We start from the raw sequence: 57,671 nt of genomic DNA on the forward strand, positions 1-57,671 counted from the left end.
TTACACTTCGGGAGCTTGAAAAAATGGTGCGGCATGTCGGAGCTGCCCCGACGTGTCGAGTTTGGTTATGCCTGCGCGATAGCGCAAAGTCACGGGGTGCGGAGCAGTGACTGCATCGGCGCAGGAGCGCCAACACTCGCATGTTTCTGTTACATCAATGCCGCAATGAAAAATGGTCGCTGGAGTTGGTAGCGCGCCAACCTCTGCGGATTTTCAACCCGCCGCTCATCTGTCTGAGCCATCCAGCGTTTAAAGTGGTCCCTCGGCGTGGTGACGCTCCACGGTCTTTCGGTTATCAACCGAATGCTCTGCTGTTGAGCTACGGAGGGGAAATCGCTTCGCGGTCAAGCTGGTCAAGGAATGGTCAAAGGTTCAAGAAGGTGGCCTGCACATGACTTGACCCTCTTGACGAGTCTTGACCCGCCTTGACAGCGCGAAGCGGTAAAACTGGCGGAGCACCAGAGAATCGCACTCTGGACGCCTTGGCGGGCGCAGCGGTTTTCGGGACCGTTTCCTCGTCTATGCCGGACGTGCTCCGTTGAAGTCGAACTCAGAACTGATTATTACAGGAGATAACAAAGTGAACGAAGAACTGAGCGCTTGGCATCTTCGTTGTCTCCGTTATCTCCTGTTCCCAATATGGATCTTGAGTGCCCGCACCAGGATTTGCACCTGGAACCACGGCCGTTAGAAGCGGCGTATGCAATGCTGTTACACCTTGCGGGCGTTGAAATTGGCTCCCCCACATCGACTCGCACGATGACAATCGGCGTAACAGGCCGACAGGCTACTTTACCTCACAGGGGATTTTGAAATGGTGGACTCGGACGGTAACGCTCCGTCTCTCGCTGGGTGCAAACCAACCGTGCGCCTTCTACACTACGAGCCCTTGAAAACTGGCGGTCCATGCGGGCTACGCTCCCGCGACCTTCCGCTCGACAGGCGGGTGCTCTTGCTGGCTGAGCTAACGGACCATTGGAAATGGATGCAGGGGTTGGGGTTGCACCAACCAAGACGGGCTTATGAGACCTGTCAGAGCACTGGCTCTCCCTGCCTTGAATGAAAACTGATGGGAGGCGGGTGAAGGCACCCGCACTCCGGTGAAAAATGGTGCGGCGTCACGGTAATGCTCCGTGCGGGCTCTAATGAGCACTGGGATTACAGGCCAGGGCGCCTCTTTAGCGATCTACCGCCGCGTTGTATATGAAATGGCACGGCGGGTGGGTAACGCTCCCACATTCCCAGGGTTTGGAGTCCTGCGCATTGCTTGTCTGCCACCGCCGTATGAAACTCGTTCAGCCATGAAAGGACACAGAGGCGGCAAACAAACCCTCAACCACCTCCCGAGTGGTCGCATCAACACCGGCACGCGCTCTGTGTCCTTTCATGGCAGATCGTGTGACGATCTGCCATAAAAGAACGAACACCGCTGCCACGCGCGGGATGGAGTGGTGGTCACTCCATCGCTGGCGTCGCACCCGCAGGTGTTTCACGGCGGATGTTTCGGTGTTTATGGCACACCTCCCAGGGAAGCCGTTTCGTGATGTAAAGTTCGGGACAAAAGGCCCCCGTCTCCTCGCCTAGGCATAGGAGTATTCTGTATTCGATGGCTGCCATTCTTGACATCTGGGTGGAGGGTGCGAGCCTGCATTCAGGTTCTGCTTCGGTCATTCATTCGACTCCACCAGGAGTCAGCCAAGCCGGCCTTGCCCCGGTGTCCGTTAGCGCGGATGCCGGGGTTTTTCATGCTGTGAGGGGTTCAACCGGGACGGTTGAGCGTGGATTCATCTGGTTCGTGGATCAGTGGGTTGAGTTTGCGATGCTGGAAAACGAAAAGCCCTGCTGCCTTGGAGTGGCGAGCAGGGCTTTCCGTGGAAAACTGGCCTTTTCGGGGCCTATGGGGACGTAAGACCGTCCTGCTCGCTGATTTGTCGCATGGGGAGACTCCAATTCTTTCTTGGATGTGCCGGGACCATACGATAGCCAAAACCGCCACACAGAATCTCTCCCTGACGCTCCAAGAGCGTTTGGGATGAGTTAAGTTGTGTCCGGTTGGTTTTCATGACGAGTTGTGAAGGTAACGAATGATGACACGGCTTTCTTGGGCCGTCAACATGAGTTTCAAATTTTTTCTTAGCCAGCCTATTTTTAGCGGTTCATTATCACCTATAACAAATCATGGCTACGGAAACGCCTTCTCCAACACCTCCACATTGGCCTTCATGACGGTCATGAAGTCGCCGCTGTCCGGCACGTTGCCGCAGGGATCGAAGACCACGCTTTGGAGACCGAGGGCGGCGAGTTTTTGAACGTTGTCTTTGGAGGGCTCGCCCTCCCAGATCATCCAACGGGCACGATGAGTGGCGAGGATCGCGTTGAGATCGCTCATGTACTTGTCATCCAGCACGGTATCGGGCTCCCAGAGGACAGATTTCAAGTTCAGGCCGTAACGACGGACGAGGTAGTGATAGACCGGATGCGAGGCGACGAGCGGATGCTGCACCAAACGACGGCTGAGTGTGCTGAGACGCTCGTCCAAGGCCTCCAACTCGTCTTTGAGCGCCTCGGTGTTCTTTTCCATCGTGTCCTTGGCGGCGGGCACGAGCTTGATCAAGGCGGTGCAAACGGCCTGGGCCTGCAAGGCGGCCTGCTTGAAATCGATCCAGGTGGTGAAGGCGGTGCCGCTGTGGCTGTGCTCGCCGCCTGGGCCATGGCTATGAGTCGTGGCGTCGGTGATCTGGATGAAGTTATTGGCAAAAGCGCTGGAGGTATCGACCACTTTCGACTCCGGCAGCGTGATCTTGTCCGCCCACTTCGAGTAAGTGGCACCGTTCATGAGGATGAGGTCGGCGTTTTGAAACGCGGCAATCGCAGCCTCGTTCGGCTGCCAGAAAGCGGGATCTTCATCTTTAGGAGCAAGGAATCGCACCTCGACGACATCGCCAGCAATGCGCTGTGCGAAGTACTGCAGCGGGTAATTGGCGACAAGCACCTGCGGCTTGCCTGATTTTGCGGATGACGCTTCATTGTTCCCAGCCGGTGCGGCCGCATCCGGCGCGTTGGAGGCGGGCTTGCAGGCGCTGATCAAGATGACGAGGCACGAAAGGAAAAGACGGTGTTTCATGAGGGGTGGTGCATTGCAGTCTGGATCAGACATGATGTAAATGGCAAAATGCGAGTTTCACGCATCAAGCCGGAACTCGCCGCGCTGGAGAAGTTCGCGCAACGCCCGACGATACGGCGCTGGCATGGGCGTGGATTCCAATTCGGCAAACGAAATGATGCGGTGCGTGTCGGGCCATCTCATTTCCTGCGCCTGCGGCTCATGCACCCACAGCGTGACCTTGTAGCGCGTGATGCCGTAATGCGTGCGCAGCAGTAGGGGCGGCGGCTTGTCGGCATGCATGGGATGAAGCGCAGGCAGCTTCCAAAGGCCGGTGCGGCGCTTCCCCGTCTCAAGCTCCAGCAGAACGCCCGCGCTGGTGCGCAAGAAGACGACACGCTCGGTGACTGCGGTGATTTCCGGCCGTGCATTTTTGACGGGCAGCAACTCAGGACTCGTCGCACGGCAATGACGGTGCACCGGACAGAGATCGCACGTGGGTTTTGTCGGCGCGCAGTGTGTCTGGCCGAGTTCCATGAGCGCCGAGTTCAGTGCACGCGGATCGTCGGTGGTTTTCACGAACGACTTCGCCCGTTCCCAAAGCAGCTTCGTGCCCGCAGTGGAATCGACCGGTGTGGCATCATTGTAAACACGAGACAGAACCCGCGCGATGTTGCCATCGACGATCGGCTCCGCGAGGCCGAAGGCAAAACTCGCCACTGCTCCCGCTGTATAAGGGCCGATGCCTGGCAGGGCGAGAATAGTAGCGGGATCGCGCGGAAAAACACCGCCGTGGTTTTCGATCACCTCCTTGGCCAGCCGCTGCAGATTCCGCGCACGTCGATAGTACCCCAGTCCCTCCCAGACTTTAAGCACCTCGTCTTCCCGAGCCTCCGCAAGCGTCGAAAAATCCGGAAACCGTTCCAGCCAGCGCGCGTAATAGCCACGGTCCAGCACTGTGGATATTTGCGTCTGCTGCAGCATGACCTCGGAGATGAGAATCGCATACGGGTCACGCGTTCGACGCCATGGGTAATCACGCGCCTGCTCCCGAAACCAGGCAACAAGCGCCGTGGCAACGGCGGTGGGATCAGGCGTGACGGCGGGGGAGGACATGTGCCCTCACTTTGAACAGGCATCGGCATTTTTCATGAGTCTTTCGCCGTCAGAAACGTTATTGTGGCAGCCATGCCCACCCTGACCAGCCACACGCAGGCTCTCACCGCAACACAAGCAGAGAAACTGCGCGCGCTTCTGAAGGAACGTGGGTTTGAGTTCATGACCAAGCCCTACTGTCTCTACGCTGCTTCCAAGCCGAAAGTGAATGTGCTCGTCTATGAAAAAGGGCCCAAAGTGGTCGTACAGGGCAAAGAGACCGAGGACTTCGTCACCAACCTGCTCGAACCAGAGGTGCTGGGAGAGGCGAAACTCGGCTACGAAGAGGTGCATCACCCGGAGATGTTTCAGTCGCACATCGGCGTCGATGAGAGCGGCAAAGGCGACTTTTTCGGCCCGCTGGTGATCGCAGGTGTTTTCGTCGATGGCGATGTGGCCCGCCGCTTGCGAGACATCGGAGCCGTGGACAGCAAACGCATCAGCAGCGACGAGCGCATCGCTAAAATAGCTGCAGATATTCGCGCTATTCCCGGCCTCGCTTGGGAAGTGATCTCCATCCACCCGGAACGCTACAACGAACTTTATGAGAAATTCGGCAATCTGAACCGCCTGCTGGCCTGGGGGCATGCCAAGGTCATTGAAAATCTGTTGGAACGCGTGCCCGACTGCCCCAGAGCCATTTCCGACCAGTTCGCGAATCCGAAGATTCTCGAAAGCGCCCTGCAAAAACGCGGACGTACGATCGAACTCGTCCAGCGCACCAAGGCAGAGAGTGATCCCGCTGTGGCAGCGGCATCTATCCTGGCAAGAGAAGCTTTTGTCGGCTGGTTGAAATCGCAGAGCCGGCATTTCGGAACCGAACTTCCCAAGGGAGTTTCACAAAGTGTGAAACAAACGGCGGCAAGTTTGGTAAACAAGCATGGCAAAGGTCTCCTGCAGTCCCTGACCAAGGCCCACTTTCGCACCACCACCGAGGTTTCATCCGGGTCAGATTCCGATCACTTGAATGAATAAGACTGATGCTGACGTAGGTATCCTGTAATATTTCGACGCAGAAATTAGTTGCGCCATACTAAACATCCCGCTAGTCAAAACGACATGTCCACCATCACCAAAAAAGAGCTGGTAGCCGAACTTAGCAACGCGACTGGCGTGAAGCATGCTGAAGCTCTTGCCCTTGTGGAGGCATTTATGGAATTGGTTTCAAAGCATTTAGCTGAAGGTAGCGAGATCACGTTGCGCACTTTCGGCACCTTCGACCTGAGAGTTGCCCGAGGCAAAATTGGCCGCAATCCCAAGCAGCCAAATTCTGAGGTTATGATTCCTGACCGCTGTGTGGTTCGATTCAAGCCCAGCAAAGAGCTGAAGTCCAAGGTGGCTGCGGTTTCGGTGAGCAAGCTCAACGGTAATCACGCTTAACTCGACGCAGACGGCCCTCCGGCAGGATCGCAGGATTTGGCTGCTAAGAATGACGGAGTCAGGCGTACTGTCTGCTCCATGCGTTTTTTCTATATCCTCTCCCTTCTCCTTGCCACCGACCTTCAGGCAGCCCCCCAGTGGATCTGGCTCTCCAAAGATGGTAACAAAGACAGCAAGGTCACTTTCCGCCATCGCTTTGATGTCCCGCAGAATGCGCAGCTCGCCACGCTGGAGCTGACTTGCGACAACGGCGCGGTCGCCAGCCTCAACGGCAAAAAAGTGCTCACCAATGCCGACTGGCAGGAGGCGGTGAAAGCGGATGTCACCAAGGACATCAAGCTCGGCGAGAGCAACGAGATCATCGTCAACGCCACGAACAAAGGAGGCACCGCCGCGCTCGTCGCGCGTCTCACACTCAAACTGCCCGCCGGTCGTCAAGACATCGTCATTGAAACCAGCGGCAAATGGGAATCCACCACCACCGGCAAAGAAGAGTGGAAGCCCGCGTTGGTGATCAATGAGTATGGCAAAGGCCCGTGGGGTCTCGCGCTCGACGGCAAAGCCGGTGGTGGCAAAAACAGCGGCCCGGCGGAAACCATCGCAGCCAGTGAGATCACCGTGCCGAAGGGATTTAAAGTCGAAAAACTCTACAACGTGCCGAAGGACCAGGAAGGCTCGTGGGTGGCCCTCACCGTCGATCCGAAAGGCCGCCTCATCGCCTGCGACCAGTATGGCAGCATCTATCGCATGAGCGTTCCAGCCATCGGCAAGACGGAGAACCTCAAGCCAGAGAAACTCGCCATTGAAATGGGCAAAGCTCACGGCCTGCTTGCCGCCTTCGACAGCCTCTATGTGATGGTGAACGAAAACGGCAAGGACAACGGCCTTTACCGCCTCCAGGACACCAATGGCGACGACCAATACGACAAAACCACCAAGCTCCACACCATGGCTGGCGGCGGAGAGCATGGTTTGCACAGCATGGTCGTCAGTCCCGATGGCAAACGCATCTACTTCAATTGCGGCAACCACACGAAGCTGCCCGAAGGCCTCGAAGACAGCCGCCCGGCGAAAATTTGGGGAGAAGACCACGTCCTGCCCCGTCTCTGGGATGCCAATGGCCACGCGCGCGGCATCCTCGCTCCCGGAGGTTATGTTTGCAGCATGAATCCCGATGGCACCAGCCTCGAACTCTTCTGTTACGGCTTCCGCAACGAGTTCGACATCTGCTTCAATGATCAAGGCGAACTCTTCACCTATGACGCCGACATGGAGTGGGACATCGGCGCGCCGTGGTATCGCCCCACACGCGTGAATCACTGCGTCAGCGGTGCTGACTACGGCTGGCGCAGCGGCAGCGGCAAGTGGCCGCAATATTATCCCGACTCACTGCCCACCACCATCGACATCGGCCCCGGCAGCCCCACTGGCACCGTCGCTGGCACCGGCGCGAAGTTCCCCGCGAAGTACCAGCACGCCATCTTCATCAACGACTGGACCTACGGCACCATGTGGGCCATCCACCTCGAATCAAAAGGCGCGAGCTACACGGCCACCAAGGAAGAATTCGTCTTCGGCAAACCGCTGCCGCTCACTGATCTCGTCATCCATCCGCAGGATGGTGCCATGTACTTCGCCGTCGGTGGCCGCAAGACACAGTCCGGCGTCTATCGCGTGACCTATGTCGGCGATGAATCCACCGCGCCCGCCAAAGCGCTGCCGCTCGATGAGGAATTCAAAATGCGCGCCGCGCTCGAAAGCTATCACACCGGCAAAATCGAAGCTGAAAAGGCCCTTAACACCGCCTGGGGCTATCTGAGCCATAGCGACCGTCATGTGCGCTACGCCGCCCGCGTCGCCATTGAAAAGCTCCCGGTCGAGCTTTGGAAAGAAAAAGCCCTCAATGAAAAACATCCCGTCGCCTTGATTGAAGGCATCATCGCTCTCGCTCGCGTCACCGGAGCCAAATCGAACCATGAAGGCGGCAGACCCGCCGCGAAGCCCACCGGCACCTCCTCCGAGCCGATTGGCAATGTCTCGCCCGAAAACGCTGTGTTGCAGGGCCTGATGCTACAAACACTCAGCACGCTCGAAGGAAAAAAACTCCCGCTCAGCCAGCAACTCGCCGCCCTGCGCGCCACGCAGCTCGTCTTGATCCGTTTGGGCAAGCCTGATGCTGAGGTTTGCGCCAAAATCGCGGAGAAACTCGACGCGCATTACCCCGCCGAAGATCCCCAAGTCAATCGCGAGATCTGCCACATTCTCGTCGCCATCGATTCGCCCAAAGTCGTCTCCAAAACGCTCGCGCTCATGGCCACCGCCAAAGACGACTTCCAAGAAGTCGCCACCGATGCCGTCCTCAGCCGCAACGACGGCTACGCCAACGCCGCCCGCGCCGCCGCAGGCAGCCGCCCCAATGCGCAGCAGATCGACTACATGTTCGCATTGAGAAACGCTACCGCTGGCTGGACTCCCGAGCATCGCAGAACCTTCTTCTCCTGGTTCCCCCGCGCCCGCACTTGGAAAGGCGGCAACAGCTTCAAAGGCTTCATCGAAAACATCCGCAAAGACGCCATGGCGACGTTCGTGCCACAGCCCGAGCTTGCCGACCTAGACGCTCTCAGCAACAAAGTCGAGGCCATGACCGCCATGCCCAACTACGTCGCCCCCAAAGGCCCCGGCAAAGCGTGGACCATTGATGAAGTGCTCGCCCTCGCCGCCGGTGGCCTCAAAGGCCGCGACTTCGCAAACGGCGAGGCCATGAACCGCAGTATCATGTGCGCTACCTGCCACCGCTTCAACGGCGACGGCGGCAGCATCGGCCCCGACCTCACCGGCGTCGGCAACCGCTACACTCTGCGAGATCTGTTGGAGAACATCATCGACCCAAGCAAGGTCATCTCCGACCAATACGACAGCCACGAGATCACCAAAAAAGACGGCAGCATCCTCATCGGCCGTATCGTCGTCGAGGAGAACGAAAAAGTCTTCCTCATGACCAACCCCTTCGCTCCCAACGACCATATGGCCATCAACGAGGCCGACATCGCCAAAAAAGGCACCCGCAAAATCAGCATGATGCCCCCCGGTCTCATCAACTCGCTCAATCAAGACGAACTCCTTGATTTGATCGCCTACCTGGTCAGCGGCGGGAATGCGAAGGACAAGGCGTTCCAAAAGTAGCCCAGTTGCGCTGCAACTGGCGCGGATCTTGAGGGCCAACGACTCGCCGACCTTCTTTTTGCCAGCGAGCTGATTTCGATAATCAAACTCAGACACAGACTTGCCCACATCTGAAAAGGTTGCCTATTCAGCACCCATGCCCGGCCCTCAGCATGATTACCGTTTTGATGTCGCCTTCTCCTTTGCAGGCCCGCATCGCGACAAAGTGCGAGCGATTGCCGATCTCGTCGCCGCGAAACTCGATCCCGGCCTGCTAAAGCGTGGCAAGGGCAAGGTGTTCTTCGACGAGTGGTTTCGCGCGGAAATCCTCGGCGGCAATATGCGCGTGCTACTCCAGCGCATTTATGGCGAGCAAAGCCTCATGGTGGTCGCCGACCTGTCGGATGATTACGCCGACCGCCCTTGGTGCCAGGGCGAAGCAGAGGCAATCGACGCCTTGCGGATGCGCATCGATTCGGCGCGGGATGAGACCGCTCGCCTGCGCGTCTTCATCGTTCGCTTCGGTCCTGGCCATGTTCCCGGCGTACTCGAAAACACCGGCTGGCTCGACGGGATCAACCTTTCTGCGGAAGAAATCGCCACAGACATTCTGGATCGCCTCGAATTACTGAAGGCGCGCCTCGCGGAAGGTCAGGAACGTTTGGCACCAGACGCACACGCTGCCACCTCGCCGCAGGTTGTCTTGACTCGGAGTCTCTCGGACCCCCCATCTCCCATTCCTCCCCCACTCCCGATCCTCTTCTTCCACCCCGCCACCAATGACGCCCTCTACTCCCGACGCGAGCGCGAGTTGGCGTGGCTTGACGACTGCGCGAAGGACGCGCGCATTCGCATCGCCACCGTCACCGGCGTGGGCGGGCTCGGGAAGACCTCGCTCGTCGGGCATTGGATCGCCGTGCAACGCGGCTGGCAACACCGCACGTTTCGCGGCGTGTTCTTCTACAGCTTCTATTCAGATCGCGACCCGCAGCACTTCTTCGCGGCCTTCCTCCAGTTCGTGTGCGAGCGGGAGAAGATCGTTGCGCCACCCACTGGCACACCGCTCCACCACGCTGCTGCAACGGCGGTGCGGAAATGGTGTTACCTCGTGGTGCTCGACGGACTCGAAGTTCTCCAGCGCGACGAAAACGATCCGCACTACGGCTGGATCAATGACGGATCGCTCAATGAGTTCGTCGCGCGCGTTGGCGGGGAGGGTTTGTCACTTCTCGTCCTCACAAGCCGGTTCCCATTCCCGCAGATCACCAACGAACATCCAAAAGCAGCCCGTGCGAAAGAACTTCCGCTGTTCGATGCAAAAGAAGGCGCAGACCTGCTGGAGAAGTGTGGTCTTACTCACATTCGGGAGAACCTCGAAGCATACAGCACTCAATTCGGGGGGCATCCGCTCGCGCTGCGGCTCTTTGCCGGTGCGTGCCTCGCACAACCCTTCGATGAACCGGAGACGGTGAGCCGCCACCTGCTCGCGGCGGGTACGGAGGCGGGCGAAGAGGACGCGCACCGGCGGCAGTTCCGCAAGTTGCTGCTCTGGCTGCAAAACAAACTTCCCGCGCCCAAGCGCCGGCTGCTCCAGCTCGTCGCACTCTTCCGCGAGCCGGTGCCCACGGCGACGCTCGCCGCGCTCGCCACGGGGCTCGATGCGATGAAGGCGGACTTCGGCGATTGCGACGCCACGCATCTCCGCTTCCTCCTTGATGCGCTGGTTCGGGATCACCTGCTCCAGCGCGAGGAAGCGCCTGATAGCGACACCGCCCGCTGGGCGGCTCATCCCATTGTGCGCGAGGTCTTCCGCGGCGAGGCGCTGGCGTCGGGCGACACGGTCGCGCAACAGTTTGCCGAGATCGTCGCGGGGAAGGGCGGAGGCGGCAAGCCCCGGAGCGTGGCGGAATTGCAGCCGATCCTGGAGGCGATCGAGGTGCTCCTCGCTGCGGGGAATTTCAGAGCGGCGGCTGATCTGTTTCTTGAGCGGCTGGAGAATGGCCAAGTGTTCCTCACGATTCCCGCCCCGCAGGAAGGGCTGCATTGCGCGCGGGGATTTATCGAGCCGCCGGAACGGCGAGCGGCGCTGGAGCAGGCGCTCGGGAGGGGACAGTTGGCGCGTTATGTTGCATGGATCGCCTTGTTAGCGAATAACCTCGGGGAGCTGGATGGAGTGGAGCGTGGAAATGAAGAAAAAAACGAGATTCGACACGCCGAACAATCTTGGGCAAACGTCTCGATCGGCCTCCGAAACATCGCCGAGGTCCAAACGCTGCGAGGGGCGCTGGGGGAGGCGGTCGGGAGTGCGAGCGAGGCGCTCTTTTATGCCGGTGTCGAGGAAGCGGACACGCTAGGGAGTACGGCGGTTCATCGCCGCGCTCCACAGCGCCCTTCCTCCGTTCCAACGCATGATTCTGAACAGGAGCGCAGTTCCCGCGCGTATCGTGCCCACGCGCTTTCGCTCGGGGGAGAAATGGCCGCCGCAAGCCGCGACTTTGCCGCTGCGGATACGCTCAATCGCAAGAATCACCACGAAAACGCCGCGCTCTATTCGTCCGGGGGCATAAAGTGGTGCAGCCATAGATTTCGACTCGGCGAGGCGGACTCCGCGCGCCGGCTCACGGAGGCGAATCGAGCCATCTGCGAGCGCAACCGCTGGAATCAAACCATCGCCCAGTGCGACCTCCTCCTCGGGGAACTCGATCTCGCAGCGGGCGGCCGCGATTCCGCCGACCAGCGCATCGTCGCGGCCGTGCGGCTCTTTCGTGAAGCCCGGCAGGGAATGGATCTCCCCGACGCGCTGCTTGCGCAGGCGCGGCTGCGGGGGAGCGTGGAGGATTGCGAGGAGGCGCTGCGGCTCGCGGCCCGGAGCGGCTTGGTGCTGAAGCAGTGCGACGCCCTGAATCTCCGCGCCCGGCTCCGGCGCGAGGCCGGCCAGCCCGCCGACGCCGCCAAGGACGCCCGCGACGCGCTCGAAATCGCCGAGCGTTGCGGCTACTACTGGGGCCGTCACGAAGCTCTGCGCCAGCTCCGCGACGCCGCCCAGGCCAGTGGAAACCGTGCAGACGAAAAGCATTGGGACGAAGCCGAAAAAGCGCTGGCCGCGAAGATGCAGCCGGAAATCGAGGAAGCCCTGCGCATCAACCGTGAGCACGATACCGAGATGGAGAAACTCTACGGCAAGAAGAAGCGTGGGAAGGCTTGACCGCTGAAAGACGTTTTCAAGGCAGCTTTGCCGACGAATCGTCGGTGCTCCTTCACTGTCATGACCATGCAACGCATCCTTCTCCTTCTTCCACTCTTCGCTCTCGTCTCAAACGCCGCCGAACCCGCGAAGCAGCCTGAACCTAAAAAAGAAAAACCCTTCACGCCCGGCGGCATCTATCGACAGGGCGACATGCAACGACCGCGGCCCACGGTCATCACGCCGCCAACAGCAACAACAGCTCCCAGCGATGCCATCGTGCTCTTCGATGGCAAGGACTTGTCCAAATTCACCCGCAAGCCGCGCAGGGACGATAAGGACCAGAGCGACGTGCCGAATTGGAAGATCGAAAATGGTTACGCCGAGATCACACCCAAAGGCGGTGACATCGACACCAAGGACAAGTTCGGATCCAGTCAGATTCACATCGAATGGGCCACGCCTGCCGAAGTCGTGGGCAGCAGCCAGGGCCGAGGCAACAGCGGCGTGCTCATCCACGGCTGGGGCGAGGTGCAGGTGCTCGATTCCTTCGAGAATGACACCTATCCCGACGGTCAGGCAGCCGCGATCTACAACAAGTATCCGCCGCTCGTGAACGCCAGCCGCAACCCCGGCGAGTGGCAGAGCTATGACATCATCTGCGAGTGCGCGAAGCTTGATGACAAGGGGGCGGTGATCGAACCTGCCCGCATGACCGTGATCCACAACGGCGTCATCGTGCAGCACGCGGTGCCGCTGGAAGCGAAGGTCCAGGAGTTCGGCTTCGCGCTTCAAGATCATCACAATCCGACGCGCTACCGCAACATCTGGGTGCGTCCGCTGCATCGTCGTGACGAGAACGCGATACCGGCCGCGAAGTGATCACCTCGCCGCCGCCTCGTTGGTGCGTTTCACCAGATTGAGCACCGTTTTCGCTGGAATCGCCTCGTGCAGCACGAGTGTGGTTCCGGTGGAGGGCGCAGGATTGCTGTTGAAGGTCTGGATGCGGGCCACATGCCCGATGACATTGCCATATTCGTCGAAGACGGCGGAGCCGCTGCTGCCCTGGGCCCAGTCGGTGCTCACGTTGAGCCGTTGGCTGGATGATCCTTCTGTGGAGTCGGTGGAATAGAGGCGGTTCACGATTCCGGCGCTGAAGTAGCCGCGATGCTTCAACGGATCGCTGAAGCAGTAGGCGGGCTCGCCCAGGTACACCTCCGCGCGCAGCGGCAGCGGCTTCAACCCACCGGCGATGACACGCACGAGCGCGGCGTCGGCCTTCGCATCCGCACCGAGGATGGCGGTGGTGGAAAAGATCTCGTTGTCCGCGTTGGCGACGATGAGCCAGCCTTCTTTGAGCGTGGCAGGCGGTTCGACGACGTGATTGGCGGTGGCGACGACATCCGGCGCGACGGCGTAGGCACCCGCCATGCTGAGATGCATCTTGTCGCAACGTGTGCAGCGGTAATACCACCCGGCGCGCAGATGCGCCGCGCGGGCGACACGCGCGATGTCGCGGCTCGATTTCGACTGCGTGGACTCGTTGGCCAGCGCCACGAGGCCTGCCTTTGGCTGCTTGAGTTGCTCCTTTACCACCGTGTGATCGAGGAACTTGCCGGTCTTCACCGCCTTGGCGGCGAATTCGAGCAGTGGATCAGGCGGGGCGGGTGGCGCGGTCGGAGCAGCAGGCTTGACCGCGCCCGCCACCGGCGGAGTGCCGCTGAGCGGCAGGCCGAGTGCCTTCTCAATCGTCGGCCGCAGCGCAGCGCCGCGGAGTTCTGTGCCTTTGGCGAGAATTTTTCCCGTCGTGCCGTCCACGAGGAAGCAGGAGGGAATGGCACGCACACCGTAGAGTTTGCCCAATTCGGCCTCCCAGCCCTTGCCATCGCAGATCTGCGGCCACGCCATGCCTTTGTCCTTGGTAAACTGCGCCAGCTTTTCCCTGGTGCGCTCGCTGTCGAGGCTGATACCGAGCACTTCGAAGCCCTTTGGTTTCAGATCGGTGTAAACCTTCGTCAGATTCGGCACTTCGGCGATGCACGGGCCGCACCAAGTCGCCCAGAAATCAAGCATGACGATCTTGCCCTTGTAGTCTTCGGGAAAACGCAGCTTCGCGCCTGCGGTCGTCGTCGCTTCAAAAGCCTGCGCCTTGTCAGCGTCAGAACTCGCGCTCTGGGCGAAGCAGGACGTGGTCAGCAGCGCCAGGGAGATGAGAATTCGTTTCATATCCCTGATTGGATGAATTTCCTGCCACAAGGTCAAGCCTGCAAAATAGCAGGCACGGAATCATGACGGCAACGCGTCAATTCACCGTCTTCTTCGGCTGCATCACCAGCTAGTGCGTTTCCTCACCGACCCACAGGTCAGTGCAAACAGCAGGCCTGCCAGGCTGCTCGCTGGTGAGGTTGAGCAGAAGCGCATTGTTCACAGCGAGATCCGTCAGCTTGACCTGCGACTCGCCTTTCCACACCCGCGTCGCCTCCGACACACGCAGCACGCTGCGGCCGATGTCCTGGGGGCGTTGCATGTCCCCGTTGTAATCTTTTACGAGGCGAAGCATCCAGGCGATGTGGAGTTTGTCGCTGTGGATGGAGATGATGCGGGCCGTGGTGGCGTTGGCGGTGAGGTGGCTGAACTCATCGCTGATGAAGGTGACGCGAGTGAACTCACCCTTCGCGTCCTGATAACAGTGGAAACGGTAGCTCTGGTGCAGCGGGAGGTTGGCGAACTGCGTGTCTTTGCCGAGGTGCTTGAGGATGTGTTTTGGGATGAGCGTGAAGTTCACGGACTCGCCTGTTTTCTCGGTGAGGAACTGGCCGGTGTGCGATGGACGAAATCGGCGCTGACGAGTTCGCCAGCATGCAGAGGCAAACCGAGAAGCAAAAGGGAGCAGAGAAGACGCATGCACAGGCAGGAGGTCACTTGAATGTGAGTGCCGTCTTGGGCAGCAGCGCCTTGATCTTCGCCTGCGTTTCGTCGCTGAACGGCTCTTTCACCGGCACGAGGCGCATGGACTTGAGGAAGGCGAAGTCAGCGAGCACCGCGAGGCGCTCGTCAGGGAAAGGCACCTTGCCGAGTTCGAGGTGTTCGAGCTGCGTGAGGCCCGAGACGGTCTTCAACTCGGCATCTGTCAGCTTCGTGGCGTTGGTCAAGGTCAGGCGGCGCAGCGTGGCGATGCCTTTGATCATTGGGATGCTTTCCGCCGACTCAAAACCTTCGCCGAGTTGCAGCGACTCCAGTGGAAGCTTGGCGAGATGAACCAGGGCCTGCGGTGTGGCATTCGAGGTGCCAATTTCAAAACCCTTGAGCTTGGTGAGCTTCGCCAGATGCACTGCGCCAGCATCGGTGAACTTCGCGTGGGCGAGGCTGATGCTTTCCAGGTTGGGCAGGTGATCGCAGAGTTCCTTCAAGCCTTCGTCATTGATGCTGCTGCCGCGATGGCTGACTTTAATGAGCTTGGTGAAGCCTTCAAATTTCGCATAAGCCTTTCCGGTGATTTTGGTGCCGACGAACGAGAAGGCTTCGAGGTTCTTCAACCCTGCGAGCTGCTCCATGCCAGCATCGGTGAGCGGGCCGTTGTTGGTGAAGCGCAGTGTCTTGAGGTTCGTGAGCTTCGCGATGTGCGGCATCCACTCGTCATTGAACTTCGTTGAGATGACGTTCAGCGACTCCAGCGTCGTGATGTGTCCGAGATGCTCGAAAAAGGCCGCGTCATACGGATCGTCTTTGCGGTGGTCGTGGGGGCCAGTGTTCGGCACGGCAAGATCGACGAGTTTGAGACTTTGACCGTCTTCGGTCTTCTCGACTTTGCCTTTGGCGGCTTCGACGATGCGAGTGACGGCTTCGACATGGGGATCGAGCGCGAATGCGGAAACACTGAGAGATGTGATTAGAGCGAGGGTTAGTTTCATGTGGTTGGGAATGAGATTATTTCGCGAGCTGGCCGTCGCGTTGGAAGGTTTGCCAGTCGGTGGCAAAAGTAGCGTTGAGGAGCCAGGAGGCGGTGGCTTTGTCGCCGGTGAACTCGGCAAAGGGTGCGACGGGCAAAGTTTGGTAGCCACCGGTCTTCGCATTCCAGTTTTGGCCGAGGTGGCCGGTCTCGGCTTTGAGTTCGTTCAGCTTCACCGGGCCTTTGGTTGGATCAGCATCGGCAGGCACGCGGGCGGCGAAGCTGTGGCGCAGGAAGGAGAAGACGAGCGGCCATGTTTTATCGCCAGGGCCGTGACCTGTCTTCGGCTCCACCGCGTAGTGCCAGAGCGCGGCATGTTTTTGGCGCATGGCTTCGACGACGGCCATGTTTTGCTCTTTGGTCGGACGAGCGAAGAAGCCATCGTCCTCGCCAAAGATGACCATGCCTGGCACCTGCGCCGCGCCGGGTTGATACACCTGAAATGTCGTGCCGGGCCGCATCGAAACCCAGCCCCACACGCGGGCACCTTCCGTGGCGGTGAAGATGGCGGAGAAGCCGGTGCCGTTCGAGTGGCCGTAGAGAAATAGCGGCGCATGAACGAGTTCGGGATGCCCCGATTTGACTCCGAAGTCCTTCAAACGGTCGTAAAGCAGGCTGCGAGGCCAAAAGCCGCGCTGCATGGGATTGCCGACGAACTTGAAGATCGCGAGATGCAGCTCACGCGCGATCTTCCGCGTCTCTGCGTGCTTGTAGAGCGTCTCGCCGCTGCCATGGCCGGTGATCGCGACGATGCCGCGCACGCTGCCAATGCCATCGGGCACCCACAGATCGAACTTCACGTCCTCGCGCTTGCCTTCGCCCTTCTGCTTCACCGCCGCAGCCCATTGTGCATCGCTGAGATCCCAGTCCCAATGCTGCTCGATGACCTGATTCGCTGCGGGCGTGCCCCACTTGGCTTCATCAAGGATGATGTTGCCCGCACCCTGCCCCTTCACCCCCGCATTCGCCCGCACCCAGCCGAGGCTGTGGCATTCGGGGAGTTGGAGGATTTCGGTGATCTCGATCTCGGCAGCGAATGCGCTGCACGCAGTCAACGAGACGAGCAGATGCAAGCAGGTATGTCCGTGAGGGAAGTTCATGATTCGTAATATACTAGCTTTGGGAGCCGACTCGAATGCCAGGCGACGCTTTGAGACCCACTTCCGGTCCGATCAGATTGGTAGAGAAAGGGGGGCATTGGACAGTGGATCAAACGTCCGCCCGAGCGCCGTCATGCAAGTCCCCCCGAATGTTCGGGGGCCGTTCACGAGCGAGAACACGGTGGCAGCAGCGCCTTCGCGCCGCTAGGCTCTTCGCGTCGTGCGTTTGCCCTTCCAGACTTTGCTTTGCCTCGTGCTCCTGCTTGGGAGTCGGGCGGCGTTTGGCGAGGTGATGGAGTGGATTCCTGAAATGCAGGCGCTGGAGGCCGAGCGGGTGCTTTTGGAGCAAAAGCGGGCCGATTTGCCTGCTGAACCGTTCGTGCAGCTCACGCAACGGCTCGGCTGGCACAGCGAGTATTCGACCTCGGCGGACAAAGCGGAGTGGGTGGAGCTGAATCTGGGGCAGGCGCAGAAAATCGACTCCGTGGTGCTCATCGCGCCGCCGCCGAATGGTGGAGCTGTCGGCGCAGGTTATGGCTTTCCAGTGCGGTTTTATGTGGAGCTGCTCGGTGAAGGCGAAGACCCCGAGCGCACGATCATCGCGGACTTCACGGAGGCCGATTTTCCGAATCCAGGACTGCTTCCCGTTGTGATCGATGCCAAAAGCGGTCTCGCGCAAAAGGTGCGCATCACGGCGACGCGGCTGATCGGCGGCAAAGAGCGTTTCTTCTGTGCTCTCGGCGAGGTGATGCTGCTTCAGGGCAATCACAACCTCGGCGCACGACTCGAAGCTATCGGCCCTGCGGCGGTGCGGGCAAGCAGCAGCCAGGGCACGCGACCTGACTGGGGCCGCATCAATCTCGTCGATGGTCACACCGTTCTCGGGCCACCGCTCGGCACGCGCTCCAGCCCCGCGCTCGGCTTTCGCAGCAAACTGGTGAGCGAACTCCGCGCCACGAGCCATCCGTGGGTGGAGATCGATCTCGGCCAAGTGGCGATGGTGGACGAGGTGCGCCTGTTTCCGGCGTCTCCGCCGCAGTTTGCGCACAGTCACGGCTATGGCTTTCCCGTGCGTTATCAGATCGAATTGCGTGAGGAGGACAATGAACTGCCGCGCGTGCTGCCCTCGCCGCAATCCGGCAGTTACAACGCTGTGCCGGGCGACAACGTGGTGAGCATCATCGGCGGGCATCGCGCACGATTTGTGCGGCTGAACGTGCTGGAGCCTCATGTGAGCAATGGCAGCGTCGTTTTGGCGATGGCGGAGATGCAGGTGTGGTCGAATGGCAAAAACATCGCGCCCAGCAGCGACATCACAGCCTCGGATTCCACCGAAGCCGACGGCTGGTCGCAAAACGCGCTCGTGGATGGCTTTGCGAGCGGCGCAGACATCCTCGACTGGCCCGCGTGGCTCGCCGGACTCTCGCAACGCCGCGAGGTGGAGCATCAACTCGCCATACTGAAGGCCAAACGCACGAGTCTCACGCAACACTGGCAACGACTCGGCCTCGGTTTGCTCATCGCCATCGCCGTGCTCGGCCTCATCGCCGCGCTGATCTGGCTGCAACGGCAACGAAGGGCGCGCTTGATGGAAATGGAACGTCTGCGCCAACGCATCGCGCAGGATTTGCATGACGAGATCGGCAGCAGCCTCGGCAGCATCGCCTTGATCGCGCAGGACATCCTGGCGGATGACAAACATGCCCGAGATGACCTCACGGAGATCAAAACCATCGCCGATGAAACCGTGGACGCCATGCGCGACATCACGCGCCTCATGCAAAGCGAGCGCTACGGCACCGACGACCTCCCCACGCTGCTGCGCGAGACCGCCGCGCGCACGTTGCGCGGCATGAAGCACACCGTGAGCATCGACAACGAAACGCAGACCCGCCGCCTCGCCGTGGATCGCCAGCGCGATCTCATGCTCATGTTCAAAGAGGTGCTGCACAACATCACCCGCCACGCCGAAGCCACCGAGGTCACGATCACGCTCGCTCAAGATCACCGCGATATCATTCTCACCGTCCGCGACAACGGCCACGGCTTCGATCCCACCGCCACGACCTCCGGCATGGGCCTCACCAACCTGCGCCGCCGTGCTGCCAAGCATCAAGGCCGCGCCGACATCGCATCTTCGCCGCAAGGCACTACTTTCACCCTCACCCTGCCGCTTCATGCCTGAAACCATCCACGTCTGGCTCATCGAAGACCACAAAACCTACGGAGAGCGACTCGCACGAGCCTTGAACCGCGTCGAAGGCTTCGCCTGCACGCAGCGCTTCACCGCGTGTGAAGATGCCTTCGCAGCGCTGACCACCGAGTCCGCGCCGCAGGTTCTTTTGCTCGATGTCGGCCTGCCCGGCATGAATGGCATCGACGGCATCGCGAGACTGCGCCAGCTCGCGCCACAGACCGCCATCGTCATCCTCACCGTCTTTGAGGAGGACGACAAAATCTTCCGCGCCATCTGCGCCGGAGCCGCTGGTTACCTTTTGAAGACCTCCAGCACCGAAGACATCGCCGCCGCCATCCGCAGTGCCGCTGCCGGAGGCTCCCCCATCAACCCCACCATCGCCCGCCGCGTGTTGGAGATGTTTTCCAAAGCGAACACTGCCTCCCAAAACGACTACGGCCTCACGCCGCGTGAGATGGACATCCTGAAGCTCCTCGTCTCCGGCAGCACCATCAAAGACGCCGCCGCGCAACTCGGCATCGGCTACTACACGGCGGACGAATATATTCGCAGCGTGTATGTGAAGCTCCAGGTGCGCTCACGCGGCAGTGCCATCGCGAAGGCGGTGAAAGAGGGGCTGGTGTGAACACCACTCACTTCGTCAAAAACGGCCCCACGACCTCTTTCCAGATCGCATAGCCCTTCGCGTTCATGTGCAGCTCGTCCTTGAGAAAGATGTCCGGCTTCGGTTTGCGGTCAGGGCCGAGCATGTGCGGATAGACGTTGATGAACTGGAGGCGCTTGTCGGTCTTGGTGAATTCCTCGATCAAGCGGCTGCACTCGCGCATCTGCTCGATCAGCGCCCAGCGTTTGGGATTGGGCGCGTTGGAGATGTAGCTGATGCGGCACTCGGGCAGCGCCGCATGCACGCGGGAGACGAAGGCTTTGAAGTCGGACAGCACGCGCTGCGGCGTCTTGCCGGCATTGATGTCGTTGCCGCCGGCATACATCACGATGTGCTTCGGCAGATACTGCAGCACGGTCAGATGGGCATAGTTGAAGGAATCAAACACCTCGGAGCCGCCGAAACCGCGATTCATGACTGGCAGGCCGGGGAAATCGTCCGCCAGTGATTTCCACATGCGGATGCTCGAACTGCCGGTGAAGACGATGGGATTGGCGGGCGGCGCTTTTGCCGCATCCAGCTTCGCAAAGGTGAAAATTTCTTTCTGCCATTTGATGGCGGAGGTCACCACGTCATAACCGGCCTCGCTGAAGTGGAGCTTGTCCTCGACGTAGAGTTCGGGCCGCGGCTTGCCATCGCTTCCAAGCAGCAGCGGAAAAATGTCGATGAAATCGACGCTGTTCTTCGCACAGGAGGCGGAAATCAGGCTGTTCGTCGTTTTGACCAGCTCCACCTCGTCCCAGCGCGAGGGAGAGGTCGGAATTGAGAGGAAGGCGAGCTTCGTCTTCGGCAGCGCCTTTTGTACTTTGCTGACAAACGCCTCGAACGCGGCCAGCACTTCCTCCGGCGTTCGACCGGAGTGCAGGTCGTTGCTACCGGCGTTAAGATAGATCTGTTTCGGCTTGTATTTGAGAACGATGCGGTCGGCGAAATGCACCACGTCGCTGATGTGCGAGCCACCGAAGCCACGGTTGAGCACCGGAGTCTTTTTGAAACGCTCCGGCAGCGACTGCCAGCGGCGGATGTTCGAGGCACCGGTGAAAAGCGTCACATCCTTCGGCGGTGCCTTGGCCTGATCTTCGGCTTCAAACGCCTGGATCGCCTTCTCAAAGCGTGCCGGATCAGCAGGCGCGAGGGCGAGCGCCCAGCAGGCGTTGAAGAGGAAGAGAATGACAAAAAGTTGGCGATAAATCATGGCGGCATGGCAAACGTTGTGCGTGATGAGCCTCATGCAACCACTGCTCAAAAGCTGGAAACGAAGATTTGCCTCCCGCACTGCGCTCACCACCAGTCGTGTCGTGAGTCCAGCCGCTCCTGTTTCCCTCGACATTCCAGACCAGCCTCAGCTTCCCGGTGTCACACTGCTGGCGGACGCGGCGCGTTTCGTGGTGCATTCACGCCATGCGGTGGCCATGGACCTCTGCCTTTATGATCCGGCCGATCCTGCGCGTGAAACCGCCCGCGTGCGCATGAGGCGCGGTGAATGTGACCTGTGGCACGCCACCGTGCGCGATGTCAAAGCGGGCGCACTGTACGGCTATCGCGCCCATGGGCCGTGGCTGCCTCAGAATGCGATGCGCTTCAACGCCAAGAAGCTGCTGCTCGACCCCTACGCCCGCGCGATCCACGGCGTGCCGGAGGCGGCGGAGCACATGCATACCTTGCCCAATCCGCAGCATGCGCCAGGCTGCGTCAACAACGGCTCCAAGGCACTAAAATGCGTCGTAATCGACGAGTCTTTCGACTGGACCGGCGACACCGCTCCGAGCGTGCCCTGGTGCGACACGGTGATCTACGAGCTGCATGTGAAGGGCTTCACCCAGACGCATCCCAAAGTGCCCGCCGAACTGCGCGGCACGTATGCGGGCCTCGCGCATCCTGCCGTCACCACCTATCTGCGCGATCTCGGCATCACCAGCGTGCAGTTGTTGCCGGTGCATCAGCATCTCGACGACGGCTTTCTGCTCGGCCGCAATCTCACCAATTACTGGGGCTACAATACGATCGGGTTTTTTGCCCCGCACAGCACCTATGCCGCCGCCAGCGACCCACAGGCCCAAGTGCGCGAGTTCAAAGCGATGGTGAAGGCGCTGCATGCCGCCGGGATCGAGGTCATCCTCGATGTGGTTTACAATCACACCGCCGAGGGCAATCAAAACGGCCCTTCGCTGATGTTCCGCGGCCTTGATGACCACAGCTACTACCGCCACCACTTTGGCGAAGATGGCGCGGGTTATCTCAACGTCACTGGCTGCGGCAATTCGGTCGATTCGGCCAGCACCCCTGCCCTGCGGCTCATCCTGGACAGCCTGCGCTACTGGGTCACGGAAATGCACGTCGATGGCTTCCGCTTCGACCTCGCCGTGACGGTGGCGCGCAATGAACTGGACGGCTTCCACACGCAGTCGCAGTTCCTCAGTGCCGTGGCGCAGGATCCGGTGCTCTCGCGGGTCAAACTCATCGCCGAGGCCTGGGACATCTCGCGCGAGGACAGCTACCAGGTCGGCCAGTTCCCGGAGCCGTGGCGCGAATTGAACGGCAAGTATCGCGACACTGTGCGCAGTTGGTGGCGGGGCGATCCGGGGATCACGGCCGAGTACGCCAAGCGCCTGTGCGGCAGCCAGGACATCTATGGCTGGAACCAGCGTCCACCGCTCGCCAGCATCAATTTTCTCACCTCGCACGACGGTTTCACGCTGCTGGATCTCGTCAGCTACGAGCGCAAGCACAACGAGGCCAACGGTGAGGACAATCGCGACGGCGACAACACCAACCACAGCACCAACTGCGGCATCGAAGGCCCCTCCAAGGATCCCGAAGTGGTCAGCACCCGCGCCAAGCTCCGCCGCGGCATGATCGCCACCATGATGTGCTCCCTCGGCGTGCCTTTCCTCACCGCCGGCGACGAGCGCGGACGCACCCAGCGCGGCAACAATAACGCCTATTGCCAGGACAACGAGATCAGCTGGCTCGACTGGAGCCACGGTGATGAGGAGATGATCGAGTTCACCCGTCGCATGGCCGCCTTTCGCCGCAGCCTCGGCGTGTTCCGCCGCAGCGCCTATTTTAACGGTAAACTCAATCCCGCCACCGGTCTGCGTGATGTCACCTGGCTGGAGGACGACGGCACCCTCCTCCGCCATGAGGAATGGCATAGCATGACCTGCCGCAGTTTTGGCTCCTTGCTGGATGCAGGTGGCGGCACAGCGCATCCCCTGTTGTTGTTGTACAACAACAATAGCACCACCCAGCCGTTCACCCTTCCTGGTGGCAAAGACATCCGCTGGTCCCTCGTCTTCGACACGGCCCTTTCCCCTTCCTTCCCTCCTGGCACCCCGCCCGTTCATGCCGGCTCCACAAACTACCCGCTGCAGGCTCAGAGTGTCGTCTGCCTGACCTTGGCGGCTGGTGGCAGCGCGGGTCTCGAGCCCAAAGTTTGACCCAAGCAGCCCCCTCGTTTTAAGGATCCTGATGGTTTCGGAGACAGGCCGCCCAAGGCGAACAGCCCATTTGGGCCCCGAAAAACCCATAGCCAAGGTTTGCTCAATTGTTTTATGGTGTTTATAGTTTATCTAAATGCCTGCAATCCGCATCGCCCTGCCCGCCACCCTTCGCTCCCTGCTCGCCAGAGGAGCCGGATCGGCCATGGTTTCGGGCTTCCTGCTGGTGGCCATGCTCACGATGGTCGGAAAGATCGTTTCCTTTGCCAAAGATGCCGTCGTGGCCGCCAAGCTCGGCACGGCGGACGAATTGGACGCCTTCATGCTCGTGTTCGGTTTTTTCTCCTTCGCCTGCACCGTGCTGGCGGGCGGTTTGCCGGAGTCCTTTGTGCCCGCCTACGCGGAATTGCGTGAGCGCCGTGGGCAGCGCCGTGCGGACCGCCTCGGCGTGCAATGCGCCGCGTGGCATTTCGCAGCCTTGCTGGTCTGTGGCCTGGCTCTGTCGCTTGGCGCACCATGGATCGTCGCTTGGGCAACGAAAGGATTCGATCCCGCAAAGCAGGCGCTCTCAGTGAAGCTGCTGCACAGCCTGCTGCCCTTCCTGCTGTGCTTTGGCCTGGCACATCACCTTTCCGCCTGGCTGCGGGCTGGGAAAACCTTTCTGCTCGCCGCCTCGGCACCGATGCTCGTCCCGCTGGGGATTGTCATAGCCATGTTGATTGCAGGTGATCAGGTCAACGCCTGGACGCTCGTCACCGGCACCGTTTGGGGAGCCGTGGCGCATGTGGCAGTCCTCCTCATCGCCCTCGCACGCCGCCTGCCGCGTTCTGCACGTTGGTGGCGCTGCTGCCTGCGGCATTGGGAACCGGGACTGCGCACGGTGCTGCGCAATGCGCTGCCGTTTCTGCTCGGTGGCGTCGCCTTCGGCAGCGCGGTTGTGGTCGATCAAACGATGGCTGCATGGCTGACCGCAGGTTCCGTGGCCGTGCTCAGTTATTCCGACAAAGTGTGCGCCATCGTGCTCGCCGTCACTGCCGGCCCGGCCTCGGACGTGCTGTTCCCACACTTCGCCGAACTCGTCGCCCGCCGTGATTGGGCCGGCCTGCGCAAGCGCCTGTTCGCCAGCGCGGGCATCATCGTCAGCGCCGCGCTGCCCATGACGCTGATTCTGTGCTTCATGGCACCGTGGATCGTCAGCACGCTGTTTGAGCGCGGGGCCTTTGGACCGCAGGACACACAGCGCGTCGCCGAGGTGCTGCGTTTCGCGGCTTTCCAGATTCCCTTCTACATCCTCGGCACCGTCGCCGCGCGCGTTGCCGTGTCGTTGCAGGCGTCCCGCTTCATGCTCATGATCTCCTTCAGCGCCCTGGTACTCAATGCCTCGTTGAACTGGCTGCTCATGCGTCATCTGGGAGCCGCAGGCATCGCGCTTTCGACGGTCATCGTGCATTTCCTCTGCGCCAGCGCCACCTGCGTCATCTGCCTCATCGTGATCCGCCGAAAGGAGGCGTCATGAAGCTCGCCTTCCTCATCCGCGACCTCGGCCACGGCGGTGCGCAGCGTCAGCTTGTGCTGCTCGCCAAAGGACTCGTGCGCGAGAGTCACGAAGTCAGTGTGATCCACTTCTACGACGGTGCCTTTCGAGCTGAACTCGAAGCAGCAGGCGTGCGTACGATCTGTGTCGGAAAAAAAAGCCGCTGGGACCTGCTCGGTTTCTTTTTTCGCCTCATCCAAGCCACGCGGCGCATCCGGCCTGACATTCTCCACGGCTACCTGGCCGAATCCAATCTCATGGCGCTGTTTTTGAAGCCCTTATGCGGCTTTCCGCGCATCGTGTGGGGCGTGCGTGATTCGCAGACAGACGCGCATCTGTGGGGCATCCTCGGCAGGCTCAGCTTCCGGCTAAACTGTCTCCTCGCCCGCTTCGCCGACCTCATCATCTGCAATTCCAAGGCCGGACGCGACTACTACGCCGCACGCGGCTATCCGCCCGCGAAGATGCACGTCATTCCAAACGGCATCGACACCGCGCACTTCACACCCAGACCAAAAACCGGCGGCAGGGCGCTCACCTTCGGCCTCGTCGGCCGCATGAGCCCGATGAAGGATCATGCCACCTTCCTCCACGCCGCCGCACTCGATCCGAATGCGAAATTCGTCATCGTCGGCTCCGGTGATGAAGCCTACGCGCAGCAGATGCGCGACCTCGCGACACGACTCGGTCTCGCTGACCGCGTCACCTGGCTGCCCGCGCAGAGCGACATACCCGCCGTCTATGCCAGCTTCGACTGCCTGGTGAACTCCTCCGCCTTCGGCGAGGGTTTTTCCAATGTCATCGGCGAAGCGATGGCCTGCGGTGTGCCGTGTATTGCCAGTGATGTCGGCGACAGCGCCTGGATCATCGGCGACAAATCGCATATCTTCCCTGCGGGCGATCATGAGGCGCTGGCGCAATGCATGCTCGCCTTCCAGCCGCACAACCCGCGTCAGCGCATCGTCGAGGAATTCAGCGTCGAGAAACTGATCGAGCGCACCAACCGCCTGCTCTCGAAAAAAGTGCTCTGGTTCACCACCGGCCTCGGCAGTGGCGGCGCGGAGATGATGCTGTCACAAATCATCCGAGGTCTGCCCGAGTTGCAACATATCGTCATCAGCCTCACCGGGGGTGGCAAGCATGCCGACGCGCTACGCGAGGCTGGAATCTCGGTTCACAGCCTCGACATGCCCTCCGGCAAACCCACGCTGGGCTCACTATGGCGCTTGTTCAAAGTCGTGCGCCAGACAAAGCCCGATGTGCTCATGGGCTGGATGTATCACGGCTGCCTCGTTGCCACGATCGCGCGCTTCATGCGCTTCAAGAGCGTGCCAATGATCTGGAACATCCGCCAGAGCCTCTACGACCTAAAATTGGAGAAGCGCGGCTCCGCGCTCGTCATCCGCGCCCTCGCGTGGCTCTCCTGGCTGCCACAGCGCATCACCTACAATTCGCAACTCAGCGCGCAACAGCATGAAGCCATCGGCTATCGCGCTGCGAAGACACAGCTCATTCCGAATGGCTTCGATCTTGCCAAATGGCAGCCTGGAACGCCGATTCGTGCACGTATCGGCCGTTTTGGTCGCAACGCGGCGATGAAGGACTACGCCACCTTCATCGAAGCGGCGAAACTCATCACGCAAAAGCACCCTGAAGCTCAGTTCATCATCGTCGGAGCTGAAACCGGGACACTCAACGTGCCGCCAAACATCCAGCTCCTCGGCGAACGCCACGATTTGCCAGAACTCACCGCTTCACTGAACATCGCCGTCTCTTCTTCGGCCTTCGGCGAAGGTTTTCCCAACGTCGTCGGCGAGGCAATGGCCTGCGCCGTGCCCGTCGTCGCCACCGACATTGGCGACACACGCTGGGTCATGGGTGAAACCGGCCACATCGTGCCGCCATGCGATCCATCAGCACTCGCCAAAGCGTGCATCGGCATTTTGGACGCTGGCATCACACGCGATTTCGCGGCTCGTGAACGCATCGAGGGGCAGTTCTCCCTCCCCAGCGTCCTGAAGTCCTTCAACACCCTGCTCACCACGCCGCTCACCGACGCACCGACGCAGCAGCGCACCCAATTACCGACCTACCAGCCATGTGTGGAATAGCCGGCTTCTTCAATCCCTCCAAGTCCCGCCCCGGACACGAGATGAACGCCATCGTCACCGCGATGACGGACGCCATCGTGCTGCGTGGACCCGACGATGCCGGTGCTTGGGTCGATTCTGAAAACGGTGTCGCTTTGGGCCATCGACGGCTCTCCATTCTCGATCTCTCGCCGCTCGGACATCAGCCAATGACCAGCGCGGATGGCCGCTTCGTCATCGTGTTCAATGGCGAGGTGTACAACTTCCAAGACCTCCGCGCTGAACTCGAAAAAAACGGCCACACCTGGCGCGGCCACTCCGACACCGAGATCATGCTGGCTGCGTTTTGCCAGTGGGGCGTTGTCGAAGCCACAAAACGCTTCAACGGCATGTTCGCCTTCGCGGTTTGGGACAAACAGGAGCGCGTTTTGCATCTCGGACGCGACCGGCTCGGCGAAAAACCACTCTACTACGGCTGGGTGGGCGAAACGCTTGTGTTCGCGTCGGAATTGAAGGCCATCCAACGCTTCCCCGGCTTCAACGCGGCGATTGATCGCGAGGCGCTGACCTCGCTGCTGCGCTTCAATTACATCCCCGATCCACTGTGCATCTACCAGGGCTTCAAGAAGCTGCCACCGGCCGCCATGCTCACGCTGCGCTCTCCTTCCGAGCGTCCGCAGCCCGGCTGGTATTGGAGTTTGCCACAAGTCGTCGAGCGCGGGCTCGACAACCCTTTCACCGGCACAGAAACCGAAGCCATCGACACCTTTGAGGCGATGCTCAAGAAGGCCGTGGGCATGCGCATGGTCTCCGATGTGCCGCTGGGTGCATTCTTGAGCGGCGGTGTCGATTCCTCGCTCATTGTGGCGATGATGCAGAAGCAAAGCGCGCGGCCTGTGCGCACGTTCACGATTGGGTTTCATGAGAAAGAGCACAACGAAGCCGAGTTCGCCAAAGACGTCGCCAAACACCTCGGCACCGATCACACGGAGATGTATGTCACGGGTGAAGATGCGCTGAACGTCATTCCGCAGCTTCCGTCACTCTATGACGAGCCATTCTCCGACTACTCGCAGATCCCGACGTATCTCGTCTGCAAAATGGCGCGGCAGCATGTCACCGTCGCGCTGAGTGGTGATGCGGGCGATGAACTCTTCGGCGGCTACGAGCGCTACTTCGTGGGTCGCAGCTTGTGGAATAAGATTTCATGGATGCCGCCGACGATGAAAAAGATGACCGCCGCGGCACTCACGGCACTGCCACCGAAGGTGCTGAATAGACTTGGGGCCAAAGTGCTGCCCAAACGCCTGCGTCACATCCCGCTCGGTGATAAATTGCACAAGCTCGCCGAAGTCGTCGCCGCGCCTGGCATGGAGACGCTTTACCTCAACCTCATGTCGCACTGGAAAAAGCCGCAGGAGATTGTCATCGGTGGCAAAGATCCTGTCACCGCGATTACCGACACGGCTTCATGGCCGCGTGTGAGTGATTTCACGCATCGCATGATGCATCTCGACATGGAGACCTATCTGCCCGGCGACATCCTCGTGAAAGTGGACCGCGCGGCGATGGGTGTGAGCCTCGAAGGCCGCATTCCGTTGCTTGACCACGATTTGATCGAGTTCGCGTGGCGTGTGCCGTTCTCGATGAAAGTTCGCAATGGCAAAGGCAAGTGGCTGATGCGTGAGACGCTTTACCGCCATGTACCCAAGACGCTGATTGACCGTCCGAAGCGCGGCTTCGGCATCCCGCTCGATGTCTGGCTGCGCGGCCCGTTGCGCGAGTGGGCAGAGGATTTGCTCAGCGAGTCGCGATTGAAACGCGAAGGCTTCTTCCATGCTGCTCCCATCCGCCAGAAGTGGCAGGAGCACCTCAGCGGCACGCGGAACTGGCATTTCTACCTCTGGGACGTGCTGATGTTCCAGGCCTGGCTGCAACACAACCGCTCATGAACTATCCGCAACCCATGCTTCGTCCCACCGGCTGGACCCGCTTTCGCGAGTGGGTGCTGGTCTGGGTCTGTGGTGGCATGCTGGGTGCCCTGGCGGCGGACGCGGCCATCGGCAGTTACGACGTGGGCATCTCGCCGATCAAACCGATCCTGTTCACGCTCGCGTCAGTGTTCATGTGCATCGGCGTCTCGCTGGTGAACAAGCCGCGTGTCTGTCTGGCGGTGCTGGGCGTGGCGCTGCTGCCGGCAGTGCGTTTATTTGATGCGGCGGTGCTGCGCCGCTTTGATTCGTCGTATCAGGACCAAATCGCGATGGATCTCATGCGCATGATGCTCGTGCTCATCGCCATGGTGGCGGTGTTTTCGACCGAAAAATGGCAGAAGACAGCGCTCTGGGCCGCCGTGTGCGCGATGCTGCTGACCACCGGCTCCGAAATCTACGAGATGCTCGGTTTCGCGAAGTTCAGCAGCATTCCAGGACGCTATGCGGGTTTCAACAGCCACCCGAACTTCCCGCCGGTGCTGCTGTGCGAGATGCTGGGCATCATTTTTGCGCTCTCAAAAAGTTTTCGCTTCAACTGCCTCATGATCGCCGTGGCGGTGCCTGGCGTGGCTCTCACTTACGGCCGCAGCGGCATGCTCGTGCTCGCATTGCTGTGTGGCACCTATGTGCTGCTCAATGCACGGCGGAATTTCGGCTTCCTCATGATTGTGACGGCCATCGCAATCCCGCTGCTGGGCATCGGCGCGGCGGTGCTGCAAAACAGCACACAGCATGGTGTGATGAAGGACAAAAACACCGCCGACCGCCTGGAGGCCATCTACAATCTCGACTTTGACAAGCTGAAGTCCCCCGAGCGCGTCAAAGACCTCAATGATGCGTGGGAAGAGGCGATGAAAAAGCCCATCTTCGGCCACGGCACGGGCGTTTCCGGCACGCTTTACGCCCCGCATAACGAATACGTCTCCATCTGGCTGGAGATGGGAATTCCAGGACTGGTCTTGTTTGCGGGAACATGGCTGTGGCTCGTCATGCGCAGTGTTCTGACAGGTGGAAAGGCCGGGTACCTCCTGTTTGCGCTGCTCGCCTTCACTCCTGTCGGGCAGGGCCGCATCGAGGTGCCGCATTTCAGCCTCGCGATGGTCGCCGCAGCCTGCATCCTGTGGCCGAAGCGATATCAGCTCACACTGCGTTCGTTGAAGGCCGCACCACAAGGCGATTCAGCCTTCACTCCTCCTCATCCGCAGCCACTTTCCCGCCAGGGATGATACCGCGCTTCGTGGTGGCGACGAAATCGGTGAAGGCGGCGGCCTCGGGCGTGAGTTCGCCCGCGCGGAGTTCTTCGACGGCCTGCGCGTTGTTCAAACCGCTGCGATAGACCTTGCGAAACGCCTCACGCAAAGAGCGCATCTGCTCGCGGCTGAAGCCCGCGCGTTGCAGACCGACGATGTTCAAGCCGCGCGCACGGGCCGGATTGCCATCGGCGGTGCAGAAGGGTGGGATGTCCTGCACCACCTTGGCGCAGCCGCCGATGATCGAGCGCGTGCCGATGCGGCAGAACTGATGCACAGCGGTGAGTCCGCCGATGATGACGTGATCCTCAACGAGGACGTGACCGGCCAGCGTGCCGTTGTTAGAGAAGATAACATTATTGCCCACGATGCAGTCGTGCGCGATGTGGACGTAGCTGAGGAAATTGTTGTGACTGCCAATGATCGTCTTGTCACCGGGCGAGGTGGCGCGGTGCACGGAGCAGAACTCACGGAAAGTGTTGTCGTCGCCCACTTCGAGCCATGTCGGCTCCGCCTGGTATTTCAAATCCTGCGTCTGCTGGCCGATAGAGCCGTAGGCGAAGAATTGGTTGTTCTTCCCGATCTTGGAAGGCCCCATGATCGTCACATGATGCTGAAGCCAGCAACCATCGCCGAGCTCCACATCCGCACCAATGATGCAATACGGCCCGATCTGCACATCCGCCCCGATTTTGGCGGATGGATCGATGATGGCGGTGGGGTGAATCGAGGCGGGCATGCGTTGGCAGTATTTTTTAGCGATCCACCACGCTGAACATGAGGTCGGCCTCGGAGACGACTTGGCCGTTGACGATGCAGCGGCCGACGCCGCTGGCGATGCTGCGCTTGGTCTTGAGGATCTCCGTTTCGATGACGAGCGTGTCTCCGGGCAACACGGGCCGGCGCCACTTCACGTTGTTGGCGCTCATGAAGTAGCCGATCTTGCCTTGGTTGCCCGGCATGCGCAGCAGCACGATGCTGGCGACCTGCGCCATCGCTTCAAGCTGAAGCACACCCGGCATGATCGGATGACCGGGGAAATGGCCCTGGAAGTACGGCTCATTGATGGTGACGTTCTTGATGCCACGGCACTTGGTTTCACCCTCAAAGCCGATGATGCGGTCCACCAGCAGGAAGGGATAACGATGCGGGAGGATGTTCATCACCTCGTTGATGTCGAGCACGGCCTCGCCGCCAGGAATGTTCAACTGGGCCGGCACCATGCTGCGCATCACGTTGTACTGCTGCACAATGGCGCGTGCCAGCTCGGTGTTGGGTCCATGACCTGGACGCACGGCAATGACATGGCCGAGGATGCGTTTGCCGGATAGCATCAAGTCGCCGACGATGTCGAGGATCTTGTGACGGACGAACTCGTCGGCAAAGCGCAGCGGCTGCTTCGAGAGCAGCGTGTCGCCGCGAATGACGACGGCCGCTTCGAGCGTGCCGCCTTTGATCAGGCCCTTCTCCATCAGCGGAGCGATGTCCTCGTAATACACAAAGGTGCGCGCGGCGGCGATTTCCTTCTCGTAGGTCTCGGGGTTGATTTCCGTGCTGAAATACTGCGTGAAGCGCCCGCCGGGGCCGACGTTGGTGCAGGAGATGCGGAACTTCTTGTCGGGGACGATGGTGAGGATGGTCCCGTCGCGGGTCTCCTGGTAGATCGGCTCACGCACCTCGAAAACCTTGCGTGCCTCCGTTTGCTCCACCAGTCCGGCAGACTTGATCAGCTCCACGAAGGGCATCGAGCTGCCATCGGCGATGGGCGGTTCGTTCGCATCCATCTCGATGATCGCATTGTCCACGCCCATGCCCGCGAGGGCGGAGATGACGTGCTCCACGGTGTGTACATTGACGCCGCCTTCGGCGATGGTGGTGGCACGCTCGACTTTCTGCACCTTTTCGACGAGTGCCGGGATGAAAGGCTTGTCCTCCAGGTCCATGCGGCGGAACTTGAAGCCGAAGTTTTCAGGCGCCGGCTGCAGCGTGAGCGTGACCTGCTCGCCGGTATGCAGCGAGGTTCCCATCATCGAGACGGTTTTGGCGAGAGTGTGCTGACGATCGGAAGCTGCCATAGGCGGACGCTTTCGTTAGCGTCTCGCCCCGGCAGGGTCAAAGGGAAATGCGGGCCTGGGAGGCGCCCTGAAGCCCGCCGCTACTTACTTCTTACCGATGCACCACAGGTTCTTGTAACCACGGATGAAGAGCAGGCCGTCGCTCACGGCGATGGAGCCGATGATCTTCTCCCCGAGCGTGTTGGTGGCGAGCAATGCGAAGGTCGGACTGGCTTTGAAGACGAAACAGTCACCGCCTTGATTCGCGGCGTAGCACTTGCCATCGGCGCTGAGCACCAAGGAGGACCAGTTCTGCCCCGTGGGGCCGGGGCCCTTGAGGCGCTCGTTGAAGACGATGTCGCCCGTTTTGATGTTCCGGCACTCGACGATGCCGCCGTCGGTCAGGATGTAATGATGACCTTCATGGATGACACCGGAGCCGATGCGCTGCTGCACGCGAGGCAGGTGCCAGACGCGGTTTTTCTCCGTCACATCACCACTGCCGCCCGTTTTCACCGCCATCGCCGAGCCACCGTAACCGCACATGAAAATTGCCAGGCCGTCCGTGTAGAGAGGCGAGTTGTAAACCAGCGGCGTCAATCCACCGCAGGTCCACAACTCCTTGCCGTTGAGCGGATCGAAAGCACAAGCACGCCCGGGGTAGGACATCAGAAGCTCGTAGCGGCTGCCTGCTTTCCGCAAGAGAGGATCACTCCACGATCCTGTCCATGTCTTGTTCCCAGCCTCGCCCGAGGCACCGCCGAGTTCCTTATGTTCCCACAGTGTCTTCCCCGTCTTTTTGTCAAAGGCGTAGAGCACGGTGTTTTCACCGGGGCCGAAGTTGAGAAACACGCGATCTCCGGCGAGCACCGGCGAGGTGCCGCAGCCCCAGATGTGATGCAGTTTGCCCAGGTTCGTGCGCTTCCACAGCTCCTTGCCGTTCATGTCATAGCAAAACACACCCGCTGAAGCATGAAACACGATCACCCGCTCGCCGTCCGTCGCCGGTGAGGCGGCACAGTATGGATTCGTGGCATGCGTCAGTTCCGGCTCCTTGTAGATCGTGCCTGCGTCCCAGAGCTGCTTGCCGGTCTTTTTGTCAAAGCACAGCAGCAGACGTTTCCCTTCCTTCTCGATGGCCTGCGTGACGAAAACCTTGTCTCCCCACACCACCGGCGTCGAATTCCCCCGCTCCGGCAGCGCCACCTTCCACACCACATTTTCCTCCATGCCCCATTTCTCCGGCAGATTTGATTCGGTACAGGTGCCATCCCCGTTCGCCCCGCGCCACATGGGCCAGTTGTCGGCGTGAAGAGGCAGCAAAGGACAAAGGGCGAGGAACAGGGAGAGCGTGCGTTTCATGGTTGGGACAGGTTGGATGGCGTATGAAACGCTCGCCGACATCTCAAACCTTCACCACGAGTAATGCACCGTGTAGGTGAGCGTCTTCTCCTCGCCGGGCTTCAAGGCGACGCGGAGCTCGATGGTCTGGGCGTCTTTTTTCTCGAAGGCGTTGGAAGGCTCGCGGATTTCCCAGTTCGTCCAGCGGTAGAGATGCTCGACGACTCGGATTTCGACGGACTCGTCCTGCTTGCGGTTGCGCACTTTGATCTCGAAGGATTCATCGATCCAGTGGTTGCTGGAATCGACCTTGATGTTGGTGCGTTTGCGTTCGCCGACGAGGTCGAAGGCGTTGCCGGTGTAGAGCCGGAGCGTTTCGTCGCGCGCGGTATGGTCGATCACGTCCTCGCCGACGAATTGAAGCTTCCCATCGTCGTCCTGGCGGTAGAAGCGCACTTTGCCCTTCGGCAGCGGCATGCCGAGCTTGTTGTCCTCGCTGTTCTTGATCTCGCGGATGACCCAGACCTTGGGATTGCTCTGCGTGCCGTAGTTTTGGTCGTTGCGAATGTTGTCGTAGGTCCAGCCGCGGTACTGGTTCTGATCGATGGCGACGCCGTCGTAGATGAAGAGGCGCTGCGACTTCACGCCGGCGGCGCGGACGAACTCGACCTGCTTGGTTTCGCGATCATGCAGGGTGGTGGCAAGCGGCAGGGAGTAGAGATGGTATTCGTCGAAGGCTTTTTCGGTGACGACGGGGACGGATGCATTTGCCCTCATGAATCCGGCGGACGCGGCCATCGGACGGCCGCCATATTCTTCGGGTTGCAGCTTCGCCACATCCCCGGCGATCAATTGCAGCTTCGCGTCCTTGAAGGTCTTGCCGCTTTGGTTGTCGATGGTGACCCAGCCGGTGAGGTCCATGAGATCGCCTTTTTCGGGTGAGACGACGTTGTAGCTGGCCTCCCAGCTCATGCCGCCGGTGACGTAGCAGATCTCGGCGTTGAGCTTGGCGGCATGGTCGGTGTGGATGCGCCAGTCGAGCGTGGGTTTGAGGATGGTGTCATCGGCGAGGGCGGGGAAACGTGGCTCGCCGGGCAGGGAGAACTGCAACTGGCCTTCCACCTCGATCACCGGCTGCGCGGTGCCCTGCGCCATGGCCATCTGGCCCTGGTAGTAGCGGTTCCCGTAGCGCTGCATGGCCGATTGATTGTGCGTGACGTAACCACTGCGGATGATCCTGCCCTTCACGATGCGGTCGGGCTTATTTGTCTCACGCACGAAGAACTCGATCTCCTTGCCTTCGTTGAGGTTGAGAAGCAGGCCGGAGGAGATCGGATCGGCGCGATAGTTCTGCTCCAGGATGCTGAGCTTCACGCCGGACTTTGGATCGCGGAGGATGACGGAGTCGGGCTCGAGGTGCGCCGTGGTGTCGGCAAAGCGCACCTGATTGACGCCTTGCTGCAAATCCAGCGGCACGGTGTCACGCACGACGCCGAAGTTTTGATTGTAGATGGTCAGCGAGGTTTCCGCATGAGCCTGGGCGAGTAATGCGGCGAGGACGAGGCAGGATGAAGTGATTTTCATGGCTGCGCACAGCATAGCCGGGAGAGCCGGGTGTCTGTCAATGGTGTGTAAAGACAGCCGGATTCTTTGGTAAAATGATGATGGGTAAAATCATGGATACAGCAGAACCATGGACCGGATCGGCATGATTCTACCCTCCATGATTTTACCTCAATCCGTGCCAGAAGCCGCAGAGGGGTGGCCGTGTGCGGCCTTCACTTCCCGCTCACATCAAAGCAGAACAGCAATTCCTGATCGCGCAGGAAGAGCTTGCCACCGCTGACGACGGGGTGGGTCCAGATCATGCCCTTGGGATTGCGCTGCGCGGTCTGGGGGGTGAGCGTGAAGCGGCCTTTTTCCTTCCAGGCCTCAGGCGAGGCTTCGATCAGCACCACGACGCCGGTTTTTTCCTCCAGCAGGTAAAACATGCCGTCAGCAAAGTGGATCGAGCCCTTCCTGAGGGCCTTGTTTTCCTGCCATTTCACCGCGCCTGTTTTGAAATCCAGGCAGGTCCAGCCGCCCTTGTCGGAGTAGCCGTAGAGATGGCCCTGATGGAGGATGACGCCGCCGTGGTGGTTCACCATGTTGGTGTTGGCGTAAAGCTCCTCAAGACTGTTGTCGGGACGGATTTTGACGGACTTGCAGCCGACGCCGTAGCCTGCGGCCACGAAGACCTGGCCCTCGCTGAAGATGGGTGTCGGAATGACGGCCGTTTTGCCGGGAAACTCGGTGCGCCAGAGCACCTCGCCGTTCGCGGCGTTCACACCGGCGATGCTCTGCATGGTGAGCTGGATGATCTGCTTCACGCTGTTGTGATCCACGGCAATGGCGGATGCATACTGCGCACCATCGGTCCAGCCTTCCGACTGCCAGGCCTTCATGCCGGTGCTCTTGTCAAAAGCAGCCAGCGTGCCCTGCGCTCCACCAGGCGTGACAACGACGAGATCGCCAACGATGAGCGGACTTTCGCAATAGCCCCAGCCGGGCACCTTGCCGCCGATGTCGATCATGCTCGCGCGCCACTGTTCCTTGCCATCGGCGGCGTTGAGGCAGACGAGGATCCCCTTCCCGCTCAGCGCATAGACCTTGCCGCCATCCACCGTCGGCGTGGAGCGCGGGCCGTCACCCCAGCCGTTCGTAAGCAGCGCTCCGGCCTCAGCAGACCACTTTTCTTTGCCCGTGGCCGCATCAATGGCGATCACATACTCCACCGCATCACGCGCACCCAACGTGTAAAGCGTGCCACCAACGATCGAATAACCCGAATAGCCGAGTCCGGCGCTGTCATTGAGCCAGACACGTTTCGGCCCTTCGGCAGGCCAGGTTTTGAGCAAACCCGTTTCAGCGGAGATGTCCGTGCGGTCCGCCCCGCGAAACGTGGGCCAGTCGGCTGCGGATGCGGAACTCAGGGCGATGAGAGAGGAAAGAAATGCGATGCGAATCATGGTGGGAAGGGTTGATGCAGTGATGAACGTCCGCATTGAGGCGAAAAAAGCGGACGATGACGAGGAAAAACGCTTCGTCATCGTCCGCTGGGTAATCTCTTCGTTTTTCGATCAATCCTCACCGCTCGCCGCGAGCTGGGCGATGACGTTGATGTCTTCCAGGGTCGTGGTGTCGCCTTTGATGAGTTCGCCAGCGGCGACCTGCTTCAAGAGACGGCGCATGATCTTGCCGGAGCGGGTCTTCGGCAGCGCGGCGGCGAAGCGGACTTCATCCGGCGTGGCGACAGGACCGATGACTTTGCGGACGTGCTTCTTCAGCTCCTCGCCGAGTTCGCGGCTGGTCTTGATGCCTTCTTTGACAGTGACGAAGCAGACAACGCCCTGGCCTTTCAATTCATCCGGGCGGCCCACCACAGCGGCCTCAGCGACTGACGGATGCGAAACAAGGGCGCTCTCGACCTCGGCGGTGCCGAGGCGATGACCGGCGACGTTGAGCACGTCGTCGATGCGGCCGATGATCCAGATGTAGCCGTCCTTGTCGCGACGGGCTCCGTCGCCAGCGAAATACCAGCCTTTGAAGTCGCTCCAGTAGGTTTCCTGATAGCGTTTCTTGTCGCCCCAGATGCCGCGCAGCATGGAGGGCCAGGGCTTCTTGATGACGAGCTTGCCCTGCTCGTTGGTGCCCACTTCTTTGCCAAGGTCATCGACGATGCCGACTTCGACGCCGAAGAACGGCAGTGTGGCGGTGCCGGGCTTGGTGGAAATGGCACCGGGGATCGGGGTGATCATGTGGCCGCCGGTTTCGGTCTGCCACCAAGTGTCAACGATGGGGCATTTGCCACCGCCGACCTTGTTGTGATACCACATCCAGGCTTCGGGATTGATCGGCTCGCCCACGGTGCCGAGCAGGCGCAAGCTGCTCAAATCATGCTTCTTGAGCCATTCGTCGCCCCATTTCATGAAGGCACGGATCGCGGTCGGCGCGGTGTAGAACACAGTGACGGCGTATTCTTCAATGATGCGCCAGAAGCGGTCGTTCTCGGGCCAGTTGGGAGCGCCTTCATACATGAGGCATGTCGCGCCGAGAGCAAGCGGGCCATAGACAATGTAGCTGTGGCCGGTGACCCAGCCGATGTCGGCGGTACACCAGTACACATCGTCGTCGCGGAGGTCGAAGACGTATTTGCAGGTCATCTGCGCGTGCAGCAGGTAGCCAGCGGTGCTGTGCAGGATGCCCTTGGGCTTGCCAGTGCTGCCGCTGGTGTAAAGAATGAATAGATCGGCCTCGGAATCGAGCGCCACGGGCGGGCACTTCGCATCGACGTATTCAAGCTCGCGGTGCCACCAGACATCGCGTCCTTCCTCGATGTGGACATCCTGGCTGGTGCGCCTGAACACGATCACGGTCTTCACCGGAGTGTCGTTGCCCTTGAGGGCGTCATCGACATTCTTCTTCAACGGCACCACGGCGCCACGGCGGTAGCCGCCATCGGCGGTGATGATGATGGACGCGCCGCAATCAAGCACGCGATCCTTGATCGACTCGGCACTGAAGCCACCGAAGATGACACTGTGAACGGCACCGATGCGTGCGCAGGCCAGCATGGCGATGGCGGCCTCGGGAATCATCGGCATGTAGATGATGACGCGGTCGCCCTTTTTGACTTTGTGGCGCTTGAGCACGTTGGCAAAGCGGCAGACTTCGCGATGAAGCTGCTGGTAGGTGTACACACGCTTCTCGCCGGGTTCGCCTTCCCAGATGAGCGCGGCCTTGGTCTTGCGCGGGCCATCAAGATGGCGGTCGAGGCAGTTTTCACTGACATTGAGCTTGCCGCCGGTGAACCACTTCGCGCTCGGACACTTCCAATCGAGCACCTTCGTGAAGGGCTTGTTCCAGAGCAGTTCCTTCGCTTCACGACCAAAGAATTTGTCAGGATGCTTCAACGACTCGGCATGCATCGTCTTGTACTGCGCCATGCTTTTGATGCGGGCCTTTTTGACGAATTCGGCGCTCGGTTTGAACACGCGGTTCTCGGTGAGGAGAGATTGGTTTTTGCTACCAGGCTTGGCAGCTTTCTTCGAGGAGGATTTGGCGGCGGCTTTCTTGCTCATGGGTCGGTGGTGAAAGGGCAGGCTAAACGCGGGGAAGCCGTGCTGGCAATCACGGAGTGTGATACTTTGCTAACTCTGTCGCCGCTCTGTCTTCAGAGGACCAAGGATCAGAATGATTCGTCCTTCTTTGGAGTGGCGTCCTTGGGTTTGTCCTCAAGCTTGGGGACGACGACCTCGGCTTTTTTTGGCTCCGCTGGCTTCGGGGTGACTTGGGCGATGGGTTTGGGCGGAGGAGGCGGTGCTTTGGGCTTCGGCGGCGGGAGCAGGATGGCCTCGATGCCTTTGCGCTGATCGGCGAGTTTGGGATCGTCGATCAGCTTGGAAACCATCGCGCCGGGGTCTTTGAGACGGGAGGCGAGGTAGTTCACTGCAATCGCGGTGGCGAAGGGTGTGCCGGGGCTGACGGTGTACTCGCTGCCAGCGTGGTTCCAGTAGGCGACGTGGGCCTTGTTGATATCGACGGGCTGGTTCACGCGCCAGTCCCGCCACTGACGGCCGGGCATCTCGGACATGGCAGTCCAGCGCTCCCGCATGCTGCTGGGGCGATAGACGCGCTTGAAGCGCGCTCCCCAAGTGCCGTCAGGATCGGCGGCGAGGATGAGCATGCGTGCGAAGAGATCCGCGGTGTTCTCCCCGCCCGCGCTGAGGGGCGCGGGCAACGAGAGCGGGCGCGAGGAGGCGAGGAGGAGGTCAAAGATCTCCGGTTTGGCAACAGCAGCATTGGGCTTCTGGTTTTGCCGCCTCCAAAGAGTCGGCTGATGCTCGGCGAGAAGCATCACGCGGCCTTTGGCGGCGGTTTCATACTTCGGCAGAAATTTGGCCATCTTGTCGATACCGACCACGCGTCCGATGCTGTCGAGCGCGGCGACTCCCTGAACGGCGCTGAGCGGAGTGACGGGCGAGGGCAGCGGCATGAAGCTGTCCTCAAGGACAGGGACGGAGAGGTATTTGTCGAAGGTGTCGAAGTCATGCACGGGCTGGTGGATATTGCACTCGTGAAAGGCGGAGCCATCGCCGAGGAGCGTGGTGAGCGCGTTGGCGGCGCGGGCGAGCACGGCGATGGCGTTTTCCGGCGGCACGGTGGTGGCGTTGAGCATGGATTTGACATCGGCCTGCGGCTTGGCCTTGTCGCCGATCTTGGTGAAGGCGCTGTAGGCGGGAGGGATCTCGGAACGGAGGGATTCTTTTGGCAGGCGCTTCGCCGCCGCGCACTCGGAGAGCGCGAAAAGCGCCACCCAAGTGCTCTCCATGTCAGCGGCGCGTTGATTGTAGAAGAACTCCGTCGCGCCGCCGAACTGGACCTTTTCGGACAAAAGATCCTCCCACACGAGAGGCCATTCCACGGTGGCAAAGCGCAGCGCGCTGCGGCTCCACGACTCGGCGTAGGTTTTGAGCCGATTGCGTCCGCCCTCGGCGACACTGAGCAGAACCTCATTCGTCTTCGTTGGGCGCTCCTTGAGCTTTTGCTTGAGCTTTTCCACCTCCGCCTCGCCGGCGAGGTAATCTCGGATGACGACGGCGAGGATGCGCGGGTGGATGCACATCGGACCCCACAATCCACGCGCAGGGCCGTCGGAAATCTGGCCGTCGAGGAGCCGCGAGGCGAGCTTGAGTGTCCATTCCTGCGCCACCTCACCCGGCGTGTGAGCAAGGGCGATGGCAAGCTGGGCGACGTTCCAGGTGTGGTCGGGCGGGCCGTAAGTGTCGAGGTAGTTGAGCAGGTTCTCCGACATCTTGTAGATGACGAGGTCATTCTCCGGCAGGCCGGCATTGCGCAGCGCGGTGAGCGCCATCGCTGAGTCGCCGATGAGGTTGAACTGCCACGACGTGTCACCGACGTGCTCATAGATGGGCTGCTTGTCGATCATTTCCTCCGGGCCGTTCGGATCCCAGCGAATGATGATTTCTTTTTTCGTGTCGATCTGTCGGGTGGGCACCTTGCGCACCTGGCGGAGAGGCGGCTCGCCAGGGGAGGAATTGGGGACCATCACCACGAGGTCGGTGTACTCATAGATGGGGCGGTCCACCTCAATGCGGCGGAATTTGCGCGGCACGTCCTTGTAACCGGTGATGCGCACACGCTGGATCGGCGGGATGATCCACCCCTGCGGGTCGGCGGCGGACAGTTGCTTCAATTTGGCCACGCCCTGCGCCAGGGCGACACTTGTGGCGTACTCCATGTCCGTGACTGCAACCTCCGGCGCGGGCACGAAGGGCTCAATCCTCGCCTCTTTTTTCGCAGGAGCCGGGGCCGGGGCGGCAGCGGGCGCGGGTGCCGCAGCAGGTGAGGCGGGCGTCTGTGCGGGTAAGACGCGCAACCAAGCGAGGGTGGCAAGCATCCCCATCAGCACGAGGCTGCAGCGGGGGTGGAGTGTCAGCGGTAGGCGCAAGCGGCATGCTTTCATGGGATCATCCTCCGGTGGGTTGGTAGCCTGTCGGAAACAGACGGAATCGTGATGATGACAAAACGTCCGAAAAACGACAAGTCCTATTTCAAGCCGCTCGCCGCTCGCCGCCCGCCTTCCGCTCCTCCGGCAGGGCAAGCAGTTATGCCAGGTGATGCCAGTCTCGACGCGGGCGAACTTCGCCTTGCCACGCCGCCCCCACGCCCTACGATAGCAGCCCATTACGTCATGATTTCCCTGCGCACCTGCCTGCCTTTGTTTCTGGCTGCCGCCGCTCTCTCCAGCGCCACGGCCCAGACCTACTCCAACCGCATTGTCGCCGTCGTCGATGGCACCCCCATCGCCGCCTCCGAGGTTCGCGACACGATCAAGGCCCAGGAGCAGATCATCATGTATCAGTTCCAAAATGATCCGGCACGCATCAACAAGGAGCTGGCCATCCTGCGCGAGTCAGCCATCGAAACACTCATCGACCGTGAGATCCTCCTCGCCGAGTTCAGGAAGATGGGCGGTGTCATCAAGCCGCAGTACGTCGATGACGACATCAACAGCATCATCCGCGAGAGTTTCAAAGGCAATCGCGACGCCTTTGTGGACGAGCTGGCCAAGACCGGCATGTCCGTGAAAAAATTCCGCGAGTTGCGTGAGAAGATGGTCATCATGAACGTCATGCGCGCGCGCAACTCCGGCGAGCACCCGCCCGCCACACCCCGCGAAGTCGAGGAATACTACAACAAGAACGTGGACAAGTGGCGCGAGGGTGACCAGATCAAAATCTCCACCATCACCATCTCCAAATTCAGCGGTGAGGCCGGTTCCTCCCCTGAAAAGCAGAAGAAGCTCGCCCAGGAGCTGCGCTCGAAGGTTCTCAATGGCGGTGATTTTGCCGCCACGGCCAAGACCTACTCGCAGGACAGCCGCGCGGAAAACGGCGGCTCGTGGGACTGGATGGCCAAGACCGACATGATGCCTGCCATCGCCAACGCTGCGATGGAACTCAAGACCGGCGGCATCAGCCCGATCATCGACCAGGAGACCTCGTTCATCATCGTCGCATGCGATGCGAAGAAGCTCGGCACGGCCCCGACGCTGGAAGCCAAGCGCCCGGAGATCGAAAAAATGATCAATCAGGAGAAATCCAAGGCCAACATCGACAAGTGGATGGACAACATCCGCAAGAAGCACATGATCAAAAGATTCTAAGGAACCACACACCCGTTTGCACTGTGATCCAGATCGTTTTCAATGACATCAGCGCCGCCGAGCTTTCCCAGCTCCCCACCCAGGTCCAGTTTCACCTGCTTGAGGCGCTGAACATCCAGCCCGCCGACATCGACGATGCGATCCTCGGCAAGCGTTACGGCCTGCTGGAGCGCGGTGGCAAAAAATTCTACCGCTGCCGTGCGGGTGATCACCGCATCTATTTCAGCATCGCCGAAGGCAATGTGCGGGTGCATCGCGTGCTGCACAAAAACACGCTCAAGGATTTTCTTTTCCGCAGCAACCTGCCCGGTGGCGGCGAAGACGAGGAGTTGAGCAAATCCAAGAGCTTCTGGCACCTCATCGACGAAGGCGCGAAGACCCTCAAGGTCGCTTAGGCTCCCTGAATGACGAATTCCGAATGACGGAATGACGAATTTCCCTGACCTCTGACCATTCGGCATTCGTCATTCGTCATTTGCAGCCATGCTCACCCTCGACGCCCTCCTGTCCGATGAATCCCTGCGTCAGCAGGAGTTTCCGGTGATCAAGGACAGCCTGTTCCTTGCCCACGCCGGTGTCACCATCCTGCCGCGCCGTGTGGCACGCACGATGCAGGACTACCTCGAACAATGCAGCCTGCGCATGCAGGAGTATCCCGAGGCTTGGCGAGCGGTGAATGAAACGCGCGTTGTTGCTGCCGAATTGATCGGTGCCAAGGCCAGCGAGATCGCGCTCATTGGTCCCACCTCCGTCGGCCTCAGTTTGGTCGCCAACGGCCTCCCCTGGCAGGTTGGCGATGAAGTCGTCAGCTATCTCGATGATTATCCCGCGAATGTGTATCCCTGGAGCGATCTGGAACGTCATGGCGTCGTCTTGAAACGACTCCAACCGGCCTCTCTCGGCGAAATCACGCCCGAACTCGTCGAAGCGGCGCTCACACCGAAAACCAAGCTCGTCGCGCTCGCCTCCTGTCACTTCCAGAGCGGCTACCGCATCGAGATCGACCGCATTGGTCGCATGCTGCGTGAGCGCGGCGTGCTGTTCTGCCTCGATGCCATTCAAACCGTCGGCGCGTTCGAGACACGCGTCGATCACGTCGATTTCCTCTCCGCCGACTCGCACAAATGGATGCTCGGGCCGATGAGCGCGGGTATCTTTTATGTGCGCGAGGAATTGCAGGACATGCTCCGCCCCAGCCTGCTCGGTTCGTGGAATGTACGCAGCCCGAACTTCATCGCGCAGGAAGAAATCGCCTTCGAGCGCGGCGGACGCCGCTATGAGCCCGGTGCCTTGAACATCTCCGGCATCCTCGGCATGAAGGCCGGCATCGACCTGATCCAAGAAATCGGCCTCCCAGCCATCAGCGCCCAGCTTCTGAAGCTCAAAGCCCGCCTGTACACCGGTTTGCAGCCGCAAGGCTTCACCTTCCTCGGCCCCGATCCCCAAAGCATCCACGCCTCGGCCATCACGACCGTTCAGCACGCCACACGCTCGCTGGAAGACATCTCCAAGCACCTCACCGAGCAAGGCATCACCCCCTCCCTGCGCCACAACCGCGCCGACCAACCGCTCCTCCGCTTCAGCCCGCATTTTTACAACACGGAAGCGGAAATGGACCGCGTGGCAAAGGTGATCAGCGAATTGGCCTGACTACTCCTCACCACAGCCAGCAGCATCTTGGTTCCGGTGGGGTTGATGAAGATGCCACGGATAGCAGGGCATGACCGCTTATACATGCTTGTATTTATACAAGAGCGTATTTTGACAGCCTCGATGGCATGTCAGGCCGCAATTTCCTGGGATTTGGAGCATTCGTGCGCCTCTTTGCCTCTGCATCACCTCACCACGAATTGCTGGCCGCTTCGGCCCGCATTTTTCATGGATGCAGACTGGTGATTCCAATCCAGACTACTCCGTGATTCCCGATTTCTTCATCAGCTACCACCAGACCAGCGACACGGAACGCCTGCGCGTCCGGACCTTCGCCGAGCGGCTGCATCCCCGTCACCGCCATCGCCGAGATCAGCGGCGTCGATGAACCCACCACCCGCCGCGCCCTCAAGCTCCTCACCAACCGCTCCATCGTCGTCCCCCAGGAAGGCGAAGAAAAATACGAACTCGTCCCGTTGGTGGCTGGGGTCATTCGCCATACGCGGGGTGAATTGAAGCAAACATGTATCCAGCTTGCTTGTCAGGCCTCCCAGTTGGTTTGGACCTGGGTTCCTTTCCCAGGCGATCTTGGCAGGACTTTGGGAAAAAGGAATTCAGGGTTGCAGGAACGGCCCGAATCTGTTGAATTGACAGAATGATTCCTCAAGCAATCGCCACCACAGGGGATTACGCCGACCTGTGGACCAATCTCAAATCCATGGAGCACGCTCTAGCGCGCGTCGAAACGGCTGCTGGTGCCAAGGATCTTTATCCGCTAGATCGTTCACGCATTGATGATTTGAGCGACTTTCTCAGCCGCCAATTGCAGCCCCCCACCACATCAGATGAACATCCGGCAGACGCCTTTTTCCCGTCTCGCCCCTCACATACGGGGTATACTCTAAATGTGGATTTGGTGAAGTCGCTCGAAGAGATGGAAACTTTCAAGTCTTGGCCTCGCAAGAGCCTTACTCGGAAGGACAAGATTGAGCGCTTGATTGCCGCCCCCCGCGAATACCTCGCCAAGATTGAGTTGATGCCGACCGCGCCGCCGCCGAAGACGGAATTTGCCATTCTCAGAGATTTGCTGCGCAAACTCCTCACAGAAACGGAGTCCGCATTGATGATGTGAATTCAAAGGCACGTCGAAATGCCATGGCTACGATCACCGACAATTTGATTCTTTCCAAATCACTCGCGCTGATCGAAAAGACCAGGACGTCCATCTTGCAAATAGACACATCGGCGTTTCCCACCCCATCGTCAGGCACAGCACGAAAAATGCTGTTGGATACGCTCGACAGCTTGGCTGACCCGAAATTCTGGTCGCCCATGAGTCCAGAGGCTTTGCTCAATGTGTTGCTGTCTATGCAACAGATGGTGGAACTGCTTGAGCGGTCCAGTAGTGCCCACATATCGTGGCCGCTAGTCAGCTATTGTGACCGCTTTTGTAAGCTAATCTTCGCATCTTCCCCTGACGTAGAGATATTTTATTCGGTGTGCTCGGACCACAACTACTGGATGGAGTCGTTTGCCTATCGTCTTAAAACACTCCTGCGCCGCGTGCTTCCGCCCGAAGAGATCGAACGCCTGTTGGATGGGCGACAGCTCTACTGCCTCCAAATAGCCTCTGTCGAAGATGAAAATCTTCCTCTCTACGCCAACCTGGGTCATGAGTTCGGTCATGCTCTGGACTGGAGCGACACCAATCGGTTGGCCCGTATTGTTGAAAACGAATGTTTCCCGACTCTCGTCGCCATTCGAGAAGAGATGGAGAAGACCAATAAGCATGCCGCCGCACGCTCTGTGCCGCGCCTCGGTCAGATTGTTCGCAGTTTAGCAACGGAACTTTTTTGCGACCAAGTTGGTGCCCTGATCGCAGGCCCTGCTTTCCTGCTTTCCCTCCATGAGATCGGCTGGGGGAGTAGCATGGGATCCTGGGTGGTTCGCCTCATACCCAAAGACGCGAATATTAAGGCCTACCCAAGCTTTGCGTTCCGACTGGCCTGCGTGCGAGGGTTCATCGATTTACCGACATTTCGCGCAGGGATGGCAAACCGCACGGAGCCGTTGTTCACGTCCATCCCCGAGTTGCTTTCTCATACCGATGAAGCGCATGACTCTGACACCGTGATAGTGAAGCCAGAGTCTGAGCAAGACGCATCCGCTTTGCGTAGCGCGATGGAGAAGCAACTGCCCGCACTCAAACAGGCGTTGCACGCCGTATTGAAACGCACGGCTGCTGAAATGCTGGCGCCGCTGCGCGATCTTGCCGAATTTCAGCCATGCAACGGAAATCATGTAGTCGAACTGATTCGACGACTCCTCGCCGACATTGTGCCCAACATTATCCCCAATGGGACTCTGCTCGGCGAACGTGCCAGTTTCAGCGCGATTCTCAATGCATCGGCCCTTCACCGGATGCGTCTTTTGTCTGAACGGAAGACTGAAACAAGCGCCAGGGACATGCATCGGACGATCCAAAAGCTTGATCGCCTCACTGCTAAAGCTTTCGAGGTGTCGTATATTCAGGGCGAATTCAAAAAATGGGAGGCTGAGAATCGTGAGCGTTCTAAACAAACATAAATTGATCGAAGCCATTGAGACCGATAACTACGATCACAAATTGATCGTGACACCGCTTCTCTCAGAGGATCAAATCGGTCCTGGCTCCATTGACGTTCGGCTGGGATCTTCGATCATCGTTCCTCGTCGTACCTTTGTTGCTTCGCATGATGTGACCGACGAGGCCCAAATCCAGCAAGTCGAGCGCAGGCTCTACGACCGTGTCCGCCTCAAGTATCATTCAGCGTTCATCCTTCATCCCAATCAACTGATACTCGCTGTGACACTCGAGTATTTGTCGATCCCTCCAAGCCTCTTCTGCCAGGTGGCCAGCCGTTCCTCATGGGGGAGGCTTGGGCTGGTAGTGGCCACTGCGTCCGTAGTCCAGCCAGGATTCAAAGGCTGTCTCACGCTCGAACTCGCCAATCTCAGCGACAGTCCGATAGCTCTTTACCCTGGTCTGTTGGTCGGGCAGTTGATCTTTCAGCAGGTTGTGGCAGGAGAAGTTAATCCTGAGATGGTTGGCGGTGATCGCTATCATGGACGCTACGACTGCCCGACCGAGGCCGGGTTACCACAGTTCTTCACTCGCTCCCTGGACCAAGAGATGAGGTTTTGGGGAAAAGCGAAATCAAAACAGCCATTGTAAAACTGAGGTGCCTTGGTTTCCTCGGCGGCTTCGTCGGTGTCCACGTTGTCGATGATGAGGAACCAACCGGGGTGGAGTTTCAGCCAGCGGAGGGCGGCTTCGACCTGAAGGGCTTGTTCTTTTTCGTTCTGCTCGGGGAGATTCAGGACGGGGCATTCTTCGCTAAAGCTACGAAGCCCACGGGGGGCGGTGAGGTTGCGGTAGAGGGCCTCGGGGGTGTCGGCTGTGATTAAGAGGCGGGCGCGGTAGTTGGCGGCGTCTTTCCAGGCATATTCGATGACAGCGCGGGTCTTTCTGCGGTCTTTGCCCCTTGGCCTCTCTGCGGTGAATTGGTGGTGGTGAGTCGCGCGATTTTGCCGCAGAGGGGCGGAGAGGAAGAGTGGCCGGACTTGGAGAAATTACCCCCGAACCTTGGCAGGCAGGGTCTTCTCCAGCGCCGTGAGGATGGCCGTGTGGGCGGCATCGACTTCGGCGGTTTCGAGGGTTTTGTCAGAGGCGCGGTAGGTGAGGGTCCAGGCTATGGATTTGCGGTCACTGGGGATCTTTTGGCCGGTGGGGTCGGTGAAGATGTCGAAGACTTCGGCACCGATGAAGAGCGGGTGCTTCTGGGCGGCGAAGAAGGCGGCGACTTTGGCGTGGGGGAGGTCGGCGGGGACTTCCATGGCGACATCGCGGGTCATGCCGGGGAATCTTGGAAGTTCTTCGAACTTGGTGGGGCCGGTGCTGCCTTGGCGCAGGGCGCTGAGGAGGAGCTCAGCAACGTAAACGGGATGGCGGGCGTCGATGTCGCGGGCGCGGGAGGGATGAAGCTGGGCGATCCAGCCGAGGACGCGGTTGCCCGCGCGGAGTTCGCTGGTGAGAAGGAAGTTGGCGGCGTTTTCCTTCGCGGGACGCACTTCGATGGGCGTGCGCGTGAGGTTTTGGATCTGGCCGACGAGTTCGTGAATGTCAGCGGCCTGCGGTTCGCGGCCATGCCAGCTCGAAGGCGACACGGGGCCGCTGAGGAGGATGGAAAGGCGTTCTTCTTCGCGGCTGGAGCCGTTGGGGAGCTTCAGGAAGACGCGGCCGAGTTCGAAGAAGCGGAGGCGATGCAATCCTTGACGGATGTTGAGCGCGGCGGTGGCGATGAGGCCGGGAACGATGCTGGGACGCAGCGTGGTGTGGTCTTCGCTGAGCGGATTTTTCACGGCGACGGCCACACTGGCGGCATCGGCAGCGCCGAGGCTGTCAGCGAGTTGCGCGGTGGCGATGAGGCGCAGGGTTTGTGCTTCAAAGAAGCCACGACTGGCCAGGGACTGACGCAGATTCATGCCGAAGTCATAAGTGCGGTCGGCGGCCTCGACGGGCGATGCGACGGCGACTTGGCGTGATGGCACGCGCTCAAGACCGATGACGCGAGCGAGTTCTTCGATGAGATCGACGGGGCGCTGGAGGTCGAGACGGTAGCTGGGGATGAGCCAGTGGCTCTCGTGCTTGTTGGCAGACTTTTTGGTGAGGCCGAGCTTTTCGAGGATGGCGTGGATTTCGTCGCCCGTAATGTCGGGCGTGCCGAGGAGCTTGCGCGCGCGATTTTCATCAAGCGTGACTTCGCTGACGAGCGCGGGCGCTTCACCAGCAACGAGAACAACGTCTTCGGCGGTACCACCGGCGATGGAGAGGATCAATTTGGTCGCGAACTCGGAACCGCCCTGCACCTGCTGTGGATCAATGCCGCGCTCGAAGCGGTAGCTGCTGTCGCTGCTGAGGCCGAGGCGGCGTGAGGTGCGACGGATGCCGCTGGGGGCGAAGTAGGCGCTTTCGAGCAGCACATTGACCGTGGTTTCTGTGACGCCGGTTTCTTCACCACCCATGACGCCCGCGATGGCGACGGGGCGATGGCTGTCGGCGATGACGAGGTCGTCGGTTTGCAGCGCGTAGGTTTGACCGTCGAGCGCGAGGAATTTTTCACCCTCGGCGGCCATGCGCACAACGATACCGCCGTTGAGCTTGTCGAGATCGAAGCTATGCAGCGACTGACCCATCTCCATCATAACGTAGTTCGTGATGTCCACGATGTTGTTGATAGGGCGCAGGCCGATGCTTTCGAGACGACGACGCAACCACTCCGGGCTGGGGCCGACTTTGACGCCTTTGATGATGCGGGCGGTGTAAAGCGGGCAGGCGTCTTTCGCTTCGAGTTTAATCTCCGAGTCCGCAGCTTTGGTCGATGTCTTCGTGTATTCGCGTTGGCCTTTGAGCGGGATGCCGGTCAGGGCACTGAGTTCGCGGGCGAGGCCGAGGTGGCTGAGGAGGTCGGGGCGATTCGGCGTGATCTCGAGATCGAAGAGCACGTCGGCGGGATTGAGCTGATTGAAGGGCGTGCCGATGGGTGAATCAGCGGCCATGATGAGCAAACCGGCGTGATCTTCGCCAAGGCCGAGTTCCTTGCCGCTACACATCATGCCCATCGAATCGACACCACGCAGTTTGCCTTCCTTGATGGCGAATCCGCCGGGCAAAACGGCTCCGGGCAACGCGAGCGGCACTTTGTCGCCTGCTTTGAAGTTTTTCGCGCCGCAAACGATCTGGCGTGTGGTGCCGCTACCGTCATCGACCTGGCAGACGCTGAGTTTGTCGGCGTTGGGGTGCTGCTCGAAGGACTGAATCTGCGCCACGACGACTTTGTCGGTGGTGACGCCGCGTTCTTCGATGCCTTCGACTTCGACACCGGCGAAGGTGAGGAGATCGGAGAGCTGGGCGGTGGCGTAGGAACTCAGGTCGAGATGGGTGCTGAGCCAGGAGAGGGAGGTTTGCATGACAATTACGCGGTCAAAGGGTCAAGAGTGGTCAAGGAGGCTCACGCGGCGAACTGCTGGAGGAAGCGGACGTCGTTGTCGATGAGGTGACGGATGTCGGTGATGCCGTGCATGATCATGGCGAGGCGGTCGAGGCCGAGACCGAACGCGAAGCCGGTGGTGGTGTCGGGATCGAAGAGGGTGTCGCCACGCGCTTTGTTGATGGCGGTGAAGACGGCGGGATCGACCATGCCGCAGCCGGCGATTTCGATCCAGCGGGCCTCCTTGCCCTTCGCTTCGAGCTTCACGTCGATCTCAAAGCTCGGCTCTGTGAAGGGGAAGAAGTGCGGGCGGAAGCGCACTGCGGTGCCGGGGCCGAAGATCTCGCGGAAGAAGTATTCGAGCGTGCCTTTGAGGTCGCCGAGGCTGACGTCTTGATTGACGTAGAGGCCTTCAAGTTGATTGAAGACGCTGAGATGCGTGGCGTCGATCTCATCGCGACGATACGCAGCGCCGGGGGCGATGATGCGGATGGGGAGCGACTTCGCGGCTTCCATGGTGCGAATCTGCACGCTGGAAGTGTGCGTACGCAGCAGGCGGCCGTCGGGAAGGTAGAAGGTGTCCTTCTCGTTGCGAGCGGGGTGATCGGCGGGTGTGTTTAGCGCGTCGAAGCAATGCCATTCGGTTTCAATCTCGGGTCCCTCGGCAAGCGCGAAACCCATGCGGCGCAGCGTACGGATGGCGAGATCGCGAATCTGTGTGAGCGGATGCAACGCACCAACGCCAGCACCTGGACGGCCTGGAAGCGTGATGTCGATGCCTTCGACGGCTTTGGCGTCTTTGGCCGCTTGGAGCGCGAGTTTCTTCGACTCGATGCCCTCGGTGACGGCGGTGCGCACATCATTGAGCTTGGCACCGACTTCTTTCTTTTGATCGGCGGGTACGTCCTTCATGCCCTGGCTGAGAGCAGTGACGCTGCCTTTTTTGCCGAGGAAATTCACGCGCACGGTTTCGAGCGCGGATTCATCCTGAGCAGCGTCGAGCGCGGCGAGGGCTTCGGTTTTAAGGGAGTCGAGGGCGGAAAGCATGGAACCGGCCCCTTAGCTGCGGGAAAGCCCGCGTGCAACCATTGGAACCTCCTGTTCGCAGCGGATCACGCTCGTGCGAGTTCCGGGCTGCGCAAGGTCAGCTCCGTCACTTCCGGCGGGCAGCCAATGCGCATAGGAACCCCCACGCAGCCGATCCCGCGATTCACGTACAGTTGCAACGATCCCACCTGATACTGGCCGGCGAGGTATTTTTTTCCATGACGGGCGCGGCGGAGAGTCATCGGTGCCTTGCCGCGGAAGACGAGCTGACCGCCATGAGTATGGCCGGAAATCTGCAGCGCCTTCACGCCCGCTGCCGCGATGACATCAGCGGCGTCCGGCTCATGCATCATCAGCACGAGCGGTTGTGTCTGCTTCCAGTCCTGCAGGGTTTTGCGCACGTCCGGCTTGTTCACATACACGGAATCCAGGCCGCCGAGCCATAGCGTGCCGTGGTCAGTACGGATGCGGCGGGTCTCATTGCGCAGCACGGGGATTTTATGCTCGTTGAGCGCTTTGACGACCTCCGGTGCTCCGCTCCAGAAATCATGATTGCCCAGGCTGGCATACACACCGTATGGAGCCTCCAGTTGCGCGAGCAATTCCGCCACCACCGGAGCCGCACGGGTGTTGTTGGTCACGAAGTCCCCCGTCAGGGCCACCATGTCGGGCTTCAGAGAATTGCAGGCATGCACGCTCTGCAGGATGTCATCCACCGTGGTGAACGGCTCGAGATGCAGGTCGCTGAGCTGGGCGATGCGAAAGCCATCCATCGCAGGGGGCAATCCGGGGACGGTGATTTCGACACGTTCGATCAACAGCCGTTTGTTATCCGAAGCCATGGCCGCGCTGGGGGCACCACAGGCGGCCAAAGCGGTGAATTTGCGTAGAATGCTGCGACGAGAGTAAAGTTCTGGCATGGGATCGAAGAAAAAACGGCGGATGTGTCCCTGAGGAGCGCGGCTTTCTGTGACAATGCCGACACGCGAATGATCAAAGGTCGCTGAAAACACGCACTTTTTCAGCACCTCTGACAACCAAGCTGCGTGGGAGGGGGGTGAGAGACAGCATCAGCCTCAAACAAAACAGCCGGGACGTATTGCGTCCCGGCTGTGGTGAAAGGTTTGAATGAACCTGCGGCGTTACGCTGCTGCTTTGGGAGCTTCGGCGGCTTTCTTTTCCAGCGCGGCCTTGGCCTGCTGAACGAGAGCCTCAATGGCGGCGATGTCTTTGACAGCGAGGTCGGCGAGGACTTTGCGGTCGAGATCAATGCCGGCAAACTTGAGGCCTTCGGTAAAGCGGGAATAGCTCAAACCGAAAGGGCGGACTGCGGCGTTGATGCGCTGCACCCACAAATTGCGGAAGTTGCGCTTCTTGGTCTTGCGGTCGCGAGTGGCGTAGGTTTCGGCTTTGCGGACGGCGTCCTTCGCATAACGGAAATGCGTGGATCGGAATCCGCGAAATCCTTTGGCTTTTGCCAGCACGCGCTTGCGGCGCTTCCTGCTGGCGGGGGAGTTGGTGGCTCTAGGCATGTGTCGTTGTCTTTGATCAGGCTGTTGTTGGGGTAGCGATGGTCTGCCTCACCTGTTCGAAGATCCCACGGAGCGGGATCAGGCAAATTCATCGTGGTCCTGATTGCAGGACCGTGTGGTCGTCTTAGCGGTGAGAGAACGGCATGTTCGCTTTGACTGCTTTGACATCCACTTGTGCCACGAGGGCGACTTTTCCGAGGTTGCGCTTACGCTTGCGGCTCTTGTTCTGCAGGATGTGGCGCTTGCCTTGTTTACGGCGCAGCACCTTACCCGTGGCAGTTATTTTGAACCGCTTGGAATAAGCTTTCCTCGTCTTGGCGATACCGGCATTTTTGGACATAGGGGCGGCGATGGTAAAGGAGATGTCTCGTTCGGCAAGGGGTTTTTCACAGTGCCACAAAGACAAATGAAGCCACGCCGAAGACCCGCTCGCAAAAGTGGGAGTCAGAAAAACTCAAAATATCAAAAATTAAAGTTGTCTTAATTATCTCGAATTGCTAAATGAGTCGGAAGCACGCGGATAATTCATGACCTCCTCCCCCTCCACCACCTCCGCAACTCCAGCCTCACTCAGTGAACTGGAGCAGGGGCTGGAGCATCTGAAGGTGGCAAACTATTACCTGCGTGTAGCGCTGGATCAGGTGGCAGATGGCGTGGTCATCGTGGAAAGCGAGGCCAGTGACCCCAAGTGCGGTCCCAAGGTGATCTTCAGCAATGCCGCCGCCGCCATGCTGGCCGGGGCAGACCCCGAGACCGGACTCCGTGGCCTGGGACTCAATGACCTCGTCGCAGGTGACGATGACGCCACAACGCTGCTGCAAGGCCTGCGGCTTGCCGTGGAGAACGGTGGCTGTCACGAGTGCGAGTGCCATCTGCAAAGCCTGCGCACCCAAGCTCCCGTGCGCTGCACCTGGCGTGTACGCGCGGTCTTCAACAGCCTGCGCAAGCTGCTGAACTTCACCATCCTCATCAGCCCTTCGCACTCCGCCGCGCCCGCCAAGACCGAAGCACGGCCTGCGGCGGACGATCTGGATGCTCAATCGGTTCAATTGCGCAAAGAAAACCTCGCCGCTCTTGCCCAAGGCATCGCGCATGACGTGAACAACCTCCTCGGCCCTGTCACGGTGCGTTTGTCCGCTCTGCTGCAACAGTTGCAGGATCAGCCCGCGCTCGCCCAGGAGTTGCAGCTCGTGTTCACCGGCCTCAAGCGTGCAAGGCAGTTCACCTCGCAGGTCGTCAATGCCTCCAAAGCCACACCACGCAAACACGAGGCCACCGACATCGCCGCCCTGATGCACGACACCGTGGAATTCGCCGGTGCCGGTTCAAACGTGCAAGTCTGTGTGCGCAATGACGACAACCTGCGCCTTGCCCTCGCCGATCCGGTCAAGCTCAGCCAGGTGCTGCAAAATCTCGTCATGAACGGCATCCAGGCCATGCCGCATGGCGGTTACATGGATGTCGAGGCGCACAACTACATGGTGGGTGCCCTCGGAGATGGCTCCCTCAAACCCGGCCCGCATGTACACATCATCGTTCGTGACCGCGGCTGCGGCATCGCGAAAGAAAACCTGCAGCGCCTGTTCCGTGAGTCATTCACCACGAAGGCGGACGGCAACGGCATCGGCCTCACCACCTGCAAGCGCTTCATCGACGAGATGGGCGGCGAGATCCGCGTGACCTCCACACCGAACGTCGGCACTGAATTCAGCGTGACCCTGCCTGCCGCCTCAGGTTCGGGCACCACGAGGCAGCTCATCCCGGCCGATGCCGCGCCCGTTCCGCTCAAGCATGGCAAAGGCAAGGTGCTCATCGTCGATGACGAGGATGACCTGCGCAAAGTCGCCCACATGATCCTCACGCGTTGCGGTTACGAGGTCGTGCAGTGCGACAACGGCCAGGACGCCGTCAAAATTTACCAGAGCCTCTTCCGCACCGGCACACCGCCTGATGTCGTCCTCATGGATCTCACGCTGCGCGGCGGCATGAACGGCACCGAGACCGCCGCAGAAATCCTCCACCTCGACCCCGACGCCCGCATCGTCTGCACCAGCGGCAGCGTCACGCAGGAGGTACAGATGGTTTTCCTCGAGCGCGGTTTCGTCGGCGTGCTGCCAAAGCCCTACGAAGCCGGCGAACTCACACAGACCGTCCATCGCATCGCCACCATGATGAAGCGGAATTGAGCGTGCGCCGGGCCGTGCTTGTGACGATATTTTCCGACTCACATGAAAACACGCCGCCATTTCCTCTCCGGCCTCGCCACCGCAGCCGCCGCCACGTTCACCGAAACGCTGCGCGCCGCGCCTGATCCGAAAAAAGACACCGTCATCGGCCACGGCGCGCATCGCTACAAAGTGAACAAAGACTGGGTGCCCGCCGGTCAGGGGCGACATCACCCGATCCTGAACTGCCATGAGATGGTCCAGGTCAAAGACGGCCGTCTCTTCATGATTGGCGATCATTGGGACAACCAGATGCTCGTCTTCAAGCCCGACGGCACCATCCTCGACTCCTGGGGCAGCGTCTGGCCCGGCGGCCACGGCTTGACGCTCTCCAACGAGAACGGCGAGGAGTTCCTCTTCGTCACCGACAGCGGCCTGTGGAAATCCGGCAGCGCGGGCTACCGCCAAACGGGCCGCATCACCAAGACCGACCTCGGCGGCAAAGAAATCTTCTCCATCAGCCATCCCATGAGCGTCGGCGCGTATGAGCCGGACATGGTCTTCAATCCCACCGAGACCGCCATCGCTCCGAATGGCGACATCTACGTCGTGGACGGCTACGGATCGCAGTTTGTGCTGCGCTACGATGCCAAAGGCAAGTTCATCCAGCGCTTCGGCGGCAACAAGGACGTGCCCGCCGAGGAGCGCCTCAACAACGCCCACGGCATCGCCATCGACACACGCCAGGGCGCCGACAAGGCCACCGTCATCGTCACCTCACGCGTGGACAACTGCTTCCGTCGTTTCACGCTCGATGGCAAATACCTCGAAACCCTCGACGTGCCCGGAGCCATGGTCTGCCGGCCCGTCATCGCCGGTCAGGAACTCTACGCCGGCGTCTGCTGGTCGAAGACACCCGAGATCAACAAGCTCCCGCAAAACCCCAGCGGCTTCACCGTCATCCTCGATGCCGCAGGCAAAGTCGTCAGCGCCCCCGGCGGCACCGCACCCGTGTATGAAGACGGCAAACTCACGCCCCTGATGCAGGCCGAGCGCATTTTCGATCACGGGCACGATGTCTGCGTCCTCGACAACGGCGACCTCATCGTCTGCCAGTGGAACGCCTTCCAAACCTACCCCATCAAGCTCGAAAAAATCGCCGCCTAGACCGGCCTCTTCGCCCTCCGCCCTGAGCTCTCCGCAGAAATGAAATACCTCACCATCGTGCGTCACGCGAAATCCAGCTGGGGCCAGCCTGGACTCGCCGACCATGATCGTCCGCTCAATGAGCGCGGGCAGCGCGCCGCACCTGCGGTCGCGGCGTTTCTGCATCGCACCTACTTCGGTGGCAACGGCTCCCCGGCCCTGCTCCCGCTACCAGATCGCCTCGTCACCAGCACCGCCTTGCGCGCCTTGAGCACCGCGCAGATCATGCGCGAGACCTTCGCCCTGCCAGTCGATAAGCTGCTGCTCGAATCGCGCCTCTACCTCGCCGAATCCGACCGCATCCTCGAAGTCATGCGCGGCTTCGAGGAAAGCTGGCACCACGTCATGCTCTTCGGCCACAATCCCGGCCTGCACGACTTCGCCGAGCACATCCTCGCCCGTGCCAACATTCCGAAGGTGCCCACCTGCACCGCCGTCATCATGGCCTTCCCCCACGAATTCTGGGGCCTCGCCGACTGGAACGAAGCCCAGCTCATCGGCTACATCACCCCCAGGTCCCTCGAACGCCGCTTCCCCGAGCTGTATGCGGGGATTTCGCGGGAAGATGGAGATGATTGATCATCCGTCCATCCGGCTGCGATGCTCACTCGGCCGCCAGCCGATCCACTTTTTGAAGGTGTTGCTGAAGACGAAGGGATTCATGTAGCCGACTTCGTGGGAGATGGTCTCCACCTTCAGATTTGTCGTGGAGAGCAGTTCGGCGGCCTTGCGCATGCGCAGCCAGGTGACGTGGTGCATGGGCGTGCGGCCAAGCGCCTTGCGACAGAGGCGGCGCAGGTGCTCGGCGCTGACGTTAGCCTGCCGGGCAAGCTCGTCGAGCGTCCAGTCATGGCCGACGTTGGCGGAGACTTTTTCCCAGATGCGGTGCAGGCGGTCATCGACCTGCCAGGGTTGAGCGAAACGCTCGATGTAGTGCTGGATCAGTTCCACCCAATGGAACATGGCGGCCGGTTTGGCCTCGTGTCCGGCTTCTTCGATGAGGCCTTCGATGGCGCTGTAGAGCGCGGTGCCGGCAAAGGGGGCCATGAGCGGCGAACTGCTGCTGAGGATGGGCGTCTGCTGCGGCTGCTGTTCGTAGCGCACCCAGCAGCAGCGCCAGATCTTTCCGGGCACGGCCTGGAAGGCGTTCACCATGAAAGGCGGCAGCGCCACGGCCATGCCAGCGCCGCATTTTTTCCAGGTGCCATCGACGAGCACGCGACCCTCGCCCTCCAGGCAGGCGAGGAAATACAAACCGCCCTGGTGCATGCGCACGATGCGGTAGGGCGCACGCGCCGTCATGACGCCCGCGTGAGCGATGCGGTGCGTGCCCAGCGTGCCGCACACCGGCGCTCCACGCAGCCAGGAGCGCGCGTCCCGCTCCGTGGCCCGCACCACGCGGAACTCCGTGCCCGGCCCGTGCGTGTGGGTTTCGGATAGCTCTTGGATGGCAGCTTTGGCGTGCATGGAGGGGAAGTTGGCGGTTGTTTACATGGTTGACTGTTGTTGACGATGGTTTCAAACCACTGTCATCCACCGTCAACGATCGTAAACCACCGTCAACCCAACCTAACGCCATGCCCAATCCCTGGACCGGAATCGGAAATCCCTACACGAAGCAAGAAGTCGTTGATCGCCTGAAGGCGACGCTGGCGAAAGGCGAGCCGATCATCGCGGCGGGCGCGGGCACGGGCATCAGCGCGAAGTTCATCGAGAA

At 60.3% G+C, this 57,671-nt stretch carries 43 protein-coding genes and 2 tRNA genes (1 of these 45 running past the window's edge); 22 read left to right on the forward strand and 23 right to left on the reverse strand.

What is annotated here, in order from left to right:
• Positions 1-897: 897 nt before the first annotated feature.
• The 4 genes from U1A53_RS15930 to U1A53_RS15945 all read right to left on the reverse strand — a co-directional run bounded on the left by U1A53_RS15930 (position 898) and on the right by U1A53_RS15945 (position 4,219).
• A tRNA-Asp gene (locus U1A53_RS15930) sits at positions 898-974 on the reverse strand.
• Positions 975-1,209: 235 nt separating this feature from the next.
• A tRNA-Trp gene (locus tag U1A53_RS15935) sits at positions 1,210-1,284 on the reverse strand.
• An 898-nt stretch (positions 1,285-2,182) separates the two neighbouring features.
• Positions 2,183-3,124 (reverse strand): metal ABC transporter substrate-binding protein, encoded by a 942-nt coding sequence (locus U1A53_RS15940; protein ID WP_322282449.1) that lies wholly within the window; start codon positions 3,122-3,124, stop codon positions 2,183-2,185.
• 57 nt (positions 3,125-3,181) lie between these two features.
• Entirely contained in the window at positions 3,182-4,219 is a 1,038-nt protein-coding gene (locus U1A53_RS15945) for an A/G-specific adenine glycosylase (protein ID WP_322282451.1), read from the reverse strand.
• A gap of 72 nt (positions 4,220-4,291) precedes the next feature.
• Between U1A53_RS15945 and rnhC the strand changes: the two genes are divergently transcribed.
• The 5 genes from rnhC to U1A53_RS15970 all read left to right on the forward strand — a co-directional run bounded on the left by rnhC (position 4,292) and on the right by U1A53_RS15970 (position 12,866).
• Entirely contained in the window at positions 4,292-5,233 is a 942-nt protein-coding gene (gene rnhC, locus U1A53_RS15950) for a ribonuclease HIII (RefSeq protein ID WP_322282453.1), read from the forward strand.
• Positions 5,234-5,317: 84 nt separating this feature from the next.
• Positions 5,318-5,638, forward strand: coding sequence for an HU family DNA-binding protein (locus U1A53_RS15955; RefSeq protein WP_322282455.1), 321 nt, complete (start codon positions 5,318-5,320; stop codon positions 5,636-5,638).
• A 78-nt stretch (positions 5,639-5,716) separates the two neighbouring features.
• Entirely contained in the window at positions 5,717-8,821 is a 3,105-nt protein-coding gene (locus U1A53_RS15960) for a c-type cytochrome (protein ID WP_322282457.1), read from the forward strand.
• A 136-nt stretch (positions 8,822-8,957) separates the two neighbouring features.
• Positions 8,958-12,005: a toll/interleukin-1 receptor domain-containing protein gene (locus tag U1A53_RS15965; RefSeq protein WP_322282459.1), complete on the forward strand. Its 3,048-nt coding sequence runs from the start codon at positions 8,958-8,960 to the stop codon at positions 12,003-12,005.
• A 66-nt stretch (positions 12,006-12,071) separates the two neighbouring features.
• A complete protein-coding gene (locus U1A53_RS15970; RefSeq protein WP_322282460.1) occupies positions 12,072-12,866 on the forward strand; it encodes a DUF1080 domain-containing protein in 795 nt (264 codons plus the stop codon).
• Here the strand turns inward: U1A53_RS15970 and U1A53_RS15975 are convergent, their stop codons facing one another.
• The 4 genes from U1A53_RS15975 to U1A53_RS15990 all read right to left on the reverse strand — a co-directional run bounded on the left by U1A53_RS15975 (position 12,867) and on the right by U1A53_RS15990 (position 17,033).
• Positions 12,867-14,210: a redoxin domain-containing protein gene (locus tag U1A53_RS15975; RefSeq protein ID WP_322282462.1), complete on the reverse strand. Its 1,344-nt coding sequence runs from the start codon at positions 14,208-14,210 to the stop codon at positions 12,867-12,869.
• 109 nt (positions 14,211-14,319) lie between these two features.
• Positions 14,320-14,769: a hypothetical protein gene (locus U1A53_RS15980; RefSeq protein WP_322282463.1), complete on the reverse strand. Its 450-nt coding sequence runs from the start codon at positions 14,767-14,769 to the stop codon at positions 14,320-14,322.
• A 133-nt stretch (positions 14,770-14,902) separates the two neighbouring features.
• A complete protein-coding gene (locus U1A53_RS15985) occupies positions 14,903-15,895 on the reverse strand; it encodes a G protein-coupled receptor LGR4 (RefSeq protein ID WP_322282465.1) in 993 nt (330 codons plus the stop codon).
• A 16-nt stretch (positions 15,896-15,911) separates the two neighbouring features.
• The gene (locus tag U1A53_RS15990; RefSeq protein WP_322282467.1) at positions 15,912-17,033 is read right to left on the reverse strand and encodes a hypothetical protein; all 1,122 of its coding nucleotides are present in this window, start codon (positions 17,031-17,033) and stop codon (positions 15,912-15,914) included.
• Positions 17,034-17,253: 220 nt separating this feature from the next.
• On the opposite strand from U1A53_RS15990, the gene U1A53_RS15995 reads away from it, so the two are divergent.
• Together U1A53_RS15995 and U1A53_RS16000 are read left to right on the forward strand one after the other, a co-directional pair.
• The gene (locus tag U1A53_RS15995) at positions 17,254-19,218 is read left to right on the forward strand and encodes an ATP-binding protein (RefSeq protein WP_322282468.1); all 1,965 of its coding nucleotides are present in this window, start codon (positions 17,254-17,256) and stop codon (positions 19,216-19,218) included.
• The gene (locus tag U1A53_RS16000) at positions 19,211-19,855 is read left to right on the forward strand and encodes a response regulator transcription factor (protein ID WP_322282469.1); all 645 of its coding nucleotides are present in this window, start codon (positions 19,211-19,213) and stop codon (positions 19,853-19,855) included. The genes U1A53_RS15995 and U1A53_RS16000 overlap by 8 nt, the downstream gene beginning before the upstream one ends.
• Before the next feature lie 7 nt (positions 19,856-19,862).
• Here the strand turns inward: U1A53_RS16000 and U1A53_RS16005 are convergent, their stop codons facing one another.
• Positions 19,863-21,089 carry a GDSL-type esterase/lipase family protein gene (locus tag U1A53_RS16005; RefSeq protein WP_322282470.1) on the reverse strand — a complete coding sequence of 409 codons (1,227 nt, stop codon included), beginning with the start codon at positions 21,087-21,089 and terminating at the stop codon, positions 19,863-19,865.
• A 34-nt stretch (positions 21,090-21,123) separates the two neighbouring features.
• Between U1A53_RS16005 and glgX the strand changes: the two genes are divergently transcribed.
• From glgX to U1A53_RS16030, 5 genes are all read left to right on the forward strand, one after another.
• Positions 21,124-23,334 (forward strand): glycogen debranching protein GlgX, encoded by a 2,211-nt coding sequence (gene glgX, locus U1A53_RS16010; RefSeq protein ID WP_322282471.1) that lies wholly within the window; start codon positions 21,124-21,126, stop codon positions 23,332-23,334.
• Between the two features lie 136 nt (positions 23,335-23,470).
• On the forward strand, positions 23,471-24,850 hold the full coding sequence (locus U1A53_RS16015; protein ID WP_322282472.1) for a lipid II flippase MurJ: 1,380 nt from the start codon (positions 23,471-23,473) through the stop codon (positions 24,848-24,850).
• Complete coding sequence (locus tag U1A53_RS16020) at positions 24,847-26,979, forward strand: glycosyltransferase (protein WP_322282473.1); 2,133 nt, start codon at positions 24,847-24,849, stop codon at positions 26,977-26,979. Before U1A53_RS16015 ends, U1A53_RS16020 begins: the two co-directional genes overlap by 4 nt.
• Positions 26,967-28,910, forward strand: coding sequence for an asparagine synthase (glutamine-hydrolyzing) (gene asnB / locus U1A53_RS16025; protein ID WP_322282476.1), 1,944 nt, complete (start codon positions 26,967-26,969; stop codon positions 28,908-28,910). Before U1A53_RS16020 ends, asnB begins: the two co-directional genes overlap by 13 nt.
• Positions 28,911-28,924: 14 nt before the next feature.
• Complete coding sequence (locus tag U1A53_RS16030; protein WP_322282477.1) at positions 28,925-30,178, forward strand: O-antigen ligase family protein; 1,254 nt, start codon at positions 28,925-28,927, stop codon at positions 30,176-30,178.
• On the opposite strand, the gene lpxA is transcribed toward U1A53_RS16030, so the two are convergent.
• The 7 genes from lpxA to U1A53_RS16065 form a co-directional block, all read right to left on the reverse strand.
• Entirely contained in the window at positions 30,138-30,941 is an 804-nt protein-coding gene (gene lpxA, locus U1A53_RS16035) for an acyl-ACP--UDP-N-acetylglucosamine O-acyltransferase (protein ID WP_322282478.1), read from the reverse strand. The two genes, U1A53_RS16030 and lpxA, sit on opposite strands and share 41 nt — an antisense overlap.
• A 16-nt stretch (positions 30,942-30,957) precedes the next feature.
• Positions 30,958-32,277: a bifunctional UDP-3-O-[3-hydroxymyristoyl] N-acetylglucosamine deacetylase/3-hydroxyacyl-ACP dehydratase gene (locus U1A53_RS16040; RefSeq protein ID WP_322282480.1), complete on the reverse strand. Its 1,320-nt coding sequence runs from the start codon at positions 32,275-32,277 to the stop codon at positions 30,958-30,960.
• Between the two features lie 84 nt (positions 32,278-32,361).
• Positions 32,362-33,618, reverse strand: a complete 1,257-nt coding sequence (locus tag U1A53_RS16045; RefSeq protein ID WP_322282482.1) for a PQQ-binding-like beta-propeller repeat protein — start codon at positions 33,616-33,618, stop codon at positions 32,362-32,364.
• A 51-nt stretch (positions 33,619-33,669) separates the two neighbouring features.
• Positions 33,670-35,181 (reverse strand): DUF4139 domain-containing protein, encoded by a 1,512-nt coding sequence (locus U1A53_RS16050; protein WP_322282483.1) that lies wholly within the window; start codon positions 35,179-35,181, stop codon positions 33,670-33,672.
• A 194-nt stretch (positions 35,182-35,375) separates the two neighbouring features.
• Positions 35,376-36,605: a PQQ-binding-like beta-propeller repeat protein gene (locus U1A53_RS16055; RefSeq protein WP_322282485.1), complete on the reverse strand. Its 1,230-nt coding sequence runs from the start codon at positions 36,603-36,605 to the stop codon at positions 35,376-35,378.
• Positions 36,606-36,716: 111 nt separating this feature from the next.
• The gene (gene acs, locus U1A53_RS16060) at positions 36,717-38,717 is read right to left on the reverse strand and encodes an acetate--CoA ligase (RefSeq protein WP_322282487.1); all 2,001 of its coding nucleotides are present in this window, start codon (positions 38,715-38,717) and stop codon (positions 36,717-36,719) included.
• Between the two features lie 107 nt (positions 38,718-38,824).
• Positions 38,825-41,122, reverse strand: coding sequence for a hypothetical protein (locus U1A53_RS16065; protein ID WP_322282489.1), 2,298 nt, complete (start codon positions 41,120-41,122; stop codon positions 38,825-38,827).
• 228 nt (positions 41,123-41,350) lie between these two features.
• On the opposite strand from U1A53_RS16065, the gene U1A53_RS16070 reads away from it, so the two are divergent.
• The 3 genes from U1A53_RS16070 to U1A53_RS16080 all read left to right on the forward strand — a co-directional run bounded on the left by U1A53_RS16070 (position 41,351) and on the right by U1A53_RS16080 (position 43,975).
• Complete coding sequence (locus U1A53_RS16070; RefSeq protein ID WP_322282491.1) at positions 41,351-42,325, forward strand: peptidylprolyl isomerase; 975 nt, start codon at positions 41,351-41,353, stop codon at positions 42,323-42,325.
• Between the two features lie 23 nt (positions 42,326-42,348).
• Positions 42,349-42,720 (forward strand): hypothetical protein, encoded by a 372-nt coding sequence (locus U1A53_RS16075; RefSeq protein WP_322282492.1) that lies wholly within the window; start codon positions 42,349-42,351, stop codon positions 42,718-42,720.
• An 88-nt stretch (positions 42,721-42,808) separates the two neighbouring features.
• Positions 42,809-43,975, forward strand: a complete 1,167-nt coding sequence (locus tag U1A53_RS16080; protein WP_322282494.1) for an aminotransferase class V-fold PLP-dependent enzyme — start codon at positions 42,809-42,811, stop codon at positions 43,973-43,975.
• Positions 43,976-44,201: 226 nt separating this feature from the next.
• Here U1A53_RS16080 and U1A53_RS16085 read toward each other — a convergent pair whose 3' ends face one another.
• The gene (locus tag U1A53_RS16085; protein ID WP_322282496.1) at positions 44,202-44,468 is read right to left on the reverse strand and encodes a hypothetical protein; all 267 of its coding nucleotides are present in this window, start codon (positions 44,466-44,468) and stop codon (positions 44,202-44,204) included.
• A 162-nt stretch (positions 44,469-44,630) separates the two neighbouring features.
• Here U1A53_RS16085 and U1A53_RS16090 point away from each other — a divergent pair, with 162 nt between their 5' ends.
• Genes U1A53_RS16090 through dcd form a run of 3 tightly spaced genes read left to right on the forward strand, consistent with a single transcriptional unit; the run spans position 44,631 to position 47,189 of the window.
• A complete protein-coding gene (locus U1A53_RS16090; RefSeq protein ID WP_322282497.1) occupies positions 44,631-45,107 on the forward strand; it encodes a hypothetical protein in 477 nt (158 codons plus the stop codon).
• Between the two features lie 23 nt (positions 45,108-45,130).
• Entirely contained in the window at positions 45,131-46,561 is a 1,431-nt protein-coding gene (locus U1A53_RS16095) for a hypothetical protein (RefSeq protein ID WP_322282498.1), read from the forward strand.
• Between the two features lies 1 nt (position 46,562).
• A complete protein-coding gene (dcd, locus tag U1A53_RS16100; protein WP_322282500.1) occupies positions 46,563-47,189 on the forward strand; it encodes a dCTP deaminase in 627 nt (208 codons plus the stop codon).
• 398 nt (positions 47,190-47,587) lie between these two features.
• Here the strand turns inward: dcd and pheT are convergent, their stop codons facing one another.
• The 5 genes from pheT to rpmI form a co-directional block, all read right to left on the reverse strand.
• Positions 47,588-49,984 carry a phenylalanine--tRNA ligase subunit beta gene (pheT, locus tag U1A53_RS16105; protein WP_322282501.1) on the reverse strand — a complete coding sequence of 799 codons (2,397 nt, stop codon included), beginning with the start codon at positions 49,982-49,984 and terminating at the stop codon, positions 47,588-47,590.
• Between the two features lie 41 nt (positions 49,985-50,025).
• Positions 50,026-51,051: a phenylalanine--tRNA ligase subunit alpha gene (pheS, locus tag U1A53_RS16110; protein ID WP_322282503.1), complete on the reverse strand. Its 1,026-nt coding sequence runs from the start codon at positions 51,049-51,051 to the stop codon at positions 50,026-50,028.
• A 65-nt stretch (positions 51,052-51,116) separates the two neighbouring features.
• Positions 51,117-51,971, reverse strand: coding sequence for a metallophosphoesterase (locus tag U1A53_RS16115; protein WP_322282505.1), 855 nt, complete (start codon positions 51,969-51,971; stop codon positions 51,117-51,119).
• A 222-nt stretch (positions 51,972-52,193) separates the two neighbouring features.
• Positions 52,194-52,583: a 50S ribosomal protein L20 gene (gene rplT, locus U1A53_RS16120; protein WP_322282507.1), complete on the reverse strand. Its 390-nt coding sequence runs from the start codon at positions 52,581-52,583 to the stop codon at positions 52,194-52,196.
• 124 nt (positions 52,584-52,707) lie between these two features.
• Positions 52,708-52,923: a 50S ribosomal protein L35 gene (gene rpmI, locus U1A53_RS16125; protein ID WP_322282508.1), complete on the reverse strand. Its 216-nt coding sequence runs from the start codon at positions 52,921-52,923 to the stop codon at positions 52,708-52,710.
• A gap of 187 nt (positions 52,924-53,110) precedes the next feature.
• Here rpmI and U1A53_RS16130 point away from each other — a divergent pair, with 187 nt between their 5' ends.
• From U1A53_RS16130 to U1A53_RS16140, 3 genes are read left to right on the forward strand one after another with little or no spacing between them, the layout of a single operon-like run.
• Complete coding sequence (locus U1A53_RS16130) at positions 53,111-54,769, forward strand: ATP-binding protein (protein ID WP_322282509.1); 1,659 nt, start codon at positions 53,111-53,113, stop codon at positions 54,767-54,769.
• Positions 54,770-54,811: 42 nt separating this feature from the next.
• Positions 54,812-55,915 (forward strand): hypothetical protein, encoded by a 1,104-nt coding sequence (locus tag U1A53_RS16135; protein WP_322282511.1) that lies wholly within the window; start codon positions 54,812-54,814, stop codon positions 55,913-55,915.
• A gap of 39 nt (positions 55,916-55,954) precedes the next feature.
• On the forward strand, positions 55,955-56,533 hold the full coding sequence (locus U1A53_RS16140; RefSeq protein ID WP_322282512.1) for a histidine phosphatase family protein: 579 nt from the start codon (positions 55,955-55,957) through the stop codon (positions 56,531-56,533).
• On the opposite strand, the gene U1A53_RS16145 is transcribed toward U1A53_RS16140, so the two are convergent.
• On the reverse strand, positions 56,534-57,421 hold the full coding sequence (locus tag U1A53_RS16145; protein WP_322282514.1) for a helix-turn-helix domain-containing protein: 888 nt from the start codon (positions 57,419-57,421) through the stop codon (positions 56,534-56,536).
• Between the two features lie 110 nt (positions 57,422-57,531).
• On the opposite strand from U1A53_RS16145, the gene U1A53_RS16150 reads away from it, so the two are divergent.
• On the forward strand, positions 57,532-57,671 hold the 5' portion of the coding sequence (locus U1A53_RS16150; protein ID WP_322282516.1) for a phosphoenolpyruvate hydrolase family protein. Its footprint extends 724 nt past the window's final position; only the first 140 of its 864 coding nucleotides appear in the window; it begins with the start codon at positions 57,532-57,534; its stop codon lies beyond the right edge, outside the window.

Source organism: Prosthecobacter sp., from assembly GCF_034366625.1.
Taxonomy (GTDB): Bacteria; Verrucomicrobiota; Verrucomicrobiia; order Verrucomicrobiales; family Verrucomicrobiaceae; genus Prosthecobacter.

What these genes read in the sequence shown, in the direction of transcription:
- U1A53_RS16055 (WP_322282485.1), bottom strand. Translation starts at nt 36,605, where the DNA reads ATGATTCGCATCGCATTTCTTTCCTCTCTCATCGCCCTGAGTTCCGCA.
- U1A53_RS16080 (WP_322282494.1), top strand. Translation starts at nt 42,809, where the DNA reads ATGCTCACCCTCGACGCCCTCCTGTCCGATGAATCCCTGCGTCAGCAG.
- U1A53_RS15985 (WP_322282465.1), bottom strand. Translation starts at nt 15,895, where the DNA reads ATGAAACTAACCCTCGCTCTAATCACATCTCTCAGTGTTTCCGCATTC.
- rnhC (WP_322282453.1), top strand. Translation starts at nt 4,292, where the DNA reads ATGCCCACCCTGACCAGCCACACGCAGGCTCTCACCGCAACACAAGCA.
- U1A53_RS16065 (WP_322282489.1), bottom strand. Translation starts at nt 41,122, where the DNA reads ATGAAAGCATGCCGCTTGCGCCTACCGCTGACACTCCACCCCCGCTGC.
- glgX (WP_322282471.1), top strand. Translation starts at nt 21,124, where the DNA reads ATGCAACCACTGCTCAAAAGCTGGAAACGAAGATTTGCCTCCCGCACT.
- U1A53_RS15945 (WP_322282451.1), bottom strand. Translation starts at nt 4,219, where the DNA reads ATGTCCTCCCCCGCCGTCACGCCTGATCCCACCGCCGTTGCCACGGCG.
- U1A53_RS16140 (WP_322282512.1), top strand. Translation starts at nt 55,955, where the DNA reads ATGAAATACCTCACCATCGTGCGTCACGCGAAATCCAGCTGGGGCCAG.
- U1A53_RS15975 (WP_322282462.1), bottom strand. Translation starts at nt 14,210, where the DNA reads ATGAAACGAATTCTCATCTCCCTGGCGCTGCTGACCACGTCCTGCTTC.
- pheS (WP_322282503.1), bottom strand. Translation starts at nt 51,051, where the DNA reads ATGCTTTCCGCCCTCGACTCCCTTAAAACCGAAGCCCTCGCCGCGCTC.
- U1A53_RS16070 (WP_322282491.1), top strand. Translation starts at nt 41,351, where the DNA reads ATGATTTCCCTGCGCACCTGCCTGCCTTTGTTTCTGGCTGCCGCCGCT.
- U1A53_RS16085 (WP_322282496.1), bottom strand. Translation starts at nt 44,468, where the DNA reads ATGACCCCAGCCACCAACGGGACGAGTTCGTATTTTTCTTCGCCTTCC.
- U1A53_RS16020 (WP_322282473.1), top strand. Translation starts at nt 24,847, where the DNA reads ATGAAGCTCGCCTTCCTCATCCGCGACCTCGGCCACGGCGGTGCGCAG.
- U1A53_RS15940 (WP_322282449.1), bottom strand. Translation starts at nt 3,124, where the DNA reads ATGAAACACCGTCTTTTCCTTTCGTGCCTCGTCATCTTGATCAGCGCC.
- U1A53_RS15970 (WP_322282460.1), top strand. Translation starts at nt 12,072, where the DNA reads ATGCAACGCATCCTTCTCCTTCTTCCACTCTTCGCTCTCGTCTCAAAC.
- rpmI (WP_322282508.1), bottom strand. Translation starts at nt 52,923, where the DNA reads ATGTCCAAAAATGCCGGTATCGCCAAGACGAGGAAAGCTTATTCCAAG.
- U1A53_RS16115 (WP_322282505.1), bottom strand. Translation starts at nt 51,971, where the DNA reads ATGCCAGAACTTTACTCTCGTCGCAGCATTCTACGCAAATTCACCGCT.
- U1A53_RS16130 (WP_322282509.1), top strand. Translation starts at nt 53,111, where the DNA reads ATGACCTCCTCCCCCTCCACCACCTCCGCAACTCCAGCCTCACTCAGT.
- U1A53_RS16095 (WP_322282498.1), top strand. Translation starts at nt 45,131, where the DNA reads ATGGCTACGATCACCGACAATTTGATTCTTTCCAAATCACTCGCGCTG.
- U1A53_RS16045 (WP_322282482.1), bottom strand. Translation starts at nt 33,618, where the DNA reads ATGAAACGCACGCTCTCCCTGTTCCTCGCCCTTTGTCCTTTGCTGCCT.
- U1A53_RS16005 (WP_322282470.1), bottom strand. Translation starts at nt 21,089, where the DNA reads ATGATTTATCGCCAACTTTTTGTCATTCTCTTCCTCTTCAACGCCTGC.
- U1A53_RS16040 (WP_322282480.1), bottom strand. Translation starts at nt 32,277, where the DNA reads ATGGCAGCTTCCGATCGTCAGCACACTCTCGCCAAAACCGTCTCGATG.
- rplT (WP_322282507.1), bottom strand. Translation starts at nt 52,583, where the DNA reads ATGCCTAGAGCCACCAACTCCCCCGCCAGCAGGAAGCGCCGCAAGCGC.
- asnB (WP_322282476.1), top strand. Translation starts at nt 26,967, where the DNA reads ATGTGTGGAATAGCCGGCTTCTTCAATCCCTCCAAGTCCCGCCCCGGA.
- U1A53_RS15965 (WP_322282459.1), top strand. Translation starts at nt 8,958, where the DNA reads ATGCCCGGCCCTCAGCATGATTACCGTTTTGATGTCGCCTTCTCCTTT.
- lpxA (WP_322282478.1), bottom strand. Translation starts at nt 30,941, where the DNA reads ATGCCCGCCTCGATTCACCCCACCGCCATCATCGATCCATCCGCCAAA.
- U1A53_RS16000 (WP_322282469.1), top strand. Translation starts at nt 19,211, where the DNA reads ATGCCTGAAACCATCCACGTCTGGCTCATCGAAGACCACAAAACCTAC.
- U1A53_RS15955 (WP_322282455.1), top strand. Translation starts at nt 5,318, where the DNA reads ATGTCCACCATCACCAAAAAAGAGCTGGTAGCCGAACTTAGCAACGCG.
- U1A53_RS16030 (WP_322282477.1), top strand. Translation starts at nt 28,925, where the DNA reads ATGCTTCGTCCCACCGGCTGGACCCGCTTTCGCGAGTGGGTGCTGGTC.
- U1A53_RS15960 (WP_322282457.1), top strand. Translation starts at nt 5,717, where the DNA reads ATGCGTTTTTTCTATATCCTCTCCCTTCTCCTTGCCACCGACCTTCAG.
- U1A53_RS16145 (WP_322282514.1), bottom strand. Translation starts at nt 57,421, where the DNA reads ATGCACGCCAAAGCTGCCATCCAAGAGCTATCCGAAACCCACACGCAC.
- U1A53_RS16090 (WP_322282497.1), top strand. Translation starts at nt 44,631, where the DNA reads ATGATTCCTCAAGCAATCGCCACCACAGGGGATTACGCCGACCTGTGG.
- pheT (WP_322282501.1), bottom strand. Translation starts at nt 49,984, where the DNA reads ATGCAAACCTCCCTCTCCTGGCTCAGCACCCATCTCGACCTGAGTTCC.
- U1A53_RS16015 (WP_322282472.1), top strand. Translation starts at nt 23,471, where the DNA reads ATGCCTGCAATCCGCATCGCCCTGCCCGCCACCCTTCGCTCCCTGCTC.
- U1A53_RS16050 (WP_322282483.1), bottom strand. Translation starts at nt 35,181, where the DNA reads ATGAAAATCACTTCATCCTGCCTCGTCCTCGCCGCATTACTCGCCCAG.
- U1A53_RS15990 (WP_322282467.1), bottom strand. Translation starts at nt 17,033, where the DNA reads ATGAACTTCCCTCACGGACATACCTGCTTGCATCTGCTCGTCTCGTTG.
- acs (WP_322282487.1), bottom strand. Translation starts at nt 38,717, where the DNA reads ATGAGCAAGAAAGCCGCCGCCAAATCCTCCTCGAAGAAAGCTGCCAAG.
- U1A53_RS16135 (WP_322282511.1), top strand. Translation starts at nt 54,812, where the DNA reads ATGAAAACACGCCGCCATTTCCTCTCCGGCCTCGCCACCGCAGCCGCC.